The organism is Adhaeribacter pallidiroseus, assembly GCF_003340495.1.
GTDB lineage: Bacteria > Bacteroidota > Bacteroidia > Cytophagales > Hymenobacteraceae > Adhaeribacter > Adhaeribacter pallidiroseus.
In genome coordinates, this window is the sequence record NZ_QASA01000001.1 from 3,400,572 (window position 1) to 3,458,242 (window position 57,671).

Sequence of the window (57,671 nt, forward strand, 5' to 3'; positions counted from 1 at the left end):
GCCGACCGGTTACTCGCCAGCCAGATAGGTATTGCCTGCGTAGAAGGATTGCTCAACGGCAAAAAAGACGTGATGGCCGGTTTTGTAAACAACCGCTTAGTTTATACTCCTTTTAAAGACACGATTACCAAAAAGAAAATTATCAACCAACGCTTCGTGCGCATGGTTGAAATTTTGAGTGTTTAGTGAGTTAGAAAGTTGAAAGGTTGGAATGTTGAAAGATTGAAACTTTGGTAAATTTTTAAAATTTTGCTTTTAACCATCTTTACCAAGTACAAAAATGCTTTTTGTTTGGAAAAAGACAGACTACAACTTTTAAATAACAAACCTTTCAACTCATCCTTTGCTCGATGAATTGTAGCAAGGCTTCCCATTCCTGCGGGTGAAACCAGGTAAAATCGTTGTTTTTCGTAAACCAGGTGAGTTGGCGTTTGGCGTAGCGGCGGCTGTTGCGTTTTAATAAGCGCACGGCTTCTTCCCAATCGTATTTACCCTCCAGATAGGCAAACAGCTCCTGGTAGCCTACGGTTTGGAGTGCATTATGGGCTTTGTAAGGTTCCAGTTGTTTAACTTCCGGCAGTAAACCGGCTTCTAGCATGTGGTCTATCCGACGATCAATGCGGTGGTACAACTCTGAACGTTCGCGATTTAAACCAATTCTTAAAATCTGAAAAGGGCGCTCTATGGCCTGCTTCTTTCGGAAGGTTGAATAAGGCTGGTTAGTAGCTAAAGTCACTTCTAAAGCACGAATTACCCGCTGCGCATTTGCCCGATCTACCTGGTTATAATAAACCGGATCCAGTTGCTGCAGTTGCTGCAATAAAGCCTCTAAGCCTTGTTCCTGTTTTTGTAAATTTAATTTTTCCCGGATAGCGGCCGGTACTTCCGGCATTTCATCCATTCCTTCCAGCACCGCCCGCACGTACAGTCCGGAACCACCCGTTAGTATCACGCAAGTATGTTCTAGAAACAGCTGATTTAATAACCGCAGTACGTCTTGTTCGTAGGTGCCGGCGTTGTATTCTTGGGTAATAGTATGCGAATTAATAAAATAATGCGGCACTCCTTGCATTTCCGCGGGAGTAGGTTTAGCGGTACCAATGGTCATTTCGCGGTAAAACTGCCGGGAGTCGGCGGAAACAATTACGGTTTGGTAATGCTGCGCTAACCGGATGCTTAACTCGGTTTTACCTACAGCCGTGGGCCCCACCAGAACAATTAATGCATTTTTTTTAATTTTTTTTGTTTCGGATCCCATATTTTTCGGTAAAATGTCAGGAGTTTTGGCTCTTCTATTTGCCAATTCCATTTTTGGCGGGCAACCAAGCAATTTTGCACCAGTTTATCATAATAGGCCGCATCTCCTATTAAATGATTTATAGCACCCGCAATAGCCTCCGGGTTAAGCGGTACCACTTCGGCTACCTGGTACTCGGTGTTCAAACGTTGGTATTCCGGGAAATCTACTATTAACTGCGGAACAGCGGCATGCACGTAATCAAAAAACTTATTACCTAAGGAATAATAATAACTCAGTCCCCGGTTTTCGAGCAAATTTATACCTAAAAAAGCTTCTTGTGTAATTTTTTTAATTCTTCGGGTCGAACATAACCTGTAAAAATTACTTTATCGGTTAGGTGCAGCTCTTTCGTTTTTTGTTTTAATGCCGCATACACGTCGCCTTTTCCGCAGAGTATCAATTTCCGGTTCACAAAAACCATGGCCTGCAGCAAGGCTTCTAATCCGCGGCCTTCATTTATAGCTCCTTGATACAAAAGATACTCCCTGGAGGCTGGAGCCAGTATTTTTAAATCTGGATCTAAAACAGTAAAATTCTGAATTACCGCAAAAGGTACCTGGTATTTCGTGTAAAACAATTGCGCCAAAGCATGATTTACGGTGTAAGCAAAACGCGTACGCGCCAGTATAAACTGCTCGATGGTTAACCATATTTTTTTAATTTTAGGACGGTTTACCACTTCTACTACTTCCGGAAAATACTCATGTGCGTCGTAAACAAAAGGTTTTCGGCTTAGCTTGGCTTTAAAAAATACCGGCAAGGCGGTGTCCAGGTCTACGGCTACGTACGCATCAAAAGTTCGGAATAATAAATACCAGAAAATACGGATTGTATATTCCAGATAAAACAACTTACCTTTATTAAAAAAGCAGGATAGCCGGTGTTGCAGGTAGCTGCGCGGTAAAAGCGGCTGCGATTCGGGCCACGTGCGACCCACCAGTAAAACAGCATACCCGGCCTGCGCCAACGTGGTACAAATACGTTGCATGCGCTGGTCATAATTCAGGTCCGTAGTTACGGCAAAAAAAATATTTTTCATTCATCTTAACTAAGTGCAATTGATTTCTAAGATATATGCACGCATATCACTAATATTAATGCTACAGCTTAGAAAGTTAAATTAATTTTTATAAATTATTATTTATTTCGTAGCACCTTAGTAGCGCTAACTACGTTCCGAATAATTTACAGGCTTATTGTTTGTTGCACATGCCGACCAAAGAAAATCAAATTACCCAGTTAAACGATATTGTTGCCCTGGCCGAACAAGTTTTAACCATAGCGGCTGCGGTAACTGCCCCAAAATCGATTCTTTTCATTTGCCTTCCTAACGGAACCATTCTGGCGCAAAACGAGAATGCCAGCTTCCTATCAGCTCCGGATAAAAACTTCCGGGAGTCTACCAATGTTCTTAAACTTATTACGGATAGTACCCCTGCCTTAACGGATGTTTGGAATACCTTGCCTGCTTTTCTGCCAGTAAATGGCTTCTTACGGGTTAAAATAAACACGGCACCTGCCAGTAGCTATACTTACCAAGTTTCTTCGTTGTTTTTAGAGGGGCAAGAATTTAAAATCTTACGGTTAAATTTAGCCGCACCAAACTCAGAAAAGCAGACGTATCAACTTGATAAAAGCATTGCGGCGGCCCCTAGCCCCGAAAAAGCAGATAAAGAATTAAAAATTAGCGACGCGGAAGAAAAATATGTTGCTCTTTTTGAAAACATTCAGGATGCTGTTTTATTACTAAAAAACAAACTTATTGTAGCGTGTAACCAAGCAGCGGCGGCCTTGTTTAACAGTGCTAAAAAGGAATTGATTAATGCCCCGCTGTGGAAATTTTTACCTACGCAATATACCGGAGTTTTCTCAGGCGAGCATCAAACCCGCCAGACGAAAGCCTACGCCATTATAGAAAAAGAATTAGTACCCGGGCAAACCGAAAAAATCGATTGGAAAATACTGCAACCGGATGGTTCGGAAATGGACCTGGAGATTACAGTTCTGGTTACTTTTTTAAATAATCAATCGTACCGGCAGATTATTATTCGGAATGTAACCGCCACGAAGCAGGCTGTTGCTTCGCCCGACCGCGAAGTAATATGGCACGAATCGGTGAAGCACTTCCGCGATTTTCTGGGTAGAATAGAAATGGCCTATATCAGCTTAGATGTAGAAGGCACCATTACCTATGTAAACAATTATTTTTTAGAATACACCAATTATAACCGGGAAGAAGTTATCGGGCTCAACTTTTTTGACGCTTTTGTACCCGAACCGGAACGCGAAGAACGGCGGCAGAACTTCTTCGAAATGATTCGCTCCAAAATCATAACCAGCTACAACGAACGGGATATTGAAACTAAATCCGGGATGGTGAAAACCTTGCGTTGGCAGCGTATGTTTGATTTTGACCCCGACGGCCGCGTGATAGGCGTTACGCACCTGGGCCGCGATGTAACCGACAAGAAAATAGCCATGGAAGCGCTTAAAGACAATAAAAGCCGCTTACAGGATATTTTGATAATGCCCACGATTTAATTCAAAATATTTCGATTGATAACAAGTTTATATTTGTTAATAAAGCTTGGAAAGAGAAGTTAGGTTACGACGATTTTGACATTGAAAGACTAACCCTGAACGATATTGTACACCCTTATTACAAAGCCAAGCTTATTTACCAGCTCCGTAATTTGTATAAAGGTGAGCACGTAAATAAAATAGAAACCGTTTTTTTAACAAAAACAAATAAGCCCGTTCACTTAATCGGTAGTATTAGCTGTACCTGGCAAAACGGCAAACCGGTTTTATCCAGGGCCATTCTGCACGATATTACCGACCGGATTAAAGCCGAACGCTTACAAAAAGTATATTACAGCATTGCTAATCTGGCGATTAGCAGCAAAGATTTACAATCGCTTTATGGTGCCATTCACCGGGAACTGAGCAAAATAATCGAAACCAACAATATTTTTATTGCGCTTTGCGACGACGAAAGAACTAAGCTCCAGTTTGCGTATTACGTAGATCAGTACAAATCCGAGGACGAAAATGTAAGCGAACGGCCTTTCTCCAATGGCATGGCGGAGTACATTATTAAAACCGGTAAGCCGGCTTATCTGCTCCGCGAAGATATTATAGAACTGGAACAAAAAGGCTTACTGCAATTGGTTGGTAAAATGCCGGAAGTAATGCTGTGCTCTCCTTTATCGGTGGGCGACCGCATTATTGGCGTTATTGCCGTGCAGGATTATAAAAAACAAGATATTTACGTTAACTCGGATATCGAAATCCTGCACTTTATTTCGAATCAGGTAGCCTTAGCAATTGAAAGAAAACGCAACGAAGTACAGATTAACAACCAGAATGCCCGCTTAAAAGCTATTTTCGAAAGTGGGTCGCACCATATCTGGTCGATAGATAAAAATTCTTGCCTGACATCGTTTAATCAAAACTATGCTTCTGCCTTTCTGAAACAACACGGATTTATGCCGCAATTTGATCTTTGCTTGCGCGAAATTAAAAATCAAGGCTTAACCTCCGAAACAGTAAAAGAATGGAATGAATATTACGAAAATGCTTTACAAGGTTTCCCGCAACATTTTGAAATAGATTTAACCCAGTTAGATGGATCTACCATCTGGCGGGAAGTTTACTTAAACCCAATTTACTTGGAAGATGGCTCTTTTGAAGAAATATCCGGTATTGCGCTGGATATTACCGAGAAAAAGCTCTCGCAAATGGCGCTGGCTAAAGAAGAAGAAAAATTCCGGAGCATTTTCGAGTCTTTCCAGGATTTATACTACCGCACCGACGAAGAAAACAAAGTAGTACTAATGAGTCCGTCGGTAACAGAAATGCTGGGATACCAGGTACACGAGGTAATTGGCATACCGGCCACCAGTTTTTATGCTTACCCCGAAGAGTTAATGAATTTAGTGTACATTTTAAAGAAAGAAGGCACTATCCGCAACTTTGAAACTAACCTGGTAAGTAAATCCGGCACCATTATTCCATTTCTGTTAAATGCGCATATACTTATAGATAAGGAGGGTCATTATTTAGGTATAGAAGGAGTTGGCCGAGACATGACCGAATTGAAGCAAACCCAAACCGAATTAATCCGGGCAAAGGAAGTGGCCGAAGACTCTGCGTATGCCAAAACCTTGTTCCTGGCGAACATGAGCCATGAATTAAGAACACCGATGAACGGTATAATTGGTATGATTGATTTGCTGCACAGTACCGAAACTACCGAGGAGCAAACGGAATACATTGATACTCTCCGGAAATCATCGGATGCCTTACTGGCTATCTTAAATGACATTTTGGATTTATCGAAAATACAGGCTGGAAAATTATTACAGATTAATGAAATGGGCATTGATCTGCATTATGCTTTAGAGAAAATATATTCTTTGTTTGCTAATCGGGCCAACCTCAAGGATCTGGATTTTACTTATAATATAACCCCCCATACCCCGCGATTTATTGTTACGGATGAAACACGGTTGCTACAGATATTATCTAATTTAACTTCTAACGCTATCAAGTTTACCAATGCCGGTAAAGTAACCATTCAGGTAAACAGCATCTCCTCGGATGGGGAATTCTATACCATTATGTTCCGAATAAAAGATAGCGGTATAGGTATCACTAATGCCGACAAACAGCTACTCTTCACCAACTTTACGCAACTCGATAATACTTCTACCAAAACCTTTGGTGGTACTGGTCTAGGATTAGCTATTTCTAAACAACTAAGCGAATTATTAGGTGGTGATATTGGCGTGGAGTCGATTTATGGAGAAGGCAGCACTTTTTGGTTTACCATTCGTTGCCAAGAAGCGCTTAATCAGGAAGAAATTTTAAATAATCGAAATAAAGACAAAGGAAAACCTATCGAGAGCGAGGCTTTTACGGATGAGCCTTACATATTATTAGTGGATGATAACGGTATCAATCAAAAGGTAGCCCAAAAACTACTCGCCAAGTTAGGATGCCGCACCGAACTGGCGTCCAACGGTTTCGAAGCTATTTCTCAGGCTACCGCTAATCCGTATGAAGTTATTTTTATGGATATTCAAATGCCCGAGATGGACGGCATTGAAGCTACTAAACGCATTAAAGAACAATTAGGTGATAAATGCCCGCCTATTATTGCCATGACGGCTTATTCCATGAAAGATGACGCTGAGAAATTCATGTCGCAGGGAATGGATGACTATGTATCAAAGCCGATTAAATCTACGGATTTACAGAATATGATAAAAAAATGGCGGCCTTTTAAAACGCCAGCAGCTATTATAGAAGATGCAGAGGTAATAACGGATGAACTTGAAACAGAAGAGGTAGCATTTATCGATGATGAAGTAGTGCAGCAATTAATTGAGTTAGGCGGAAAAGATTTTGCTTTGCAACTCTTTGTAGATTTTGAAGATGAAGCCGGTCCTTTAATCGAGGAAGCCAAAAAAGAAGTTCAATCCCAACAATACGATAATATTTTAAGTACCTTGCACCAAATGAAAGGAACCGGATTTACGCTAGGCTTAAATCCGCTGGCCGAAGTTGTTAAAAAAATGGAACACGATATCAAGCAAAAAAATGTAAGTAACGTAGACCAGGATTTTGAATTATTAGAAGATCACTTTACTTATTACAAACAAATTTATCGAGAAAAATTTATCTAAACTCACATGGAAGACAACAAAACAATACTTATTGCGGAAGATAGTTCTGTAATTCTTAATCTGACTAAGAAAATTCTAGAGTTGCAGAATTATAAAATTTTAACCGCCAAAAATGGCAGCGAGGTTATCAACCAAGTACAAAATCAAAAAATTGATGCGATTCTCATGGACTTAAACATTCCTAAGAAAAACGGCATGGAATGTACCAAAGAAATCCGGAGCAGCGACAATAAAGACATTGCCAATATTCCGATTATTGCGGTTACCGGTAACGCTAATAATTATACCATGGAGCAATTTAAAGAAGCCGGCATCAATGCTTACTTGCCAAAACCGCTGGATTTTGACATGCTGGTGCAAACCGTAAAACAATACGTAGTATAACATTACCGAATGGAGCTAAAATATACCCGTCATTTTTTAAGCAAACTCGAAGAAATCTTTACGGAAGCCAATTACGTGTTGCGCTACGAAAAAGGAAACTTTAAATCGGGATTTTGCTTGATTAAAGATTCAAAAGTGGCTATTGTTAATAAATATTATCCGGTTGAAGGAAAAATCAACTGTTTGTACGATATTTTAAAAAACATAGCTTTGGATGAATCTTGTTTAAGTGAAAAAACGCGGCCATTATACCAAGAGATTTGTCGGAAAGAGCGCTCCCATTAATGTTAACTTTTTTAGGTACGGGCACCTCCCAAGGTGTGCCTGTTATTGGTTGTGATTGCGAAGTCTGCCAATCGGTAGATTACCGCGATAAACGTTTACGTACTTCGGCTCACCTGCAAATTGGGGGCAAAAGTATTATTATTGATTCAGGCCCGGATTTTAGGCAACAAGTGCTGCGGGAACGCATTAAAAAGCTGGATGCACTGATTTATACCCACGAGCATAAAGATCACACCTCTGGCCTCGACGATATCCGGGCCTATAACTTTCTGCAGCACCGGGATATGCCGCTATACGGCGAACCCCGGGTTTTAGCGCAAATTAAAAAAGAGTTTGCTTACATTTTTACAAATGCCACTTATCCCGGGGTGCCGCGTGTAGAACTTTACCCGATTTCAGAAGCTGGTTTTGTAGCAGAAGGAATTTCTTTTCAACCAATCCGGATTTACCATCATAAACTACCCATTCTGGGGTTCCGGGTAGGTAATTTGTCTTACATCACCGATGCTAACTTTATTTCGGAAGAATCCAAAAAAATAATTCAGGGCTCTGAAATTATTGTATTGAATGCGCTACGCCGCGAACCACACATTTCGCATTTTTCCTTAGAAGAGGCCATTGATTTATTAATGGAGTTTAAACCCAAAAAAGCTTATTTAACGCACATCAGCCACTTACTGGGTTTGCACCACGAAGTGGAAGCCGAATTACCCGACTTTATCCGGCTGGCGTACGATGGTTTAAAAGTAGGAATTAGCTAAAGGCAGGAATTACTGCTTATTTGTAAATTAGGAGAAGCCGGACCAAGAAACCAGGTGAATATTAGTAATAGAACGAAGGAGCGACTTATTTAAACAAAGTTTTAAGTGCTCCGGATTGCACCCGTTTTCAGTTTATTTACCATTTTTTAAATTTTTCTATTTCCGACCCAAAAAAAGCAACACGGAGCAATTAGCCATATTGTCTGGAAACGTTTGCGAAAACTATTTCGTAATTTGCACCGTGCATAACAACTATTACTTTCTGCGTCAGTTAACGGTAGCCTTACCAACAGAGCTGGTGGGCACTCGAATTAATGCGTGCTTCAGCCAGGAAAAAGATGAGTTAATCATTTCTTTCGGCCCCAACCATCTAGCAGATACTTTTACAATCAAAGCTATTCTTACAGCTAATTTTTCGTCGCTTTATTTTCCGAGTTATTTTACTCGCGCAAAAAATAATTCAATTAATTTATTTCCGGAAATTATTGAGGAAGAAGTACTGGAGATTGTGCAGCACCAAAATGAGCGAAGCTTTTACCTGGCTTTGAGTAACCACAAGGCGTTGCTTTTTAAACTATTCGGGAATCGGTCTAACATTATTTACTTCGAACAAGAACAAGCAAAAGCGTTATTTCACAAAAAATTTCCGAAGGATATCGAGTTACATCTTACCCACCTGCACCGGCAACTAATGCCGGACAAAGCCGATTTTTTAAAAAATCGGCCTGCCCCTGAGAAAGTTTATCCTACTTTCGGCGATTTACCCGGGTTATATCTAAAAAACAAGGGGTACGATGCGGCCACTTCCGAACAGAAATGGGAATTAATTCAGGAAGTAAAAATAAGCTTAGAGAATCCTTCGGCTTATTATCTTGTTAAACTAAATAATCAAACCCGTTTGTCGTTGTTGCCTTTGGGTGACATTAAAAACCAGTTTGATTCGCCTGTAATGGCGTTAAAAGAGTTTGTACCGGCATACTTAGCCGAGGCTGGCTTTGAGCGGAACTACAAGCAAGCTTCCCAAAATTTGCAGCGTCAGCAACAACATGCGGAACTAGTTATTCGCCAAATTCAAAAACGTTTAAAAGCTCTCCAAACCGAAGCCTCCTACGCCCAAACAGCCGACGTAATAATGGCCAACTTAACGAACATTCCCGAACGCGCCGAAGAAGTATTATTATATGACTTTTATCAGGACAAGGAGCGTTTATTTAAATTAAAAGCCACCGAAACACCGCAAAGATTTGCCGAGCGATTATATAAGAAAAGTAAAAACCAGCAAATTGAAGTTCATCAACTGCAAGAGCGCTTAAAACAAAAAGAAGAAGAATATCTAGAAGCTGAAATCTTGTTACAGGAATTATCCACTATTCAGGATAACAAAACCCTTAAAGTTTTTTAAAAAATCACGAAGAAGACCTAACAGTTAAGGAATCGCCAACGGAAAAGCCTTTTCGGGTGTTTAAAACCAGTGGTTTTCAAATATTAGTTGGCAAAAGTGCTAAAAACAACAATGTGCTTACCCAGCAATTTACCTTTAAAGAAGATTTGTGGTTACACGCCAAAGATGTGAGTGGCTCGCATGTGGTTATAAAGTACCAAGCCGGAAAAACTTTTCCGGAACCGGTCATTCAAAAAGCGGCACAATTAGCGGCTTATTATTCTAAGCGCAAAACCGATTCGCTCTGCCCGGTTTTATACACGCCTAAGAAATTTGTCCGTAAACGCAAAGGAGCCGCGCCCGGCGAAGTGGTAGTGGAACGGGAAAAGGTAATTTTAGTACAGCCTGGTAATCCTTTCGAGAAAATACCCGGTTTTTAAACAAAAAAGCCGCTGAAAATTTCAGCGGCTTTTTTGTTTGTGCGCGCGGGGAGATTCGAACTCCCACACCCGTAAGGCACCACCCCCTCAAGATGGCGTGTCTACCAGTTTCACCACGTGCGCAGGTTTATTTTATAGAGCGCAAATGTACGTATCTTTTATAACTCGCACAATACCGATCCTGTAAATTTAAACTACCAGAACGTTTAGAACTATTGCCTCATAAAAGATGGCTGAGCATATAATAAGCTCATAAAAAACCCGTATTGTTACCAAGCGGAAACAATACGGGTTAACTAAGTATAGTGTATTAGAAAATATTATTTTCCTGAATAATTCTATCTTTACAAGTAAAGATTACTGTGCAGCAGCAGAATCAGTAGTGGTAGTAGCTGCTGAATCAGTTGTCATGGCATCAGTGGCAGCGCTGTCAGTAGACATAGCATCTGTGCTTTCAGTGGTTTCGGTAGTAGTACCTTCACCTTCTGTTTTAGTTTCTGATTTACAAGAAGAGAATGATACGGCAAGAGCTGTTAAAGCTACGAAGGCGAATTTTGATAGGTTTTTCATTGTTGTTGTAATTTAAATGAGTTTCGGGTTAATTTCCTCTTCATACCGCCAAACAGAAAAGGTAACCCAATTAAAATAAATATTTTTTCTGGGTTACATTTGCAGCCCCAGAAGTATTAAACAAAGAATTTAATGCATAAAGCACTTTATTTTTCAGATGAAGCCATTATTCACGGGATAGTAAACGACGATGAGGAGGCACTCGCTTACTTATACAAAATTCATTTCCCCATGATTCTGAACTTTATCTTAACGAATAGCGGCACCGAAGACGAAGCAAAAGATATTTACCAGGAAAGCATTATTGTTTTCTACGAAAAGATTAAAGCCGGAAGTCTGGAATTAAACTGCCAAATTAAAACCTATATATACTCTGTTTGCAGGCGATTATGGCTTAAGAAGTTAACTGAAAAAAATAAATACACGAGTACCTCCGTTAACGATTCGGATGCTTTTTTAAATTTATTAAGCGATGCGACGGTAATAGATGAGAACGATCAGAAATTTTCGACCATGGCCCAAGCTTTAAACCAATTAGGAGAACCGTGCCGCACCTTACTGGAAGATTATTATTTTCAGGATTTATCGATGCAACTGATAACCGAAAAATTTGGTTACACGAATGCGGACAACACTAAAAATCAAAAGTATAAATGCTTAATGCGACTAAAAAAATTGTTTTTTAGTTTGTATAAAATGCAGGAATAAACAAAGACACACCCTTTAATAATTTTTAAAATATTGGCGGTGCCCTTTACCGGAACGCTGATTAGTACCATGACAGAAAGAGAAACTTTTGTTTTAATTGAACAGTATTTGGCCGGAGAACTTTCCCGATCAGAGCGAGATGCCTTTGACCTTTACCGGCAAAACGATCCTGTTTTTGCCGACCGCTTTCGCGATTACCAAGAATTGTTTGGGGCCATGCACGTGTACAAAAACCGGATGGCTTTAAAAGAAAAGCTGCAAACCATTCACACCACCGAAATAGAGTCTTTTTCAGAAAGCATTCAGGCACCAGAGCCGGTTCAACCATCTTGGCGAATTTTCTGGAATGAACATTTTGCTACCATGGCGGTAGCTGCCTCCGTAGCAGTTATTACGGTTTTTGGCAGTCTGCTTAGTATAGATGCTTGGCGCTCCGTTAAAAAACAACAAAATGCCCGTTATTCGGAATTGCGCCGCGAAGTAGATCAGATTAAACGCAGCCAACGAGCCCTGATCCAGGATATTTCGGGTAAACCAGCTGTTCGTAATCCGAAGGCTGCTTTGCGCCCGGCTTCTTTTATTGGAACTGGTTTTGTATTGAGTGCCGCCGGCTATTTTGTTACCAGCTACCACGTTATCAAAGATGCCGACTCGGTGTACATTGAAAACAACAAAGGTTTGCGCTACAAAGTAAAAGAAGTGTATAAAGATAAATTACATGACTTAGCTATTTTAAAAATAGCTGATTCTAACTTTACTTCTTTTGGTCATTTGCCCTATGCGTTTAAATCTAGTGCTGCTGATTTAGGCGAAAAAGTTTATACCTTAGGTTTTCCACGCGAAGATATGGTATACGGCGAAGGTTCTTTAAGTTCCCGCACCGGCTTTGAAGGAGACAGCACGGCTTACCAGATTTCTATCCCGGTTAACCCGGGAAACAGCGGCGGGCCGCTCATCGACAGTCAAGGAAATTTGATTGGTATTATCAGCGGAAAACAAATGGAGCAAGAAGGAACAGCTTTTGCCATTAAATCGGCTTACCTGAAATCATTGATTCAGGATATGGACCAAGACACTTTAGCCGCGCCTATTTATTTGTCGCGCCGCAATAGTTTAGCTGGTTTGGCCCGCACGCAGCAAATTAAAAAACTACAGGACTATGTGTTTATGGTTAAGATTTATAATTAATCTGACCTAAAAAATAAAAGCAAAAGGCTTCTCTACCGGAGAGAAGCCTTTTGCTTTTATTTGTACTATCATTTTTAAATTTTTCATTAACTCATAAGCCTGATTACCTTTAAAACAAGCTTAAAACGTAAAGTTTAGTAACTCCTCAATCTACTAAATCAACGACCTTACCCCAATAAAATGAGGCATCAGAAATATAAAAATTTAAAAAATCAAAAGATTCATTGGGCTACATGCTGGGTTAATTAGATTTTTGAATAATTAGATTAATCATTTCGGTTAGGTAGGTTCCGGTATAAGGGCCGAAAAAGTTCATATCGTGGGTTTCGTATTTTTTTAAATTATAATATTTTGCGGGCGTTACATATCCTATGTAGCTGCCGTTAAAACTAGTAACCACTATTTTACGCTTGCTATTCGGTACGGTAATTTCCGGCAGTAATTCTCCGGAAAAATCACAGGGTGTACCCATAAACTGCACCGGGCCTGCTTGCAACATAGATAATCCGGCGGGGTATTTACCAAACACAGCATAAAATAGCCAAGGCCGAAAACGGCGGTTTGTTTTTAAACGCCACTGTGGTTTACCGAAGCTGATGGGGAAGTAAGCACTTTGCAGACCTGTTTCGTAGGTAAGCGATACATCTTGTAACTCAGCCTCTATTTTATCAGCTAAGCCTATGGCCAAATTATTTACTTTGGTGTATTCCTCGCCGGGAGCTTGAGGGCCGTGGCTTCCTATTGCTCCGGCGCCAAATGCGGCCATACTTAGTTGTAACCGTTGCTCGAGTAATTGCACCAAGGCGCCGGGATATTCTGCCGTTAAACGCAGGTCGTTGGCTGCTACTGAAGTAGGGTGTGCCGAATAAGTACAAATAAGCGCCTTTTCCCCAGTTTTCTTACGAAATTGAATTACCCGGATAAAACTATCTATATAGCCTTTGCTGCCAACCAGCCGGTTGTACACCAAGGCCGGGGCGGCTATTTCCTGGTATCCCATTGCTGCAGGTACCGCCGATTGCTCCGCTTTTACAATAGCTTGCAAAATAGATTGTGCTATTTTATCTACTATTTTAGCACTGTATTTACCCGCCATTATTCTGCCCGCTGGTTTTTGGCCCCAGCCACCAATACTATAATGAGAATGCGTAGCCGTAAGAAATAAGTTTTTTAAATTATAACCTTTGTCAGCTAGTATTTCCTGTAAACGGGCCGTAACACTCATCGGCATAATCAACAAATCGGCGGTTACCCAGGCGGCTTTTTGACTGCCCGACCGAAACACGAAAGCCCGCACCCAAATAGAATCATGTACTTGTTCGTATTTTTTACCTTTTCGCTTCCCATAACCCGCCATTGGCTCCGGCTGAGCAGGAGTAATATTTACTTTCGCCCACCCTATCCGCAAAGTATCGGTGCGGGTGGCTGGCGCGGGCTCAAAAGCTGTAATGCTAGTTTTGGTTTGCTGGTAATACGCTGTTTGTTGGTAAGGAGTAGTATCCAGTTTCTGTATAAGGCAACTTTGGCAACCTAAAAGCAACCCGATTAAAATAAATTTAAAATTCTGCAAAATGTAACGGTAATAGGTTAAGTAGCACTGCTATATTTTGGTAAAAGATAAATCAAATTCTATTCAAAAGGTTTCCATTACAGGATTGGGTAGTAAGTAATAGACTAAAAATAGAACACCGAAGCTACATTTTTAATGTGCAATAATACAATTAATTACAAGGGCATTGGCCAAACACCTATTGGTAAGGTATGTCATGGATGCTCCATTAATTAAATAGTGAATAAGAAGAAAAGGCTATACCGCAGGTTTACTGGTAGATTTAAAAGTAAATTCTGTCTGCAAAAATTTAATTACGGAAGATTAGCTAAAAAAATATAAATTACATGTCGTTGAATGAAGATGTGTTAATGATACGACTCTGGTGTGCTTCATTTATCCCTGAACCATTAACCATTCTAGTACTAGCATTACTAGCAATGCGTTAACCTCTCCCAGAAATCACCCTGGAGTCAATAAAGGTATTTGTCATTAAATAAAATAATATATATAGATTATTTATATATAAAAATATTAATAATTAACAGTATAATATACTTAACTAGCAAGGTTTATGTATTAATAATTTAGAATTAAAGTTATAATATTTTCAATAAACAGATATAAACCATTTAATATAAATTAGCTGAACTTAGCCCTAATTTTAAATTTTTCCCATATTTTTATTAAAATTACATTCAGAAATTATCAATCTAAAATTGATTATTTCCAAGTTTCAATTCCGGACCTTTTATGAAAAAATCGCTACGCTCTCTACACTTATTGTTTGTTTTACTTTTAACTTTTACGCAACTATCTTTTGGTGAGGGCTCTAAACAACTTACTCCGGGCCAGTCCGGGAGTGTTTTAACAGATCCGACTAATGATAAAGCTGGTTACTTATCGCACGATGCTAATTTACCTGCTAATACCGGGGTAGCTCCTTCTTCACTGAGTTTTTTAAAACCATCCGGGTTTAGTCGGAATGGAGTTACTTACTCCAAGGATCATCGCCTTTATATCCGAGTAAAAGCGGGCGAAATTTTATACTATGGGGTTCACCGCACTACCCACGACCAAGGAACAGGCAATCAGGCTGCTTTAACTATTACCATGCACCGGACTACTACGGGCGGTATTGATGATGCTTCTTACAGTGTAGCCACCACTCTAACCAACAACACGGCTTCTACCCGGGGCATGCTCCTCAACACTCCCCAAAATGGCGTAATAGTAAACACGGCCCAAGCATTAGTTGGCCCTAACCGCGGAAGTATCACCACTGGCTATACTCCTTTATCTATTACTAATAACACTGCCACTGATTACGATTATTACGTGGAATTTACCCAGGTAGGAGAAGCCAATTTGTCGGATGAACAGCGTTTTTCGGTGTACGATTTATGGGATTTCACGGTAACGGATGCCAGTGGAGTGGAAAAACCCGGCCGGATGCGCAGTAAATTGTGGTCTTTCTCAGCAGGCGGCACTACCAACGTTTTTTCTAAAACTTTCAACATGTTTCCGCTTATTCCCAGCTTGGATGAGGCCGGTAAATATTTTGTAAAAAAAATTGAACTAGCCGGTATTGCTCCGCAAAATTACTTCCGGTTTGTAACCAATAGTACTGGTACTACTTTAGGTACCACCAACGAAGACAAACGAAAAAGCCAGACTTCACAATCCGACTTTCCGGAATTTTTTAGTTTTGTAAATAACCCAGACCCTGCTATCTGGCTCAGTGCCGCTACTCCTACTTTTAGTGTGGCTATTAACTCAACGTGTAATACAAGCAACGGAGCAGGTAAATCTACTTTCACCGTTAACTCCAGTCACCGAAGTACTTTTATCGCGCTTATTAACTTAAATGGCCAAGCGGGATATCAACCTGGTACCACCGACGTGTTAATTGAACAAACCGGGCTCAGCGGCAGCCGCACGGTAGAGTGGAACGGGCTGAATGGTTTAAACCAGCCGGTGGCCAACAATACAGCTATAACTTATACTTTCCGGAACGGGGCTGCACCTATTCATTTTCCGGTGTGGGATGCGGAAGTAAACAATGGTTTCCGGGTGGAAGACGTGCGGCCGGTAGCCAGTGCTACCGCTTACAACAGTTTATTATTCTGGGACGACAGCAATCTATCTACTACTTTTTTCCGGCTCCGCAGGCGCAATTATTTGGTATTGCACCGGCTTCAACGAATACGACGGGCGTGCATAACTGGGGCAGCACTACTACTACGGCCACTAACTATAACGCCGGCGATTTAAAAACGATTAATACCTGGACTTACGGCTATATAAATTCCCTGGATCAATCTGGTACGTTTACTTACGATTGCAGCGCGGATGTGGGAGTAACACAAACCGTTTCAACAGGTGCTTATACCATTGGCAAAGCTTTAACCTACACTGTTACTGTTACGAATAATGGTCCTTTACCAGCTACCAATGTTACCGTTACCGATAGACTAGATCCAGCAAAATTTGGAGAGATAACCTCTTCCGATGCTGCTTATACTAGTTCCACTGGCGTATGGGCCGTAGGTTCTTTAGCTGTAGGCGCTTCGCGTACCTTAAACATCACGGCTAAACCCCTAGCAACGGGGCCCGTTACCACTACTGCTACCCAAACCCACACCGAAGCAGATAATAATACAACTAATAATAGTGCTCCGGTTACCATTACGGTAGTGCCCTCGGCTGATATAGAAGTTAAAAATACGGTACCACAAACCGTTTACAATAACGGCGATTTATTTTCCTATACGGTAACCGCTAAAAACTTAGGTCCGAATGCAGCTACCGGAGTAGTTGTTACCGATAAACTACCTACCGGTATTACGCTAGTAACAACTCCTGCAGGCTATGATGCTACCTCCGGTAACTGGACAGTGGGCACTTTGGCGGTAGGTGAAACAAAAACCATTACGCTGCCGGTTAAAGCATCGTTGGCAGGATCTTACACCACTACTGCCACTTTGGGTAGTAGAACCGCCTATGAACTAGACGAAAACGCCAGTAACAACACCTCCTCCAATACGATAACCGTTAATTCCGCGGCCGACGTAGAAGTTACTAATGTGGTTTCAAATACTGTTACTAATCAGAACGGAACAATAACCTACACCATCAAAGCCACTAATAAAGGCCCCAATAGTGCGACTAATGCAGTAGTTACCGGGCCAATTCCAGCAGGAGTAAATTTTACCAATTACAGTACTACCATTGGTACTGCCTCTACGGTTAATTCTAACCTAGTATGGAATGTAGGTACTATTTTAACGAATGCTACGCAAACTTTAACGATAACTGCCACACCTACTGCAACGGGTACCTTTACCTTTACGGCTACTCAAAATCATAGTGAGGGTGATAGTGATAATACCAACAATAGTGCCTCGCAAACGATAACCGTAGCACCTACCGCTGATGTACAGGTTACAAACAGTATTCAATCCCCTAAGGCTACTTATGCCAATGGCGATGTAGTTACTTATTTGGTAACCGTTACCAACAATGGTCCCAGCACGGCCACAAACGTTCTCGTGGAAGATCAATTACCAGCGGCTTCTTTTGACAATATTACTTTTAATCCTGCAGCCGGAACAAGCTATAATGCAGCATCGGGCCAATGGACTGTAGGAACATTAGCGAATGGTGCATCGGCTACTCTTTCTTTAACAGGTACTATTAAGCAAAGCGCCGTTATTACTACTACGGCCACTCAAATCCACACGGAATACGATAATGTAAACGGTAATAATAAAGCTTCCAATAGTATTCAGGCTGGTACTGGAGTTATCACCGCGGATATTAACGTAAGTACTTCTTCCAACGCGACTACCTATTACACGGGCAACCCCGTAACTTATACAGTGCGCACGACCAACGAAGGGCCGGATGCGGCTACCAACGTAAAAATCTATGCGCCTATGCCAGCCGGTATGACCCTCGTTTCGGGATCTCCTAAAATAGGGTCTTACGATGTTAATACCAAAATATGGACAATACCTAGTTTGGCAAATGGAGCTTATACGGAATTAACTTTAATTGGCACTCCTAACCGGGATGATAACGTAAGCGGCGATAAAACCTACTCGTTTACAGCCGAAAGAACCGCCGCCACACCAGATCAATTTGATGGTGATGCCAGCGACAACGCCAGTACCACCCCGATTACCGTAAAAAAACGGGCAGATATTTCTACTAATATTACGGTGTCCGGAGCTAACCCGGACGGCAATTTTTATCGAGGCATAACCGAAGCATTTTTTGAATTTGTGGTTACGAACAATGGCCCGGATATAATAACTAACTTGGAAGGAAGCGATACCCGAACGGGTACCATCACATTCACGGCTCAACCGGTAGCCGAAGCCGGTACTTCTTACAATAACGCTACTGGTGTTTGGATTGTGGGTACTTTATTGCCCGGTGAATCGAAGAAATTAACGGTTAGAGGTATCCCCAATCGATCCGGCCGCTTGTTTTTAGGTGGCTCCATTACGGATAAATCTACTTACCCATATGATAATATTCCGGAAAATAATACGGCCCGGGCCTTTTTAAACGTGGTACCGGTGGTTGATTTAGCAGTTACGAATACCGTATCTACCCCTACTTTCCAAAACGGCGACAATGTTACTTTTACGGTTACGGTGCAAAACAAAGAAACCGAGGTGGCTACTAACGTAATTATCGAAGATATTCTACCGCAGGGACTCAATTTTGTGAGCGCTACCACTTCCGCGGGTACCTACGACCGCACAACCGGTACATGGACCTTGGGAACGGATTTATTACCAGGAATTGCTAATACCCAAACTTTGACCTTAACCGTTAAACCTCAGGCAGCGGCTACTTATTCTACTACGGCTAAGGCCACTGCGGCACAATACGATAAAAACAACATTAATAACAGCCAAACGGCACAAACCACTGGTAATGCCACTGCCGATGTAGCTTTGAGCAGCAGCATTGCTACCGGACCTTATTACATCGGCGGTCAATACCTGGTTACGATTACGGCCACTAACAACGGCCCGGATGCAGCTACTGGCGTTGTAATCGGCTCGGTGGTGTCTCCTGGCTTAAGGCTAGTAACCGGCAGCGGTGTACCCGCCCCGGGTACCACCATTGATCCCGCTACCGGCCGATGGTTAATTGGAAATTTGCCGGTTAATCAATCTAAAAATTTAACCCTCTTGGTAGAACCCACAGCGAGTGGCAGCCTAAACAATGTGGGATATAAATTAGCTGAAAATGAATTTGACCCGAATGGTGGCACTACCAGCAGCGGAAATAACAGTACCGTTATTGTACTAAATGTCTCCGACCGGCCAACTACTTACCAAGTGTTACTATCCGGTAGGCATTACTTTTACTTTACCACGGGCCAACACATTGCTGTAGCCAACGACCCGGATGGTTCTATTCAATCAGCTACTTTTGTGGGTGGAACCCGAAATAATGTTTCTACCTCCTTGCCTACCGGTATTCGTTTAGAGCCGAATGGTGAACTGGAAGTAACGAACCAATACGACCTGCAACCTGGTGTATACAAATTAATAATTGAAACGGTTGACGCTGGTGGTGGAATTTCCCTGAACGAAATCACCTACGTTATTTCCGACGACTGGGACAACGACGGGATTGCCGATGATGTAGACTTAGATGACAACAACGACGGCGTTATAACAGAACCCGGAGCCACGAATCCTACGGGCGATGCCGACAATGATGGTATTTATAATTACCTCGACCGCGACTTTAATCATCCGATTTATGGGGCATTCCGGGATCAGAATGGCGACGGAATTCATGATGGGTTTGATTTAGATTTAGACGGCCTAATCCGCGGCTTCGATGTGGATATTGATGGCGATGGCATTACCAATGTAATAGAAGCCTACGGCGGGGTGATACCCACGAATATTAATTACAACCCCCAAACCGGTACAATCGGAGGACCTGTCAATGAATTTGGAATTCCGCTGGCTATATTAAGATCCGGTACCAACAATCAATCTATCCTGCCGGCTTTAGATTCGGATAAAGATGGCCGTCGCGATTATGAAGACATAGATTCCGATAACGATGGCATTTTAGACGCCATTGAGGCACAAGCCACCAGTAATTTTATAAATAAATCTTTAACAGATGCCGATAGAGATGGTTTAGATGATCGTTACGATTTAACCTGTGGTTGCGGTTCCAACGGAGTTACCATTATCCCGATAAATACCGATAATCAGGATAAACCAGACTATCTGGACCTGGATAGTGATAATGATCTTTCTGCGGATTACATTGAGGCTTATGACGACAACCTGGACGGTACTGTTATTGATGATTTAAAACTACGAGCGCTTAATTTTGAAAGTAACAATAACAATATTGCCTACTACACTACCACCGACGACAACCGCAACAACATACCCAACTGGTTAGAATTAAATAACACGAGCCAGTATCCGCAATTTTTAACCTATGTAACACCTCCGGGTGCCACTTACTATTACGATAGAAACCAAGATGGTTTAGTAGATTTATTTGATCCTTCCGCAGGCGGCCGGCGAAGTTTCTTACAAACAAATAGTACTACCAATGAATATGTCTTCCGATCTGCGGGCAATGTGGTATTACTACCTGTTACCTTAGTTACTTTTGCCGCTACTGCGCAACCTAATGGAAACCAATTAAACTGGAGTACTGCCTCCGAGAAAAGCAATGCTTACTTTATAATAGAAAGAAGCCAGGATGGCAAAATTTTCGAAGCAATTGGGGAAGTAAAGGGCCACGGTAACAGTAACCAGCTAGTGCAATACACCTTCTTGGATAAACAAGCGCCGGGCAACGTAACTTATTACCGCTTAAAACAAGTAGATACCAATAGTAAATTTGCTTACAGCCATATTATTGCCGTGCAACGCGGTATCCGGAATTTAATTGTACCTACCGCTAAACTATATCCGAATCCGGCAACGGCAGTTACTAACCTGGATTTAGCCGAACTACCTGCACAGGAATTTACTGTTACCATCATAAACATAACTGGTAAAATAGTAAAACAAACTTCCGGAAAAGGCAGCAATCGGGTGCCATTAGACATTAGCCATTTGGCAACTGGTAAGTACATTATTCAAATCAAAGGCACTAATTACTTCCAAAATTTAAATTTTATTAAAAATTAGCGGAAGCTTGTTTTAAAACCAGATGCTTATTTATACTGCTCTGGTTTAATTCAGTGAATAGTTAACCCAATAAAATTGAAAACCTACCCGATTACTATTTTCTAGTACGTGGGGTAGGTTTTTCTTTTACCAAATAGTTGCTACTAGTTAACACAGCAGGCTACTCGTAACGGTTTTATAGTATTTATCAGCTTAACTTTATTTAGAATCTACTTATTCGTTTTTTTTATTGCTTAGCCAGGAGTTGGTGTAACTAAATTCTAATTTTACCATTTCTGAAGCCTCATTCTTAACAATTTAGTTCTTCGGACTGTATAAAGGAGGTGCCCTAGCGGGCTAATGACAAAATTTAAAAAATTCTAAAGGAATCTGGTATTTAAGAATGTTCCCTACAGCCGAGCCTATTTATGAAACAGATAATTGAAAAGCATCCGGTAGCAATCCGTTGGTTTCATTGGCTAAACTTTCCCCTTTTAGCTATTATGATTTGGAGTGGATTGTTGATTTACTGGGCCCATGATGTTTACCGGATAGGCTGGGCAGATCAAACGTTGCTCCATTTCTTTCCCGATTCTTTTTACAAAGCATTAAAAATTCCGTTCCGGTTAGCCGAAGGCATGTCGTTGCATTTTGTGGGTATGTGGCTTTTTCTGCTGAATGGCTTCTTGTACGTACTCTACACTATTTTTTCCGGGGAGTGGCGTTACTTACTACCAAACAAGCATTCTTTTCGCGAAGCCTGGCAAGTAACGTTATATGATCTGGGAATTTCAAAAATACATCCACCCAAGCGTAAATTTAACGGGGCGCAGCAAATTGCTTATACCGCAGTGATACTAATGGGCATAGGCTCGGTACTAACCGGCTGGGCAATTTATAAACCAATTCAGTTACGTTGGCTTTGTTCGCTATTGGGTGGGTATGCCTCTGCTCGTTGGCTGCACTTTGCTTTAACCATGGGCTATGTTTTGTTTTTTATCATTCATCTTATCCAGGTAATTCGGGCGGGTTGGAATAAATTTCAAGCCATGATAACCGGCTTCGAAATAAAACAGACTGCCAAATAAGATTAATAAACCCAACCGCAAATCCAATGGAAGATAAAGAACCGCTACCAACAGAAGAGGTAAGTGATCAAACAATAAGGCGGCGCACTTTTTTGGCATTTACAGTATTTACGCTGGCTGGCGTGGGGAGCGCTGGTCTGTGGCAGATTTTTAAAAATTTACCTAAAAACAAGAACCGGCTGTCTACCCCAATCCGAAAAGTGCTGGGGTTTAACGAGCAAGTAAACACTTTACTATTTAGCGAAAAGCATTTGGCGCCAACTTATCCGGTGGCTGCTGCCGGGCGTGCTCCCCGTGTAAACGGCAAGGTAGGTTTAGCGGCGCAAGATTTTGACCCAGAAACCTGGCAACTGCAGGTTAACACCCCGCATAAAGCTCTGACGAAATTTATTACGCTCAGCGCGATAAAACAACTACCTAAAACCGAACTAGTAGTTGATTTTAAGTGCATTGAAGGTTGGAATCAAATTGTGCATTATGGTGGCGTAACTTTCGCAGATTTTTTAAAATTTTATCAGTTAGGCACCTTATCGGGCAAGCTCCTGGCGCTCAACCAGCCCGCCGATTGGTATGCTTATGTGGGTCTGGAAACGCCGGATCGCCAGTACTACGTGGGTTTAGATATGCCCAGTGTGCTTCATCCGCAAACCTTACTTTGTTACGAAATAAACGGCGAGGCTTTGCCCTTAAAACACGGCGCCCCGCTTCGGCTCATTATTCCTACTAAATACGGAGTAAAAAGCTTAAAACGCATTGGCACTATTTTCTTTTCCGAAACGCCGCCCCGCGATTACTGGCACGAGCAAGGTTACGTTTACGATGCTGCTTTGTAGAATAAAGCAAGGTATAAATTTAAAAATTCTAAGTGGCGCCGGTGGTAACGTAAACCATGTTTATACAAGGTATCTCCAGAAGATATACTGCCCTTCTAAGTGCTGAGGTAACCCTTGCTTTATCTTTCACCCTTTACTGTATGCGAAATAGCTGCATTTACTTAACAAGCTTTTTTTAAGCGCTATTCTTTTCCGGGAGAGCATACTCGTCTGAGAAGTTCCAGGAACGCGTTCGGGCTACGGCTTTTACGACAACAAACCTGCTGCCTTCTTTCCTGGGTTTAATTGGTAATGCAAACAGCAAAATCGCTGGATTAATGCATTAATTCCAGAACAGGTACTGGTTTTTCAATTTCGAACTCCATGATCGGGTTTTTGGCACGCAACCAGGAAAAAAGTTCTTCGGCTTGGGCGAGCCGGGCTGGTGGGGGTAATGAAACGGTGTTGCCTTTAGTTACAAGGCTACATTTTAAAAATCGGGTGGCATTAAAGTACGTTAACTTCTCAAATGCGGCGTAGGGTATTTTTTTAGCTTTACTAAAATGGCTTTTCTTTAATAGATAAGTAAGAATCCTGGAAATCAGCTACGGTAGTAAAATACTTAATCGCTAATAATTCCAGAAAAATACCGGTTCCGGTGGCAAACAGCATTGCTAATCCGGTTCCAAAGTGGTCCTGCAACTCCCGAAATAAAAGCACCGGAAGAATTATAATGAAGTGCGACTTCCAATTAACTTGGGTAAATTTATACTGCGCCATAAACCCGTTATGTAAGCTACAATATACTAAAATGTTGGCGCCCTAATCAGAATTACTAGTAAATTTCAAAATCTGACACTCTAATTACTCATTTAAATACAAGAATGCCTTTTATTCAGCCTATAAACGGACTTTCGCGGGTATGCTTACTTAAAAAATTTAAAAAATACTTTTAAGCCATTACCGAAATCATCTCTAAGCTAACTTCGCCTAAGGCTTTGTTGCCAGCGATTGCTACCTGGTTCCTGATTTGTTCGGGACGGATGCTTTTGGAAAACAACTTCCAGGCAATAGCCGGAGAAATAATAACTTGGGTGTCCGGCTTATTGGTAACAGCTTTAAGCAGAGTCCATTGCGCGGCTTTTCGCACCAAAAACCAGTTGCCGCCGGCAGCGGTAGTTACCGAAATTTGAACAGTGGTTCCTTCTTCGGCGTTCACGTGCTGGTAAGTAGCCGCTAGCCCGTGCATAAAAGTGGAAATAAACGGATAGAAGAATTTTTTTGTTAAAATGCCAGGTTGGTTTACCGCCTCCCGGATCTGCTGGTGGTGCAGCCATTTCTCGGTATATTCCCGGGCCAGGTGCAATTCATTCAAACTTTCCTGTTCGCCGGCCCAAGCCACCGGGAATATAGCTTTTTCCTGTAAGTTAAGGCTTTGGTAATAGGCACTAACCAACGGGCCCGTAATTTCATGGAGTAAGATAAGAACGCCGGGGCTTATTCTTTTGCAGGCCTTTACCCAATCGGCATTTAATTGATTTAACCAGTTTACCAAATCCGGGTAAGCGGAAATGGCGGGAGGCTGCTCGCCAAAATAACGATCGCGCTGCATGGATAGCACCCGCAGATTACCATCCAGTAAATGCGCCACAACGTCTTTTACTTGCCAGCGTTTGGCCACCGTGGGTTTTTCCCAGTCTTCCGGCCTTAATGTTTTCAGGAGTTGAATTAGCTTTTGGTCTAATTCGGCAAATAAATGTTTTACTTCCGGCATGTTTGTTTCGGGTATTGCCAGGTAAATATAAGCCGTAAAACTCAGCTTAACATAGCCATCCGGCTTGCATCACAAACTACGAATAATGCACAAAAGCTTTACAAACTTTCCGGTCTTCGTTAAAAAATAAAATTTCAGCGGCTTTTTGGTTGGTGGCTTTATTTAAGTAATAAATTGTTAAAGCGTTAATACCGGTTAAAACATTCAAGATTTTAAATTCCAGATTCGGGATTTTTTTTAAACCCATTTCCCAATAAGCTTTAACCGCCTCTTTGCTGGCTAGCCGCCCGTTGCTTTCGTCTACCAGGAGCAACGCCAAGGGCGTTTCTATCACAAAATCGGCGGTATAATGCGCCAACACCGCATCTAAATTATGATTGTTCCAAGCATTTGCCCAATCGCGGGCAAACTTCTAGGCAAATTCTATCGTCAGCATTTTTAAATTTTTAAAGGGTTTACCGCATCATTTTTTTAAATTTCAACTGTTCTAAGACCTTGTGTTTCGGTAATTTGTTTAAAGCTGCAGCAAAGAGATAAGTGCTTTTTATTCATCAGCATTAAACTGCTTCTATTAATTAATTACTTGCCGGATAAAAATTCTGAGACCGATGCTGGGGGATGGTACTACTGCTGGCAAGAACGCCCTGGTAGAATACCTTTTGGCAGTATCCCGGCTGCCCTATTTGCGTACGTTAGTCCCGAAGCGTTAAGAATAAGTTTAGATTGTACTTTTTGGCGTACTTTTAAACCCATCCGTGGCACGCTTAATACAGCGGATAGATAAAACAAGGGCTTTTCGGGCCAGCGTAGCTACAGCTCTTATTTATTAGCGTTTAATTGTTTAAACAAAGCGTACAAATCTGGTTGCGGACGGGCTTCTACTACCCAGTTATCAATTACCTTTACAATAAATACTTCCTGAATATTTATTACATTTTGCGTAGCCGGTATTCCCCAGAACTCGCCTTGGTGGGTAGCGGTAACATTTACCAGTGCCACTACCGTATCATTTTCCGCGAGCATTTCCTGCACGGTCATGTGCAAGTCCGGGAAAGCCGTAAAGAAATAACCCAAGTAGTTCGACAGATTGGTGCGGCCGCTTCCTATAGCACCAGTAGGAGCTACGGAATAAAACTCTTCCGCAAAAATCTGGGAAATAACATCTAAGCGTTTTTGGTTAATTACCTCGTTAAAATGACGCAGCACCAGCTGTTTATTAGCTTCTAGATTCGGAGTAGAAATAGAAGCAAGTAAATTGGATTGATTAAGAGTTGCGTTCATGATTTTTACAGATTTTTTTAAATTTTTTGATTGCTAGGCAGCCCCATTTCGAAAGGATCTGCTATTATTTTTTTTCACGGTCTGGTCCGTAATCCTTGGCTGTTATCCCTACAAAGAGCGTAAAAAAGGCGAACACCTACAATCCCCGAATTTGGGGGGAATTGCCGGATTCCAAGTAGATCTGTAATGGTGATAAATCAAAAAATCCCCACATTCGGGGATTTTTTGATTTACGGAAAGTTATAAAAAGAACCTGTTTAAAGTTTTTGTTTGCTATAAGGTACATTTACCGGAATACAAGCTAGTAGCGCACCCGGTTACAACGGTACCGTAAACCTAGCCAGTTCCCGTAATTTTCCGGAATAAATGCCAGATGAAATACTCCATACAATAATAATTTTTTGCTTGGTGGCAGGAATCTCGTTCGGTACGACCAATTTTGTAAAAAAGAACTCCAAACTAATCCCCAATTGTGGGGATATTTTTAAATTTATAACTCCTTGAAATTCATAATTTTGTTACTTGCAGCATTTTTTTAGAAAAATAAAAAGCGGGTTACATGCGTACTTTTTTAAAATCCGGATTATGCTGGTGGTTATGCTGCAGCACGTACGCGCTATACGGTCAAAATCTCTTTTTCGATAAACTAACTACCCAAAATGGCCTTTCCAATAATAAGGTAAACTGCATTCTTCAGGACAAACGAGGGTTTATCTGGTTTGGCACCGAAGATGGCCTGAACCGCTACGATGGCAACACCATGGTTATTTTCCGGAGCCAACCCGGCAGCAGTTCCGGCCTGTCGGGCAATATTGTAACGGGGCTGCATCTAGACCAGCACCAGATCATGTGGATTACTACCGCCGATGGCGGCTTAACCCGCTACGATTACCGCTTGCCCTATGCCCAACAATTTAAAAAATACCGGCATTTACCCCACGATTCAACTTCTATTCCGGTAAACATTTTAAATGCTTTAGTAGAAGATAAGCGGGGCTATTTGTGGTTAGCCACTAGTGGCTATGGTATTTTGCGTTTTAATAAACAAACCGAACGGTTTGATCAGATTAAATACCAAGGCGTAAAAACTGCTCTAGCGCTTACCCTGCGGCGCGATACCGTATGGGCGGGCATGCAGGGCAGCGGCTTATTAAAAATAGATACCCGTACCTCCCACTCTATTTCCGACACCAGCTACAAAAGTGCTTATTTAAAATTACCGCACGTAACCGTAACTTCTTTGTACACCGACCCGGCCGAAAACGTGTGGTATGGCTCCTGGGACAATATCTTATACCGCTATAATGCTCAATTAAAAAAAGAAGAAAACTTCCCGGTAGCCGCTTCGCCGGTTACTGCCTTTACCGACGAAGCTTCTAGCTTTGCGGATGATCACCGGGGGCAGCTCTGGATTGGGGGACGTTACGAAGGGTTGCACCTGTTTGATCAGCAGAGAAAAACTTTCCAGCACATCGTGCCCAATCCGCAAAAAGCCGGCTCGCTGCTTTCCAATAAAATTAATTGTATTTACCGCGACCGCGATGGTAATATGTGGCTGGGCACCGATAAAGGAGTTAGTACCTATAACCTCTACCAACAGCAGTTTACGCCACAAGTGCTCCCTGTTAAAAGCACCACTACCCAACCCGGCCGCATTAATGATTTTTACCTGGATGCGCAGCAAACCTTGTGGATTGCTACTAGCGATGGATTATTTAAAAAATTTAAAATTTCCCCCGCTTTTACGCACATCTTATTAAATTATCAGGGTACAAACCTGGCGGTGGGTAAAATACACCAGAGTACCAACGGTACTTTTTATTTGGGCACCAACTATTCTTTATTCCAATTTAACCCCAGTACCCACGCCATAGCGCTATTATCCGACCAGGCGCAGGATTTGGTAATGAGTAAAATTATTGCTTCGCGCATTGTTTCTATCGTGGATTTTAAAATTAATAACCAGCCGGTTTTAATAACGGCCCCTTACGGGCACTTTTTAACTTATTACGATTTTGCCGCCCAAAAGTGGGTTTCCCGAGCCGATAGTGCCCGGCAGATAATTGCCCGTCTGGATTTAAAAGATAACCTGATTCGCAAGTTGTATAAAACTAGCCCGGGTGGCTTATGGATGGCCACGGCCAAAAGCGGCTTGGCAGAATGGAAAAACAGCCAGTCGCCGCATTTTATCTATTACCAACACGACCCTATCAATCCGCGCTCCCTCAGTAGCGATAATGTGTACGATATCGCCGAAGACCAGCACCATAATCTTTGGGTAAGCACCTACGGCGGTGGCCTCAATTATTTTAACACTAAAACCAAAACTTTCCGGCATTTCCCGGAATCGCCCAATTTAATACAGGGCATTACCGTAGATAAAAGCGGAAAAGTTTGGATGGTGAGTAACGGCAATTTACACAGCTACGACCCTGACCAAAATCAGTTTGCCTCTTACCATTTGTTAGATTACGAAAGCACCGGCGGCCTGAATGGTTCTATTTACCAGGACCCAGCCGGTACTATTTACCTGGGCGCTAGCAATTATTTTATAAAGTTTAAACCCTCCAGCATTCAAAGCCCCGCGCAGCCGGAAAAACCCGTTTTCACGGATTTTCGAATTTTTGATACCTACCGCAACGAGCTGTTGCAGCAAAAAGAAATAAAACTGGCTTATAACCAAAACTTTTTTTCTTTTACTTTTTCCTCGCCCAATTATGTAAACCCCGACAACATAACGTACAGCTACCGCCTAGAAGGCTTGGATAAAAGCTGGCGAAACGCGGGCCGGGTAAATAGCGCCGGTTACACTAACTTGCCGGCTGGCCGGTATATTTTTAAAGTAAGAGCCGTAAATGGAGCGCAGGTACCGGCTAATCAGGTTACTACCATGGCTATTACTATTGTACCGCCTTTTTGGGAACGGTGGTGGTTTTATGGGTTAGTAACAGCTGTGCTGGCCTCCCTAATTTATTTGATGTACCAGTATCGCATCGATCAGCTCCTAAAAAGACAGGCTATCCGGAACAAAATCGCCCAAGATTTACACGACTCAGTAGGTTCTACGCTCAGTAGCATTTCCGTATACAGCCAGGTAGCCCAAATTAAAAGTTCAGCTGTGGAATCAGCAGAAGTTAATCAGTTACTTACCAAAATCAGTACTATTTCCAACGAGATGATTTCGGAGATGAATGATATTGTATGGGCCATTAACCCCGTGAACGATAGCCTGGATAAAATCATTATCCGCATAGAATCTTTCGGAAGGCCTTTGCTCCGGGCCAACAACATTGTTTTTAAAATAAACCGCGATGCGTTACCCCCCGGAATAGATGTGGGTATGGAAAAAAGCAAGGATATTTATTTAATTCTGAAAGAAGCATTAACCAACTGTGCTAAACATGCCGGCGCCCAAAATGTAACGCTTCATTTAAAACTGCAACACAAACGCATTCTGATGCAGGTAATAGACGATGGCAAAGGGTTAACCGATGCCGATCAGCTTTCTCCTTCTTTATCGGGCAACGGATTGCGCAACATTAAAAACCGGGTAAAAAACTTAAACGGGCAACTCCATATCAGCTCGAATTCCAATGGCACAACGATCGCCATTAACTTTAAAATCACCTAATTTGGGGATTGCTTCCTACTTTTAATTAGGGCAGCTTTGTCGAACAAACTTTTACAAGCCTCCGATAAGTTTTTAATCAACTTAAGTGCTTTGCCGAAATTAATTTAGACTATCATTGGTGATATCGTACTGATCATCAAATGTATACAAACCGAACAACGAACAACTAATAACCAACAACTACTTATTATAAATAATTGATTATCATTTTTTTTAAACCAGTAACTTAAACTGGCTGATTACAAATGCTCGATTATGCCGCTAAGAATTATTATTTTCGACGATAATGTAAATATCCGCGAAAGCATTACGCTGTTATTAAGCACGGTGCCTCATTTTGAAGTGGTAGGTACCTTCAGTAACGTATTAAACTGCCTTACTAACATTAAAAAAACGCAACCCGATGTTATTTTGATGGATATTGCCATGCCCGAAATGACCGGAATTGAAGCGGTAAAACTAATTAAGCAAGAATTTCCGCATATTCAGGTGCTCATGCAAACGGTTTTTGAAGACGATGAACGGGTTTTTGATTCTATATGTAGCGGTGCTTCGGGGTATATTCTTAAAAGCTTTCTCAACACGAATTTAATTACTGCCATTCAGGAACTGCAATATGGCGGAGCGCCCATGTCGCCGACCATTGCCCGGAAAGTACTGAACAAATTAAAAAACGAAAACCCGGTACAAACCCCGGAGCAAACAGATTCTTACCATTTAACGATTCGCGAAAAAGAAATTCTAGCTTGCCTGGTAGATGGCCTGAGTTATAAAATGATTGCCGCCAAGTTGTTTATCAGCTACGAAACGGTACGTTCGCACGTGAAAAACATTTATGAAAAGCTGCACGTAGCCTCTTTAACCGAAGTAGTAGCTAAAGCCATTAAGCAGCGGATTGTGTGATGTTACATAGGTAAAAAAACAGTAAATGATTCTTGGTTTAAAAAAATTTACGATAGTTACCCAACCAACCGTTAGCTCTACTGTAAAAATGAAAGTAGTTATCCTGATATTTTTAACTTTAATTGCTTTTCTTTATTCTTTTAAGTTTGGTTATATCCTGACAGCGAATGGGCACGGAGGACAACTGGAAGGAGTACCCTTTGCAATACTAATAATGCTACTTACTATTATGTTTTTCTTTGCTAAAAAACAAACCCTCAAGCAAAAGCTCTTGTATACTACTCTTATTTTGTTCTTAGCGCTGGCTGGGTTTAGTATAACAGTAGAAGTAATCAGAAGAACTAAGGAGGACTTCTTTCAATATTTGTATCTTGAATCAGGTGGAATGGTGAACAAGCTATTGATGTTTTATTTAATACTTGGTGTAATTCTATTAGCTTGGAAGATTAAACAATTTAATAAGGAAAGCCTTAAGTATTGAGAACCATCCATATTAATTTTTTGAATTACTCTCTATAATCAAATTTCTTGTTCCTGCCTCTTTATATAGCGGAACAAAGCAACCATACTGCGGTACAAACTAACCTGGAACTTTGCCTAAACAAGTAACAAAGCTTGGTTAACACGGGTACAATCATTTCTTTACCGCTTAACTTATGAAATGGCCGACTGAAGTAACAAGTCTTTTAAAAATAAATTACCCGATTATTCAAGCGCCTATGCTGGGGGTAACGTCGCCCGAAATGGTGGCGGCGGTTTGCAATAACGGTGGCTTAGGATCTTTACCCGTAGGCGGTTTAGCGCCGGCGCAAACCAGCGCCCTTGTCCGGAGAACCAAATCCTTAACCGGTAAACCTTTTCGCCCATTCTATTCCGGTTATTAATCAGCTTGAAGTAGAGAATATGCACCGTTTTTTAGCGCAGCTTTGTCTACAAAATCACCTTACCGAAGAAAATCTTGCCCCTGCGCCCCTGCATTTTAATTCTTATCTAAATCAAATTCAGGTTTTACTGGACGAGAACATACCCGTTGTTAGTTTCACTTTTGACATTCTGGGAGATGATTGTATAAAAGCCTTTCGGGATAAAGGAGTAATATTGATTGGTACGGCTACCAGCCAAAAAGAAGCTGTTTTGCTCGCCGAAAAAGATATTGCTATTATTACGGCCCAAGGCATAGAGGCTGGCGGGCACCGCGGAACTTTCCTGGAAAACGAGCCACTGCCCCTTATCGGGTCATTTTCTTTGATTCCGCAAGTAGTTAGTAGTACCAATCGGCCTATATTGGCGGCTGGCGGCATACACAACGGTAAAACCATCCGGGCCGCATTTATGTTAGGTGCCCACGGCGTGCAGGTTGGTTCCGCTTTTATCGCTAGCCCGGAAAGCTTAGCCAGTGTCTCTTATAAAACCCGCATTCAGAATGCTGCCGAAACAGAGATAGTTCTAACTAAGTCTTTTTCCGGCCGTTGGGCCCGGGGAGTCCGGAATAAATTTATAGCGGAAGTAGAAAGATCCGGTTTGCCCATCCCGGCCTATCCTATCCAAACTAGCCTAACCGGCCCCATCCGAAGTATAGCCCAAAAGCAAGATAACTCGGATTTTATGGCCTTGTGGGCGGGACAATCTTCGGCAAAAGCCGAATTTAAATCTGCCGCCGACATACTAAAGCAACTTATTCAACAAACCGAAGCAATTAATTAGCTACCTTCCTAATAAAGCAAGCACTTATTCCGGTAAACCATTGTTGGTTAACATTGTAGCCGATTTAAAACTTTGCGCAAAGGCTTTAGGTAGCCTTCAAGAATTTGCCCGCACCTTCTTGTGGCCAGAGAACACAGCTCCAACACTCTTCGTCAAAGTAACTTCTGGAAATTTTTTGCGGCAAATACCGCGTTGCCATTGGCTAAAATTTAAAAAAATAACAATGGATGATGCCATAAACCTTCTAAAAAGTGTTTAATAGTCGTCCTTCTGCTAACGTATGTAGGTTATTCTTCTGCTCAACCATAACCACCCAATAGTATGAATAATAAGATCGTTGCGATGGGATTTGGCAACTTAAGTCATGATAGCGATCAAGATCATGCCGCAGCTTACCTCGATAATTTAGCTTCTGAAGAAATTAAATTCATAATTGCTTATTCTGCCGGTCCACTTGGCACCCCAACCCGTGCCGCCTTTATTACTGAATGCTATCCCACTCAGATTTTGGTTGGTTTAATATAACCCTTAACTGGTGCCAGTAGCGAAGCCATTTTTTAAAATTATAGTTTAAAGCTGCTTTCTGATAGCATTTAAATAACCGGACTTACATAAAGAATACCATTGGGTTAGCCCTCCGGAAGAATCTTCTGGCCACATGGGGGTAAGAGTACAAAATAAATTAAGTTTATTTTCTGTCTACCAAGTACATACTTCTAATTACATCAGCTGCTAAGTAGTTGGTCGTTATTAGTTGTTCGTTGTTTGATTGTTAGTATTTTAAAAATCAACTACTTAGTCGAACCTGTCTATCTATTTAATTTTGTCCAAGTACATAGTTCTTGCTACTCCCAAAATTCTTCCAGAATAATAAAAAAAGATTTAGGAACAGCAGCTACTTCGGGCCACTTCTTTAGAAACACATCGCTAAAACTTACCTCTTAAAACGTTTTAGAAAGCTGCCATAAAAATGTAAAAAATCTGGCGCAGGGCATTCTTCTACTGTTCGGAATTAATACAGAACTGTACGTAATCGTACACTAACCGGGGAACTAATCAGTAGCTAAAATTCTAATTTTCAATTAGTTAATAATTAAAAATAAGATTGGTATAATAGTAGAAGATGCCCGAATAAGAATTCCAGCCCTTATTCAAACAAACACACCATGAAGAAATTATACTGCTTATTTAATATTGCTTTCCTGCTTTGCCTGTCGGGGGTAACTTTTGCGCAAACCAGCGGCCAGCTTACCGGTCTGGTTAAAGACGGCAAAGGCGCACTAGTACCGTATGCCAGCGTAGCCGTTATCCAAACCAGTACCAAAGCGGTAGTGTCGGGAGTTACCACCACCGATCAAGGTACTTTTACCCTTAAAACTCCGGCCACGGGCACGTACTTGCTGCGCGTCACGGCCATTGGTTTTACTACTTTAGATACGGCTCCGTTTGAGGTAACTAATACCAACTTTTCGAAAGATTTTGGCACTATAACGGTGCAGGAAGATGCGAAACTATTAAAAGAAGTAACGGTACAATCCATGCGGCCCAAGGTGGTAGCCCACGCCGACAAAATGGTAGTGAGCGTAGATGGTACCGCTTTGGCCGCCAGCAGTACAGCCTACGAAGTATTAGCCAAATCGCCGGGGGTATTTATCGACCAGGACGGCAATATTCAGCTGAACGGCAAAGGCGGTATTCAAATCATGATTGATGGCAAGTTAACTTACTTATCCGGCAAAGAACTGCAAACCATGTTGCAGGGCATGTCGGCGGAAAACTTAAAAGACATTGAAATTATAACCAACCCCTCGGCGAAGTACGATGCCGAAGGCAACGCGGGCATTCTGAACATAAATTTAAAAAAGAACTCGCTTACCGGCGTGAATGGCAGCGTGTACGTGGGTAATTTCTACAACGGCATGTCGGGATACAGTACCGGGGGTACCTTAAATTATAAAAAAGGCAAATGGAGCACTTCGGCCAATTTCGACGCCGCCCGGCGGGTATTCTACCGCAATGCCGTTTTTAATCGCGAATTTAATACCGATAGCAGCAGCAGTAAGCAGTACTCCAACGGCCGGCAGGAAGATATCCGGCAAGTGCCTTCGCTGCGCTTAAGCACCGATTACGACATTAATGATAAGCACAGCGTGGGCGTAACCACTAATTTGTATTACCAGGATTTTAACAGCGAATTTGTAACCCGTACGTTTGCCTCCAACGGCAATCCCGCTACCGATTCGCTGATTACCGCCACCAACTTAATTAACGGCGAGTTTTCGAACTACACTTTTAACGGCCATTACCTGGGTAAACTCGATACGGCGGGCACCACGCTTTCTGCCAACGTAGATTACGTGATGATTAACAATAGCTCTAACTCGCGCTTTAATAATTTGTATCAGCAGCTCAGTAATGGCAATTCGCGGTTGGTTTTACCCGGCAGCGACAATCCTTCTAATTTTAAAATTTTCTCGGCCAAGACCGATTTTACCAAATCGTTTTCGAAGGATACCAAAATGGAACTGGGCGCCAAAGCCAGCCGGGTAGTTTCCGATAACGATTTGCGGTTCTTTTACAACATAGATAACCGCAACGTTCCGGATGTTTTAAAAAGCAACCATTTTATTTACAAAGAAAAAATATTTGCGGCCTACGTAAACTTTAACACCAAAATCAGTGAAAAATGGAGTTTGCAAAGCGGTTTACGCGCTGAACAAACCTTGGGCGAAGGCAATCTGCTGACCACCAACACCACCTTCGAACGCCGCTACCTCAATCTTTTTCCGAGTATTTTCCTGATGCATAACGTCAGCAAAGACTACCAGATTTCTTATAACTACAGCCGCCGCATTAACCGGCCCCGCTACGAAAGTTTAAATCCTTTTGTGTTCTACATCGACCCGTATACTTACGCCCAGGGTAACCCGAGTCTGCGCCCCGCTTATACCAATTCTTTTGAAGTGACGCAAACCATAAAATCAAAGTATATTTTTAAAATTGGTTACGCCATAACCACCGACTTTATTGCCGAAGTGCCGGAACAATTCCCCGAGTTAAACCGGACCGTATTTATGAATGCCAACGTAAAACGCTACGAAAACGCGAACAGTAATTTGGTATTACCGATTAAAGTTTCGAAAAACTGGGAGATGAACAACACCTTTAACGTGGCTTACCAGGACTATACCATTGAGCAAAAAGAACGGTCGTTGCGCAATAAGCAGTTAAGTTATTACGGCCAGTCTACCCAGAATATCCAGCTTCCGAAAAAAGTAAAACTAGAAGTAAACGCCTTCTACCAGGGGCCCGGTGCTTATGCCTTGTACCATATTTCGGCCTTGTGGGGCATTGATGTGGGTTTGAAACGGTCTTTCCTGAACGATAAATTAGAATTTTCGGTGAACGTAAACGATATTTTTAAAGGGCAGCAAATTATTGGCCGCGCGAACTACAACGGCAATATCAACGAGTTCGACCAGTATTTCGGCTCCCGCAACCTGCGATTGAATTTGCGCTACCGCTTTAACAAAGGCGCTAAATTTGAAGAAAAGAATCGCAATACCAACCTGGAAGAACTCAACCGCGCGGGTGGCGGCAACTAAAAAAGGCCTCATCGCAGGTTTGCTAAATAAAAAAATTTAAAAAAGCAGTTAGCAATCCTTCCAACACTAGAGAAAATCCGGTTAAAGACCGGATTTTTTATTACCCCTCCCCTCCGGGTACCTCCCCTAAAAACAGGGAAGGAGAGGCCACTGCTCCGGGTAAAGAGTTACGTTGTTTCTTCGGACATTAATACATTTTTAAAGTGAAAATCACCTCTACGAGCTTCGTATATCTTATGCCTGGTAACATAAGAACGTGCCACGGCACGTTCCACAGGAGAAATAAAGCAAAAGTAATAGCTGCATCTCCTCCCTTGTTTTTAGGGGAGGTGCCGTAGGCGGAGGAATTAACTTTAACCGCATGAACCCAGTATACCGGGGCTAAAAAGAGCATGGAAGAGGAGCGTAAAATCTGGATTGGCTGTTCGGGCTGGCATTACAAACACTGGAAGAATATTTATTACCCGGCCGGTACTGCTTCGCAGGATTATTTAAAATTTTACTTACAGGATTTTAGCACCGTCGAAATAAATAATTCGTTTTACCGCTTGCCCACTCCCGAAACTTTTGCGGCCTGGTACCAGGCGGTGCCTCCCGATTTTCTGTTTTCGGTAAAAGCCAGCCGGTTTATCACGCACCTGAAAAAGCTAAAGGACCCGCAGCAATCCATCGTTCGGTTTTTTGAAAATGTAGCTTTACTCCAGGAAAAACTAGGCCCCATTTTGTTTCAGTTACCCCCGCAGTGGCGTTGCGATGCATCTCGTTTTAAAGATTTTTTGCAAGCCTTGCCGCTTTATTACCGGTATACGTTCGAGTTCCGGGACCATTCCTGGTACAACGAGCCCATATATGATTTACTACAGGCGTATAACGCCGCCTTTTGCATGTACGATCTGGAAAATCACCTTTCGCCGCAGCAAGTTACCACCGATTTTGTGTACGTGCGCCTGCACGGCCCCGTTTATAAATACGACGGCAGTTACGCCGAAGAAGTTTTAACCGAATGGGCTCACCGCTGTAAAAGCTGGCGGCAGACCGGCAAAGAAGTATTTGTGTATTTTGATAACGACATGCACGGGTATGCCCCTTATAACGCCCGCCGCTTGCAGGAGTTAGTACTTCTTTGAATTAAAGAATTAGAAATTTAAAAAATTGCTGGTTTGTAATTTGTTTTGGTGGAGTTTGCCTAGCATTAACCTTTATATCAGGTAGATTGAACGTCTTCTGGCAGTAGAATAGGCAAGCTTTTAAACCGCAGTAAAAGTTGCGCCACCGTAATAACATCTTGCTCACAGTAGTGGCTAATTTTTTCTAAATTTTGTTCTTCGTAATATACCCGCGCCACCTCCGAGCCGTCCATCTCGCTTTTAGGGCTGGGAATCTTAAAAAGAGCCGCTAACAAATTTAACGATACATAACTGCGCGTATCGCCAAAGCGCCACAAATGCAAGGTATCCAGGTGCGGCACTTCCCAGGGCTTCATACCGGTGCAGTCCACTAACTGGGGCAGACAAATATCGTTTACCAGCATCCGGCGGCACAAATACGGAATATCAAATTCTTTAATGTTGTGGCCGCACAAACAATAGCTTTTCCCGGTAAACTTAGTGTTTAATAAATCGCACAAGTCCAGGAGGAGCTGTTTCTCGTTGGTGTTGGCAAACGATTTCAGGCGCATGGTGTAGCGGCCCGCGGGCGTTTCGCGCAAAATACCAATGGAGATGCACACAATCTGGCCAAACTCGGCGTATAAACCGGCGCGTTCGTAAATATCGGCGGGGTCAGGTTCTATTTTAGCCAGTTGCCGGGCTTTTAATGCCCAGAGTTCCTGAAATTTTTCGTCGAGGTCGGCAAAGTTGGCGCGGCCCGGCACTGTTTCAATGTCAATAAAAAGCAGGTCTTCTAGGTTCAGTTGTGCGAACATGTAATTTCCGGGAATGATAAAAGCAAACCGCTCAAGCTAAACACCAGCAATTGCCTTCTACTGCCCTAAATTGAAAAATACTTCTTTATTTAACTACCGGACGGCCCGTTAAATTTTCTAAAAGCTTTTACATCGTCTCTGATTCCTTGCGGATAAATACTTAGAATATATTTTAAATTTACCGCAAATTAATTTTAAAATTTAGTGGACCATTTATTCTTCGAAACGCTTGAGCCGTTATTTAATTCATAGCAGTTGTACTGGCTGATGGAAATAGTAAAATTTAAAAAATGGTCGTTGGTTTCTAGAGAAGCTAATACTACTAGCAGCAAAGAGGTAGTTAAAAGTAATTACCACCAGATAGAAAATCCAGTTTCTCTTATAAAAGCTGCTTCATCGTTAAGAACAGTCATTCATTAGAATTTTGATAGAACGAAGCAAATATTATTGTTAGAATATAAGCGAATATTATATAAAAAATCAAATTTAAAATATAACCACAGTACATAATTTAAAAAATTAATCAAATTTTATTTCTAAAAAACCTTTTGTTATTGTTTGATTATAATTTACTGTGCCTTATTTTTCTCAAAAAATAGAGATGATACTAAATCGATTGATAGTAATAAGCTAAGTTTCCTGCACATACATTAATACTCGTTTAATTACCCGTTTACGTTGTCTGATTCTGAGGGAAAATGCTCTTACGGATAAGGCCTGTCTTATTAATTAATTGATTATCTATTTACATTTAATCCTCTCCTTTTATTTCTCTCAATTTTAAATAATTAGTACTCCTGGGTATTGGTTATAAAACTTGCGCGAATATTTAACCGGCAGTAGGCAACGCTTAATCTATTATATACTATGGCAAAAATCTACTACTTTCATAAATCGATGCATGGGTATGGTCAGGCATTTTGGCGATGGCTACGCCAAGTCATAAGTAAACCTTCCCAAAAACCTTTCTGCTGCGGCCAAAAGCACTATCTCAATAAGTGGTTGGTACGACTCCGTACGGGTATACTTCCTGCTATTATCTGGCTTTTTTTTATGGTAGTATCCGGGCCAGTAACCCTTCGGGCGCAAACCCTACCCAGTGGGTTTTCTTCTTCGCCGGTATCTGCGCAGTGGGACCAAGCCGTGGGGCTTACCTTTAGCCAAGATGGCAGCCAAATGTTTGTCTGGGAAAAAGCCGGGAAAGTATGGGTGGTAAAAAATAATCAAAGAAAGCTGCTACTAGACATCAGCGAAGAAGTAGGCGATTGGCGGGACTTCGGATTACTTGGCTTTACCCTAGATCCGCAATTCTCCAGTAATGGCTACTTTTATTTGCTCTACACCGTGGACCGGCATTACTTGCTCCATTATGGCACCAGCAGCTACAGCAGTACCACCAACGATTACTATAAAGCTACCATTGGCCGAGTAACGCGCTACGCCGCCAGCCAAACCCCGGATGGCTACAGCGTAAGTGCAGCCAGCCGTAAAATTTTACTTGGTGCTACTCCGGCAACGGGCATTCCTTCCCTCCATCAAAGCCACGGCATTGGATCGTTGGTATTCGGCGCGGATGGCACTTTGCTGGTTTCAGCGGGCGATGGCGCCAGCTATGCCTCTACGGACGTGGGTAGTGCTACCGAAACCTATTATGCCCAAGCCTTAACCGATGGTATTATTACTAAAGAATTGAATGTGGGGGCATTTCGGTCGCAAATGCTGGAAAGTACCAACGGTAAAATTTTAAGAATTAATCCCGAAACTGGCAGCGGTATTCCCAGCAATCCTTTTTACGACCAAGCCAATCCCCATTCGGTTCATTCTAAAATTTGGGCCTTAGGTTTACGTAATCCCTTTCGGATGATTATAAAACCCGGTACCGGCAGTGTTAATGCCGCCGATGCTAATCCGGGAATACTGTACGTCGGGGATGTAGGAAACGGAAATTATGAAGAATTAAATATTGTTACCCGGCCCGGAATGAATTTTGGCTGGCCCTTATTTGAGGGATTAACCGCGCAATCCTCGTACCCTGGCAAGAAAGTTTTTCATAATTACGCCCCTAATCCTTTGTACGGGGTTAATGGCTGCACCCAACAATACTTTTATTTCCAGGACTTAATTAAACAGGAAACGATTAGTGGCACCGCTCTTTTTACTAATCCTTGTAATTCCGGCCAGCCTGTTCCGAGTTCTGTAAAAACGTTTGTACACAGTCGTCCGGCCATAGACTGGCGCCATACTAGTACTGGTCCATCCCGTACGGGCACTTTTAGCGGACAAACGGCTACTTTTGCCGATATTGGCGCAGCGGGGTCGCCGGTACCCGGACCGCAGTTTGGCGGCAATGCGGCTATAGCGGGTGTTTTTTACCCGCACTCCGATTTTCCCGCTATTTACCAGAACACCTGTTTTTTCGGTGATTATGTTGGTAAATGGATCCGAAGTATGGCGGTAGATGGCAGCAATAAACCCGTAGCGGTGAATAATTTTTTAGCAAGTGGCGCCGTGGTGGTCGCCATGGCCGTAAACCCTACCCAAACCGGTATCTACTACATTAATTATCCTTCCGAAATTAGAAAAATAAGCTACAATAGCGTGAATACCCCTCCAAACGCCGTGGCTTCGGCGGATAAACTTTTTGGCACCAGCCCGCTCACGGTGCAGTTTACCGGCAGCCAATCCTCGGATCCGGAGGGCCAATCTTTAACTTACGCCTGGAATTTTGGCGACGGCACCACTAGCAATCTGGCCAACCCTTCGCATACCTTTACTAATGAAAACGCGGTAAAATACACGGTAACCCTTACGGTAACCGACTCCAAAGGCAGTACCGATAACAGCATCCTCACTATTTCTTTAACCGCTAATACCCCGCCCCAGGTTACCATTACGAGCCCGGTGGCTAACACCCTGTACCCATTAACGCAGGAAACCACTTATAATTTACGGGCTACCGTTACCGACCAGGAACAGAGCAACGGCGAGTTAACCTATAAGTGGCAAACCATTTTGCACCACGATAATCATGAACATGCCGAACCTTTTGATACTGCTCCCGAAACCACCACTACCCTGGACCCGGTCGGGTGCGGCGGCGAAACGTATTATTACCGGATTATATTAACGGTTACCGATAGCGATGGCCTATCTGGCCAGGACGAAGTAAGACTGTACCCGGATTGCAACACAACCACCCAACGAACCACTAACTACATCCTGGTGAATGCGGATACCGAAGAAGATATTGAAACCTTACACGACGGAACCATCCTGGATCTAGCCGATTTGCCCACTACTAATTTAAATATCCGGGCCGAAACTTTCCCAGCCACCGTCGGCAGTCTGGTATTTCATTTAACGGGCAGTCAAACCCGTACCCACACCGAAAATACCGGGCCTTACGCTTTGTTCGGTAAAAATAACGCGGATTTTAATAGCTGGAATCCTGTAGCTGGTAACTATAACTTAACGGCTACGCCTTATTCCTCCGCCGATGGAGCCGGCACCGTGGGTACTCCTTTAAGCATTGATTTTACCGTAGTAACGCAAAGTAACGTGAATCACGCCCCAGTCGCCGATGCGGGTTCGGATATGCTAATCACCTCCTCCAGCACCTCCGTACAACTCAACGGCTCCGGCTCCGATACCGATGGCAGCATCGGCAATTTTAGCTGGAGCCAAATAAGCGGCCCGAATACCGCCATATTTACCAGTAAAACCATAGCAGCGCCAACCGTTAGCAATCTAAAAGCGGGTACCTATATCTTTAGCCTTATTGTAAAAGATGACCTCGGCCTAACCAGTAACCCAGACCAAGTGGAAGTAAAGGTAAATCAGGCTACAACCCAAGCACTGGTAGCGTATATTCTGGTTAACGCCGATACCGACCAGGACTTGCAACTCTTACCAAACGGCACTACTCTTAATCTGGCTACGCTGCCCACTAAAAATTTAAATATCCGGGCCACTACTAACCCGGCCGTTATTGGTAGTGTCATATTTAATGTAAGCGGACAGCTTATCCGGAAACAGACCGAAAGCACGGCGCCTTACGCAGTATTTAGTGAAAGCAACGGCAACTATGCGGCCTGGGTACCAACAGTAGGAACCTACACTGTAAAAGGAACGCCCTATATGGGTGCCGCCGGTAGCGGCACGGCCGGTATTCCGCTCACCATTACTTTTAACGTCATCAACCAACCGGCTACTTTGCAATACAGCCTCACGGTAAACACCACCGGCAGCGGATCCGTAACGAAAAACCCCGATCAAACTACCTACGCTTCGGGTACGGTTGTAAAGGTAACGGCTACTCCCCGGAACGGCTATGTATTTACTGGCTGGAGCGGCGCTGCTACCGGTACCACTAACCCCCTTCCTGTAACCATGACGAGCAACAAAACCCTTACGGCTAATTTCGTAGCGGCTACGGGCCAGCAGGTAGTTAGTTTTACCTTGATAAACGCCACCACGGACCAACCCATCCGGGATCTAATGCCGGATGACGTTCTTTCGATTTCTGCTGATCAATATTTTAATATTCGGGCGAATACCAATCCGGTAAAAGTAGGAAGCGTTAAATTTGCTTTAAGCGGGCCACAAACCAAAGCTACTACCGAAACCGGCGCCCCTTATGCTTTGTTCGGAGATGTAAGCGGCAACTACAATAACTGGTCTCCCGCGGTTGGTTCTTACACCTTAAAGGCCACTCCCTATTCGGCCTCCGGCGGCACAGGAGCGGTAGGCACCCCACTTACTATTACTTTTCAGGTAGTTCGCCAAGCGGGCATAATGGGTGCTCGCAGTAACAAGTCTACTATTGAAACGGGTCAAGCCCAAAGGCTGCCGGAAGAAGGTGGCGCGCTTTTAACTTATCCTACTCCCACTTTAGATGGTCATTTGAAAGTTGATTTAAGGCGACCAATAGAGGGTGAAGTTACTTTTACTTTAATGTCCGGACTGGGTGAAAAATTGATTACCGGATGGCTTCCTTTAGCCCAGCCTACTTCTGTTTTGCCTTTTGATTTTTCAAAAAGTATGTCCGTTACGGGAGTGTATTACTTACTCGTTGAAAATAAATCCTTGAAAGTAATAGTAAAGATCATGCGGCAATAAACTTTGGTTTACACGCTTCATGTGAAGCAAGCTAAATCCCTGGCAGATGCAAGTATTTGCCAGGGATTTACGAATTGTTCGGATTACCAATTTAAAAGTTAGGATAGGCGTATGAACTCCCAACCAATTTTCTTCCAGATCATTGATAACATACACGGCTTCTGCTGGCAATAAATTTAAAAAAACATCTCTTTAGTGGTAAGTAGTTGGTCGTTTTTAGTTGTTCGTTGTTAGATCGTTAATAAATTAATAATCAAATACTTAAACTCAGGTTTTTATCAACTTAATTTTGTCCTGTTACTTAAATAAATTAACTGCAGCATTAAATTCAAGATTTGGTGCAGGCATCTTTTGGCGGAATCCCGTTTAGACTAGCTTCTGCAATTGAATAGTTTTGCTGTGAATCATTTTTGGCAGGTAACAATTATCCGGTATTAGAATATATAATATAAGCGCCGTTTACCACAGCTTGGAATTCAGCTCAATTGAACCAAGAGTTGGGAGATCCACCAAGCTGGCGAATAAACCAATTACTAACTACCGGCAAATGCTTTAAAACTAATGGCTGAATGTAAGGCTGGTAAAAGAATTTGGTACATTCAGAAGAAATATTAAAAATAAAAAACTTTATTTCGTCTATTCCTTTATTTCTTCATGCCAATATTTATATTTAATATTGTTTTCGTTAAAATTACTTTTATCAAATATTAAATGTGTGTCAGTAAAATTAGTAACTATGGTTGCGTCTATATTCCTAAAATTTCATATAACACTCTTTCGTAAACCTGTCTGGTATTATCTTTTAAAATAAAATTTTCAAGTACTTACGCTTATTTATGTCTTCTTCCCACTGGCTAATTCTCCCGAAATATTTATTTGTTTCCGGATTAGTCTTGTTTTGTAGTAAAGTCCACACTCATTTAGTCCGGCACCAACCAGTAACTGAGATGTCGTTTTTTGCACCTAATCCTTCTTGCTTCTTTCATCTTTACCCAACCTATTATGTCTAACTTTTATTCTTTTTACCATTACTTTCAGAAACGGCTGAACCACTTTTCAGGGCTGCTGCGCCAAAGCTCACTCTGGCAGGGCAACAAGCCTTTAAATTTAAAAAAATACGGTTTTTATCGGCAGCTAAGCATAAAAGCAGCTATTGCGCTGCTGGTTCTGCCGTTACTTACTTTTTCTCCATCTATTTTTGCGCAAACGCTTCCGAGTGGTTTTTCGTCTACCCAGGTTTCGACGCAGTGGAACCAGGCCGTGGGGCTTACCTTTAATAAAGATGGCAGCTATATGTTTGTCTGGGAAAAAGGGGGCAAGGTATGGACCGTTAAAAATAATCAGCGAAAACTTATGCTCGATATCTCCGAAGAAGTGGGGGATTGGCGGGATTTCGGTTTATTAGGATTTACCCTGGATCCTAATTTCAGTACTAACGGTTATATTTATTTACTCTATACCGTAGACCGGCATTATTTGCTTTATTACGGTACCAGCACTTATAGCCCTACTGCTAACGATTATTTTAAGGCTACGATTGGTCGGGTTACCCGCTATACGGCTACCCTAAGCACTACGGGCTATGCGGTAAATAAAGCTACCCGCAGGGTGTTACTGGGCGTTACCAAGTCCAGTGGGATTCCTACTACGCACCAGAGCCATGGGGTTGGTTCGCTGGTTTTTGGCGCCGATGGCACCTTGCTGGTTTCGGCGGGCGATGGCGGCAGTTACATTGCCGATGACACGGGCAGTGCCCCCGAAACCTATTATAAACAAGCCTTGGCCGATAAAATTCTTACCATGAATCAAAACGTAGGAGCTTTTCGGGCGCAATTACTGGAAAGTTATAACGGCAAAATTTTGCGGATTAACCCGGCCACGGGAGCGGGTATTCCCAGTAATCCGTTTTATGATCCGGCCAAGCCTACCTCGGTGCGCTCCAAAGTTTGGGCTTTAGGTCTCCGGAATCCTTTTCGCATGACGCTTAAACCAGGAACCGGCAGCACCAACCCGGCGAACGCTAATCCCGGAATTTTATTCGTGGGCGATGTGGGCAACGGCCGATTTGAAGAAATAAATGCGGTAACCAAACCCGGGATGAACTTTGGCTGGCCTTTGTTTGAAGGTTTAACCGAACAAGCCACCTATCCCGCCAGAAAAGTTTTTAATAATTTTGCCCAAAATCCGCAATATGGGGTGAAGGGTTGCGCCCAACGTTACTTTTACTTTCAGGATTTAATTAAACAAGAAACCGCCAGTGGTACGGCCAGTTTTAAAAATCCCTGTTATCCGGCGCAAAATATTCCGAGCACTAGTAACACTTTTGAGCATAGCCGACCGATCATTGAATGGAAACACGGCGCGAAGGGCATGGCCAGAACCGGTATTTTTAATGGAGAAACCGCGGCTGTTATTAACATTGGCGCCGCTGGTTCGCCGGTTTCCGGACCGCAGTTCGGGGGTAATTCGGTTACCGTAGGAGTTTTTTACCCGCACAAAGATTTTCCGGCAGTTTACCAAAATAACTTATTTTTTGGCGATTACAATGCGCAATGGATTAAAAGCCTGGGAGTAGATGGGAAAGGTAAACCCGTGGCGGTAAATAATTTTCAATCGGGCGGTGCCGTGGTGGTAGCTATGGCCGTTAATCCTACCCAACCCGGAATTTATTACATAAATTATCCTTCCGAAATTAGAAAAATTGCTTATAACGCGGTTAATAGTCCGCCAACCGCGGTTGCTTCGGCCGATAAGGTATATGGTACCAGTCCACTCACCGTGCAGTTTACCGGTACCAAATCCACGGACCCGGAAGGACAAGCGCTGACCTATGCCTGGAATTTTGGAGACGGCACCACCAGTAATGCCGCTAACCCAAAGCATGTGTTTTCCAGCCCTACCGCTATTAAATACACGGTTACGCTTACCGTTAAAGATACTAAGGGCAGTACGGGTAAAACCACATTAGTTATTTCGGTAGGCAAAAATACGCCGCCGCAGGTTACCATTACCAGTCCGGCCGACAAGGCCCTTTACTCCATAAAGCAGCCCACCAGTTATAATTTAAGGGCTACGGTCATCGATAAAGAGCAAAGCAATGCGCAGCTTTCTTATCAATGGCAAACTATTTTGCACCACAACGAGCATTCGCACGCCGAGCCTTTTGATACGGCCCACGAAACCACCACCACCCTGGAACCAATTGGGTGCGACGGAGAAGCCTACTATTACCGCATTGTGCTTACCGTAACGGATAGCGATGGTTTATCGGGTCAAGATGAAGTGTTAGTATATCCAAACTGCAATGAAGCCACCAATTTAACTTTTAATCGTTCGGCTACTAATAAAACACAAGCCCAGCGCAGTAACATTGCGGTAGAATTAGCGCAGGAACATTCCCGGAATACAGCGGGATTAACGGTTTATCCGGCCCCCACCCCCGATGGCCGTTTAAATGTAAGCCTGACCAAAGCAATTGAGGGCAAAGTTACGTACACTTTAGTTTCTTTGATGGGCGAAAAACTGACCGGCGGCACCCTGAATTTAAAAAACCCAACTGCCACGTTGCCTTTTAATTTTTCCCACGAAATGCGATCGGCTGGCGTTTACTATTTGCTATTAGAAAACAAAGCGCTGCAAGCCAAACTAAAAGTAATGCGGCAGTAAGTATCTGTTTTTTTTAAAATTTTAATAAATATTACAAAAAGAAGTTGTCTGGCCCGCAGGACAACTTCTTTTATTTTGGACCCGCCTGTTCCTACTTTACGAGCTCTTTTAGCTTTTGTCCTGCTATTACTCCTGCTCCCCAGGCTCAACAGGAAAAATAAGAATTTTTAATTTTTGGTACCTGCTAGCTGCACATGAATGGCTACTTCCGGGTAAATATGCCGGTTTTCCAGGGCCGGATCGGCGGCGTAGTCCATGCCCCATTTAGTACGATCGAGTTTAAACGAGGCATCTACCAACAATGTATCTTCGTGTATATCAATTTTCGCCGGAAATGTAATAGCGTGCGTATTACCCAACAGCGTAAAATCGCCGGTTACCTGGGCGGTGGCTTCCAAGGCAGAACCTTCGGCCGTTGGAGATAAAGAAGTGATTTGTGTAATTTTAAAAATTGCCTCGGGGTAAAGCGCCAAATTTAAAAAATCTTTGCTTTTCAGGTGTTTGAGTAAAACTGGTTTTAGGGCTTTTGGTAAATCAAAATTCTTGATAGAGGCAATCGGAATAACAAAAGTACCGCCTTTTAACTGCCCATCCGTTACCTCCAGGCTAGTACAAGTAACGGCAAACGATCCTTGGTGCGACACTTTGGGGCTGGCGCCGGACCATTCCACCACCGATTTTTCGGGATCTAAAGAATAACTTAACGGGGGCGTATTCTCCAGGTATAATTTTCCGAATGAATACACCGCTACTAGCATTAAAAGCAAAAATTTCATGGATTATTTAAAGGTTGAGTAGGTTGGTAAAAGCCTATCCCGTAATCTCCTAAAGTTTTTAAGCTCTCAGAAACACACGGGATAGGCTAGTTTTGGATTGATTAACAGCTTGTTATTTTTATGTCCGGCAGATTAGAGAACGCAGGAAACCGCCGAATAAATTAAGTTTTTCATAGTTTTAAGTGCTGCCCTAATCAGCAACAACTATTCATATTATTAAAGCGTGTAAGGGAAATTACGCGATACTTTGCGCATCATGCGTTCCACTAAGTCGTCGGTAGAAGAGGTAAAATCATCGTCCATGGTTTTAAAGAAGCGCCACAGCAACTCCCCGTCCCGGCCGTTATGAATGGTCATGGTTAAAGAACCAGAACCGGTTTTGCCTGCGTAACCCCCAAATACCACGGCGGTAGCAAAAGCAGCTCCGTCGGAGCGGGTTTGCTCCATATCAAATTTACCACCAATTACGGCATCCACGCCTAAAGCCTGGGCAATTTCCTGGCGGGTAAATTCATCCAGCTTACCGTACATGCCGGCTTTTTTCAGCAAAATATTGGTTTTTTCTACATCCTGGAAAGTAACCGAGTAATTTTTGGCTTTCCGCAGTAAGTACGTGTACATGCTGCCTTGGATGTTTTTGGCCAGATTTTCTTCTTGTTCCTGGTGCGAATCCGCGCTGTAATTCTTCGGTTGTTTGCGGTACGTAATTTTAGCCGCAAAAGGCAGAATAGCCACGGTTTTGTGCTGGCTGATTTCGGTTTTTAATTGCGGGCTGGCAAAAATTTGTTTCGCGCCTTCGCCCATCATCACCTGCGCCGAGGCCAGGGTACTGGTTAAAATAAAAATTACAAGTAAAGTAAGGTTTTTCATGGTTTTGGATGGTTTATAAATGAGTGATAGATTAATAGATTTTTTAAATTTTAAAGCAACTAGCGCTCGCCAAAGAGCTAAATAACCAGTGGTGCATGGTTTCTTTTGGCTGCCAGCTTATGGACTGGCAGCCAAAAAATTTAATTAGCCGCGGTTTTCGACTGAGGTTTGTAAATAGCGCCGGTGGCGAAATCAACGGCTAAGCTGGGCCAGAATAATAGCACATCGGCCACTAAAGCCCCCACCCGGATCTGGCGCTGCGGCTGGCCAGCCGCCGGAGTGGTTTTCTGGTATTCGGTTACGCGGCCACCAAACAAAGTAGCACAGCTCGACATAGATAAAGTTAAAGCAAATAAAACAGAGGCTTTGGCAATTTTTTTCATGGTTTGATTAATGTTTGTGGGTTATAGATTAGTGTTTAAGTTTTTGATTTTCAGGAGAGTTTTACTGCTCTGCCTTAGAATATAACAAAGGTAATAGGCACCCCGGTCGAACGGAATAAGTACTAGTACTCAATTTTTATAGGTGGTACTGCTCATTTTCCATTACAGGCTGTAAATCAATGCTTTTGTAGCACATACGCATAAAAACAGTGGGTTTAACTTTTGTTTAAGCAATAGTCAAATACCACCTTTTCACCTGGAATATTCCGCTACTATTTTTATATGTTTCACAGGAGAACAAGCCTGATGCCAAGCGTACAAAACAGGCGCCGCCACGCTTTTCCGCTATATTTAATTTAAAATTGCGCGCAACAGTGTCCATTTTTAACAAAAAATGTATTATTCTGGAACAGTTTTAAACTAGTCGTTACTTTATTGCTGATGTGGTGTTTGTAAGGACTACTGGAATTACTGATCTGCGTTATCAGAAAAGGAAAAATTTAAAAATTTAGCCGCTCGTGGTTCTTCTGCAGGTGCAAAGTGTAAAAAAGAGAATGGGTGCAAAAGCATTGAGGTAGCTACTTTAGTTGTGGTTATAAGTTTTCATCGGCCGCTTGTTGCTAACAATACGGAACCAGGACCCGCTAACAGGCACGCGCCCAAAGTTCTGGTCTTGCTATTTTTTAATTTTTTTACTTTTCAGAACCTGTTTAAAGCAAACAAAGCGGCTTATAATTAGTTTAGCAAACGTACTACCTGGCTAAATAGGAGTGCTAAAACTTTATAGAACGGTTCTTAGAAAATAACTCCCGGGTAAGTTAACTTGCTACGGTAATTTGGCTTCTATTAGAATAGAAGCTTGTTAATGATGCACGAATGCTAAAAATATGGATGCTATCCTGAACCCATCGCAATTACTGCTGTTACAGCAAACCCCGGCACTAGTGCTAGTGGATGCCCGCTCCGGACCCGAAGCCAAAGAAAAATACCAGGCATTTCACTTGCAAGGAGCCCAGTTTGTGGATTTAGAGCAGCAGCTATCTCAAAAAAAAGCCGATGCCGCCGATGGGGGCCGGCATCCGTTACCCAACATCCGCCAGTTTGCCGCTGTTTTGGCCAACTTGGGCATTGTACCGGCCAGCAGAGTGGTGGTATACGACGATAAAAATGGCGCTAACGCGGCGGCTCGTTTCTGGTGGATGTTAAAAGCAATTGGTCACGAAAAAGTACAGGTGCTAAACGGGGGTTTGGCCGCCGCAGTGGCCGCGGGTTTTCCCACTTCTTCGCAAACAGAACCACCGGCTTTGGTGGCTCCCTACCCGGTTACTACCTGGCAACTGCCCACCGTTAATTTAGAGGAAGTGGAAAGCGCCAGTCCTGACTCCCAATATTTAATTATAGATGTACGCGAAGCAGAACGGTATCGCGGCGAGAAAGAACCGATTGATTTAGTTGCCGGCCATATTCCGGGGGCGGTGAATATTCCGTTTAGCACTAATTTAGATCCGGATGGATTTTTTCTGCCGGCCGAGGAGCTGAAAGTAAAATACTTGTCGGCTTTCGAGAACCGCGAACCAGCGCAGGTACTGGTGCATTGTGGTTCCGGCGTAACCGCTTGCCATACTTTATTAGCGGTGGCGCAGGCCGGGCTAGAAATACCGGCCCTGTACGTAGGTTCCTGGAGCGAGTGGTCGCGCAATAACAAAACCATTGCTACCGGTGCTTCCTGATACTGGCAAAACAATTGCCGCTCATTATTTACTTGCCAACCAATACTTTTGCGGTACAAAATAGCCTTGCTCCGGCCTTAAATTTTAAAAAAACCGGGGCAAACCGGCACAAGCAGGTGGCAACTAGCCAAAATTTTTAAATTATTTTATTTGATTTGCGCAAAAAGTAGTATTGGCCGTTACGCTAAGTAAGGTAATACGATTATTATAAAGTATCCGTATATTTAGCCATTAGCTTACTAATATCATCTGAATGTCTGATTCTCCTGCTACTCCTGCAGCTTATTCCAACTTAGAAGAAATTTCCCCACTCGAGGAACTGCTGCCTGCCTTATTGGATATATCGTTAACTGGGGTCATTTTCTTTAAACCCGTTTACCACGCAGATACCGGCGAAATTATTGACTTAGCCTATGTTAAGCTGAATGCGGCCGCCCAGCGCATGCTCCAGTTACCGGAACGGCCCGACAAAACATTTCTGCAGCTTTACCCGCACGCTCACCAAACCGGTATTTTTGCCTTTTACCGCGATACTTTTCTGACGGGTAAACCCGGCCGCTACGACCTTAATTATCAGTACGACCGCCTGAATAATTATTTTCAACTGGCGGCGCAACGCAGCGGGCAAGGCTTAATCGTTAGCTTCAACGATACCTCCGACCATGATCGGACCGCGGTGGAAAAAGCTTTGCGCGAAAGCCAGGAGCTCGAAAAAAAAGCCCGGGCCGAGGCCGAGTTGCAGCAGCAACGCTTGCACCAGATTTTCATGGAAGCTCCTGCCCTGATTTGCATTTTTGAAGGACCACAACATATTTTTAAATTAGTAAACCCTCCGTACCAGCGCTTAGTAGGTGATCGGCCATTGTTGGGTAAACCCATTGCCGAAGCCATGCCGGAACTTGCCGGGCAACCTATTTTTGGCTTACTCAATAAGGTATACCGCACGGGCGAGAGTTTCCATGCGCACGAAATGCTCGTCCAGCTGGACCATAATAATTCCGGTGGCGACCTGGGCCAGAATTATTATAATTTTATATACCAGGCTACCCGCAATTTATCCGGAGAAATAGATGGGATTTTAGTATTTGCCTACGAAGTAACCGCCCAAGTAAGGGCCCGCTGGCAGGTAGAGTATAATCGCCAACATGTGCAGGACTTGAACGAAGAAATGCAAGCCACCAACGAAGAGCTCCTCACCACCAATAACGATTTAGTAAACACGCAATTAGCCTTACAGCAGCTTAACGAAGAATTAGAAGCCCGCGTAGCCGAGCGCACCCGGGAGGTAAAAGATGCGCAGGTAGCCACCGAACGCCAACGAGAGCGCTTGGAACGGTTCTTTATGCAAGCTCCTGCGGCCATTTGCATTCTCGACGGCCCCAATTTAGTATATGAATTAGTAAACCCGAGTTACCAACAACTTTTTCCGGGTCGGCAACTGCTGGGTAAACCACTTTTAGAAGCTTTGCCGGAGCTGGCCGGGCATACCGTGTGGCGAACCCTGCAACAGGTTTACCAAACGGGCAAAACCCACACGGAATACGGCATTTTAATTCCGATAGCCCGTCACGAAAATGCCCCGTTAGAAGACATTTATTTTAACTACATCCAACAGGGCCGCTACGACGAATACGGCCGGGTAGATGGCGTATTGGTTTTTGCTTTCGAAGTAACGGAGCAGGTAAAGGCCCAACAGCGCGCAGATGCCCTACAAGCCGAAGTGCTGGCCGCCACGCAGTTCCAGGTGCAGGAACGGGAAGCATTTTACCAGGTATTTGAGCAAACCCCGGCCTGCATTGTATTACTACGCGGACCAGAACACCGGGTAGATTATTACAATTTGGCTTACCAGCAATTATTTCCGGGCCGGCAAATGAAAGGAAAAACTATCGCCGAAATTCAACCGGAAGCTTTGGAACAAGGCTTTGTGGCTTTGTTGGATAAAGTTTACCAAACCGGCGAGACCTTTTATGGCAACGAATTGCTCCTCACCATTGAACAAGTACCTGATGGTTCTACCAAAAACATATTTTTTAATTTTACTTACCAAGCCTACCGCGAGAATGACCAGATTGTGGGAATTTCGGTATTTGCTTTTGATGTAACCGGGCAAGTAATGGCCAGAAGGGAAGCAGAACAGCAACAGCAATTACTGCATACTTTATTTATGGAGGCTCCCGCTCCTATTCTTATTCTGGACGGACCTGAGTTAGTTTACCAACTGGTTAACCCGGCTTACCAACAAATATTTCCCGGCCGGGAATTGTTGGGGAAAAAGTTATTAGAGGCATTACCGGAACTTAAAGATTCTCCCTTGCCGGCCATTTTGGATAATGTTTATAAAACCGGTGAAACCTACGTAGCTCAGGAATTACCTTTAATGCTGGCCCGTTATGAAGGAGGCCCCCTGGAAGAAATTTACTGGACTTTTACCTACCAGGCCCGCTATAATGCGCAGGGCATAATAGATGGCGCTTTGGTTTTTGCCTATGAAGTTACGGACCAGGTAAAAGCCCGGAAAACCATTGAAGAAAATGCGCAGCAATTAAAATTGATTACCGATGCTTTGCCCGTGCTGATTAGTTACCTGGATAAAGAAGAAACGTATCGTTTTGTTAATAAGGCCTACGAAGCGTGGTTTAACCAGAAACCAGAAGACTTACTGGGTAAACCGGTGCGCCAGGTAGTAGGCGAAGCTGCTTACCAAGGAATACAGGATTACGTAAAACGGGCACTGGCCGGCGAGCGGCTCGACTTTGAAGTCCGCATGCCTTACCGGGAGAATTTTATTAAACATATTAGCACCAACTACGTGCCCGATATCCGGGAAGGGGAAGTTTTAGGGTTTTACGCCATGGTAAGTGATATTACGGAGCAGGTAGTAGCGCAGCAACGCGTAGCCCAAGCCGCCGCCGAGTTGCGCGTAGTAGCCGCCAACGCCCCCGTATTTATCTTTCGCACCGATGCCGCTGGCCAAATTAATTACGTAAACGAGACTTTATTTGAGTGGAGTGGCTTGGAGCCTAACACCTCGCAGTTAAATGCCGTTTGGGAGCTTATTCATCCGGAGGACCGGCCGCTGATACAAGAATCATTTGCTACCTCGATTGGCACCAACCAAGCTTGGGAAAGCCCCGCTTACCGTATCCGCCGCCGCGACGGAGAATACCGCTGGTCCATTACCCGTACGCAACCATATTTTAACGCCGATGGGCAATTAGTTGGTTTTACGGGCGTTAACGTAGACATTCACGAACAAATTGTATTGCAAAAGCAATTAACCCGCACCAACGTAGATCTGGATAACTTTATTTATACGGCTTCGCACGATTTAAAAGCGCCTATTTTAAACATTGAAGGCTTAATGGAAGCCTTGTTGGACCAAATGCCCCCGGATTTTTTAGAACAGGATACAGTTAAACAGACCACGGAATTAATATTAGAATCGGTGCAGCGCTTTAAACGCACCATTGATCATTTAACCGAAATTACCAAGCTGCAAAAAGAAAATACGCCGGAAGCAGAAGTGGTAAACCTCGCCTCGATTATTGCGGAAGTGCAGCTAGATTTGGCTCCTGTTATCCTAGCCGAGCAGGCCCAGATAACCGTAGATGTAACCTCCTGCCCTACTATTCGTTTTTCCGAAAAGAATCTGCGCAGCATTATTTATAATTTACTATCTAATGCCATCAAGTATCGGGCTGCTGAACGCACCCCGCAGGTGCGGGTACATTGTTTTGTAATTCCCGGATACGAGGTATTAGCCGTGCAGGACAATGGTTTAGGTATAAATTTAAACCAGGAGAGTAAGCTTTTTGCCATGTTCAAGCGGTTGCACAACCACGTAGAAGGCACCGGCATTGGTTTATACATGGTGAAAAAAATTATTGAAAATGCGGGAGGAAAAATTGAAGTTCAAAGTAAAGTGGGCGAAGGATCAACTTTCCAGATTTTTTTCCCGCGAAACACCTGATGGTTTTGCCTCCTTTATTTTACACTATTTACTTTTGCTACTTTACATATTATGAACAAAATTGCCTGCACCTTATTAGTAGACGACGACGATACCGCCAACTACTTAAACCAAATGCTCTTTAAAAGACTAGCAGTAACGGACAATCTGTTAGTAGCCCACAACGGCTTAGAAGCGCTATCGCTTATTCATAAAAACTGCCCGGGTAATTGTTGTCCTACTTTAATTCTCCTGGATATTAATATGCCGGTAATGGATGGATTCGAGTTTCTGGAAGCCTACGAACAACTTAGCTTTGAGCAGAAGCAATCCATTATTATTATTGTGCTCACTACTTCTTTAAACCCGCTGGATGTAGAAAAGGTACAGCAGGCCAATATTGCCGGATTAATTAACAAGCCACTTTCTAAAACTACCCTGGAAGCGATTGTGGCGCAACATTTTAATTAAAAGGTATACTTTGTTCAAGTTTTTTAAATTTTAAGTAAAAGGACCAATTGAAAGATACATTCCAATATTAAAAATACAAGGTTAATTCACTGATATTTAATTTATTATATTTTATTTTGTCTTGATACTTGTGTCTTACTACTTGTGTCCATTTACTTAGTATAAAACAAGAAAAGCCAAAGCACCCTAAGGGTTTCCGGTAAACGGGTTTTTTCCAGTATTGGAACATCAAGCTTTAAACTCTAAGCAAACCGCCATGGAAGTAGCTCTACCTCACTATTCCACGGTAACTATCGGTTAGCAGACCAACGTTCAGCCAGAAAAGATAATTAACCGGCGCTTAATAGAAACACGAGACTACAACAATGCAGCAAAAGCAAGGCTGTTTAAAGCGACTAAATTATTTTGTGAGCTTTCTCCTGCTTGTTCTAATTACTCCAAAAGAATCTAATCCGTAGGCAACCGATTAGATTCTTCCGGAATAACCCTACAAAGAGAGTGGCTCAATTTGTTCCTACCACCAATTCACGTAAAAAAAGCACCTTCTGATTAGTTTTTCCGGCAAATTCCGGCGAACAAAAAATATTTGTAAGTTTTTTAAAAAAATAAGGTGATATTCTACGCAAATCCGGATAAACCATAAAAAAGCGTATGCCAACTATACTTTCTCCCGTAATGGCGACCAATTGGCGCCTTGCTTTTAAGACAGACCGGGAAAAAACGCTCGCGCAAATATACGCCCGCGCGTACCCCATGGTACTGCACTACGTAAAACAGCACAACGGCCAACCCGAAGATGCGCAAGATTTATTGCAGGAAGCCATTATTGTATTCTACGAGAAAGTAATGCAAGAAGAGTTTCGGCTTACTGCCTCGGTTACTACTTACTTAATGGCCATTTGTAAAAACCACTGGCGCCAGGAACTCGAAAAACAACAACGCCGGAAAAAAATTACTTTAGAAGAAATAAACCCTCCCGACGAAGTAAATCCGGCCGAAACAAAAGCTGCTGGCACAGACCTGATCTATTTTGTAGAACAACTTGGTGATAAATGCCGGAATATTTTAATAAGCTTTTATTATTTCGGCCAATCTCTCACGGCCATTGCCGAAAAAAATCGGTACCGCAGTGTACGCAGCGCTACCGTACAAAAATTTAAGTGCTTAGAACGGCTTCGTAAATCCCTGTCCGGGCTCTCCGGTGATTATTTTCGATAGCTGAGCCCGGAAAAACCCGTAGAACTTTTTTTAGAGCCACTCAGAAAAGTAAAAATTTAAAAAACTACTTTAAACAAGAGTATAAGCGCTTAAGGCAAGCCGATTAACGCTTAAAAAATAAGCATCTGCTTAAATTTTATACAGTAATTAATAAAAAATATGCGGCCCGAGCTGGAAGATATTAAACAGTTGGAAGATTTGGTAAACGGCAGTTTACCGGAAGAGCAAGCCCAAGATTTGGAAATCCGGTTACTCTGGGACCAATCCTGGCAACTGGCTTTGCGCCAGCAACAAGTAGCTTATCAGGCCATCAGGGCGGCTGGCCGGCAGCAGCTCCGCGCCGAATTAAAAAGCATTCATGCCCGCCTGTTTTCTTAGATTCTATAAAGTAAAACGGACTACTACTTTCTTACTATTGTAATATTTCATTTTTTTAAATTTTCACTTTGCAGCTTGCCCTAATTAAAAGCAAATGATTTAACCAACAATTAATTTCCCCTATTATTCTTAACCAGAATAACTTTTAATGGAAAGCTTTTGACCTGCTAACAAAAGCCTTTTAAATTCCAGTTCTTGCCATAATTATATTTGAGTATCTGTAAACCGGTTTATCAATAACCTGTCCGGAACTTTCGTGTCCTTTTTTTAAAAATTTTAAATTTTAATCATATGTATTCTACCAATTATAATCAAAAAGAATTCCGGCGATTTGCCGTGCATGGGCAAAACGTAAACGGCCTGGCCCTGGACCAATACGTACACACCATCGAGAACATGACACGCTCTGTTATTGAGGAAAGACCCGTTAACTTTCGGGAAGTAGATGTTTTTTCGCGGTTAATGGCCGACCGCATTGTTTTTCTGGGCACTGCCGTGGACGACAACATTGCCAACATTATTGTGGCTCAAATGCTTTTTCTGGAGTCCGTGGACGCTAAAAAAGATATTTTGCTGTACATCAACAGTCCGGGTGGCTCGGTATACGCCGGTTTGGGCATTTACGATACCATGCAGTTTATTCAACCCGATGTGGCCACTATTTGCACCGGCTTAGCCGCTTCCATGGGTTCTGTTTTGTTGTGCGGCGGCGCTAAAAATAAACGCTCGGCATTACCGCATGCCCGCATCATGATGCACCAACCCAGCAGCGGTGCCCAGGGTCCTGCCTCCGACATCGAGATTTCGGCCCGTCAAATTTTAAAAATGCGCCAGGAACTATACGAAATTACAGCTTACCACACCGGTAGAACCTACCAGGAAATACACGAAGCCTCGGACCGCGATTACTGGTTAAAAGCCGCCGAAGCCAAAGATTACGGCCTTATTGATGA

Annotated in this window: 42 protein-coding genes, 1 tRNA gene and 1 pseudogene (2 of these 44 cut by a window edge); 30 read left to right on the top strand and 14 right to left on the bottom strand. The window is 42.8% G+C overall.

What is annotated here, in order from left to right; all coding sequences use genetic code 11:
* Positions 1 to 186, top strand: partial view of a 6-phosphofructokinase gene (gene pfkA / locus AHMF7616_RS13530; RefSeq protein ID WP_115373371.1) — the 3' portion only. The gene continues 786 nt to the left of window position 1, outside the view; only the last 186 of its 972 coding nucleotides appear in the window; its start codon lies beyond the left edge, outside the window; it ends in the stop codon at positions 184 to 186.
* 145 nt (positions 187 to 331) lie between these two features.
* On the opposite strand, the gene miaA is transcribed toward pfkA, so the two are convergent.
* Genes miaA through AHMF7616_RS13545 form a run of 3 tightly spaced genes read right to left on the bottom strand, consistent with a single transcriptional unit; the run spans position 332 to position 2,339 of the window.
* Positions 332 to 1,258, bottom strand: coding sequence for a tRNA (adenosine(37)-N6)-dimethylallyltransferase MiaA (gene miaA, locus AHMF7616_RS13535; RefSeq protein WP_115373372.1), 927 nt, complete (start codon positions 1,256 to 1,258; stop codon positions 332 to 334).
* A complete protein-coding gene (locus tag AHMF7616_RS13540) occupies positions 1,219 to 1,554 on the bottom strand; it encodes a glycosyltransferase family protein (protein WP_115373373.1) in 336 nt (111 codons plus the stop codon). The genes miaA and AHMF7616_RS13540 overlap by 40 nt, the downstream gene beginning before the upstream one ends.
* Positions 1,555 to 1,562: 8 nt before the next feature.
* Positions 1,563 to 2,339: a glycosyltransferase gene (locus tag AHMF7616_RS13545; RefSeq protein ID WP_115373374.1), complete on the bottom strand. Its 777-nt coding sequence runs from the start codon at positions 2,337 to 2,339 to the stop codon at positions 1,563 to 1,565.
* A gap of 170 nt (positions 2,340 to 2,509) precedes the next feature.
* On the opposite strand from AHMF7616_RS13545, the gene AHMF7616_RS13550 reads away from it, so the two are divergent.
* The 7 genes from AHMF7616_RS13550 (at position 2,510) to AHMF7616_RS27145 (ending at position 10,241) form a co-directional block, all read left to right on the top strand.
* Positions 2,510 to 3,841: a PAS domain-containing protein gene (locus AHMF7616_RS13550; RefSeq protein WP_115373375.1), complete on the top strand. Its 1,332-nt coding sequence runs from the start codon at positions 2,510 to 2,512 to the stop codon at positions 3,839 to 3,841.
* A 29-nt stretch (positions 3,842 to 3,870) separates the two neighbouring features.
* Positions 3,871 to 6,990, top strand: a complete 3,120-nt coding sequence (locus AHMF7616_RS13555; RefSeq protein ID WP_233507769.1) for a PAS domain S-box protein — start codon at positions 3,871 to 3,873, stop codon at positions 6,988 to 6,990.
* Positions 6,991 to 6,996: 6 nt separating this feature from the next.
* Entirely contained in the window at positions 6,997 to 7,374 is a 378-nt protein-coding gene (locus AHMF7616_RS13560; RefSeq protein WP_115373377.1) for a response regulator, read from the top strand.
* Positions 7,375 to 7,383: 9 nt separating this feature from the next.
* Complete coding sequence (locus AHMF7616_RS13565; RefSeq protein ID WP_115373378.1) at positions 7,384 to 7,659, top strand: hypothetical protein; 276 nt, start codon at positions 7,384 to 7,386, stop codon at positions 7,657 to 7,659.
* Positions 7,659 to 8,420, top strand: coding sequence for an MBL fold metallo-hydrolase (locus AHMF7616_RS13570; protein WP_115373379.1), 762 nt, complete (start codon positions 7,659 to 7,661; stop codon positions 8,418 to 8,420). The genes AHMF7616_RS13565 and AHMF7616_RS13570 overlap by 1 nt, the downstream gene beginning before the upstream one ends.
* A gap of 241 nt (positions 8,421 to 8,661) precedes the next feature.
* Positions 8,662 to 9,822: an NFACT family protein gene (locus AHMF7616_RS13575; RefSeq protein WP_233507538.1), complete on the top strand. Its 1,161-nt coding sequence runs from the start codon at positions 8,662 to 8,664 to the stop codon at positions 9,820 to 9,822.
* A gap of 56 nt (positions 9,823 to 9,878) precedes the next feature.
* Positions 9,879 to 10,241, top strand: coding sequence for an NFACT RNA binding domain-containing protein (locus AHMF7616_RS27145; RefSeq protein WP_233507540.1), 363 nt, complete (start codon positions 9,879 to 9,881; stop codon positions 10,239 to 10,241).
* 40 nt (positions 10,242 to 10,281) lie between these two features.
* On the opposite strand, the gene AHMF7616_RS13580 is transcribed toward AHMF7616_RS27145, so the two are convergent.
* Positions 10,282 to 10,364, bottom strand: a tRNA-Leu gene (locus AHMF7616_RS13580).
* 234 nt (positions 10,365 to 10,598) lie between these two features.
* Entirely contained in the window at positions 10,599 to 10,811 is a 213-nt protein-coding gene (locus tag AHMF7616_RS13585) for a hypothetical protein (RefSeq protein WP_115373380.1), read from the bottom strand.
* Positions 10,812 to 10,943: 132 nt separating this feature from the next.
* Between AHMF7616_RS13585 and AHMF7616_RS13590 the strand changes: the two genes are divergently transcribed.
* The gene (locus tag AHMF7616_RS13590; protein WP_115373381.1) at positions 10,944 to 11,519 is read left to right on the top strand and encodes an RNA polymerase sigma factor; all 576 of its coding nucleotides are present in this window, start codon (positions 10,944 to 10,946) and stop codon (positions 11,517 to 11,519) included.
* Between the two features lie 69 nt (positions 11,520 to 11,588).
* The gene (locus AHMF7616_RS13595; RefSeq protein ID WP_115375610.1) at positions 11,589 to 12,707 is read left to right on the top strand and encodes a S1C family serine protease; all 1,119 of its coding nucleotides are present in this window, start codon (positions 11,589 to 11,591) and stop codon (positions 12,705 to 12,707) included.
* Between the two features lie 241 nt (positions 12,708 to 12,948).
* Here AHMF7616_RS13595 and AHMF7616_RS13600 read toward each other — a convergent pair whose 3' ends face one another.
* Positions 12,949 to 14,277, bottom strand: a complete 1,329-nt coding sequence (locus tag AHMF7616_RS13600) for a neutral/alkaline non-lysosomal ceramidase N-terminal domain-containing protein (RefSeq protein ID WP_158546166.1) — start codon at positions 14,275 to 14,277, stop codon at positions 12,949 to 12,951.
* Between the two features lie 732 nt (positions 14,278 to 15,009).
* Between AHMF7616_RS13600 and AHMF7616_RS27150 the strand changes: the two genes are divergently transcribed.
* The 4 genes from AHMF7616_RS27150 to AHMF7616_RS13615 all read left to right on the top strand — a co-directional run bounded on the left by AHMF7616_RS27150 (position 15,010) and on the right by AHMF7616_RS13615 (position 23,355).
* Entirely contained in the window at positions 15,010 to 16,530 is a 1,521-nt protein-coding gene (locus AHMF7616_RS27150; protein ID WP_233507542.1) for a hypothetical protein, read from the top strand.
* 80 nt (positions 16,531 to 16,610) lie between these two features.
* Positions 16,611 to 21,455: a T9SS type A sorting domain-containing protein gene (locus AHMF7616_RS13605; RefSeq protein ID WP_233507770.1), complete on the top strand. Its 4,845-nt coding sequence runs from the start codon at positions 16,611 to 16,613 to the stop codon at positions 21,453 to 21,455.
* Positions 21,456 to 21,862: 407 nt separating this feature from the next.
* Positions 21,863 to 22,522 (top strand): cytochrome b/b6 domain-containing protein, encoded by a 660-nt coding sequence (locus AHMF7616_RS13610; RefSeq protein ID WP_115373384.1) that lies wholly within the window; start codon positions 21,863 to 21,865, stop codon positions 22,520 to 22,522.
* A 26-nt stretch (positions 22,523 to 22,548) separates the two neighbouring features.
* Entirely contained in the window at positions 22,549 to 23,355 is an 807-nt protein-coding gene (locus tag AHMF7616_RS13615) for a molybdopterin-dependent oxidoreductase (protein ID WP_115373385.1), read from the top strand.
* 537 nt (positions 23,356 to 23,892) lie between these two features.
* On the opposite strand, the gene AHMF7616_RS13620 is transcribed toward AHMF7616_RS13615, so the two are convergent.
* The 4 genes and pseudogenes from AHMF7616_RS13620 to AHMF7616_RS13635 all read right to left on the bottom strand — a co-directional run bounded on the left by AHMF7616_RS13620 (position 23,893) and on the right by AHMF7616_RS13635 (position 26,389).
* Positions 23,893 to 24,114 carry a hypothetical protein gene (locus tag AHMF7616_RS13620; RefSeq protein ID WP_115373386.1) on the bottom strand — a complete coding sequence of 74 codons (222 nt, stop codon included), beginning with the start codon at positions 24,112 to 24,114 and terminating at the stop codon, positions 23,893 to 23,895.
* 172 nt (positions 24,115 to 24,286) lie between these two features.
* A complete protein-coding gene (locus AHMF7616_RS13625) occupies positions 24,287 to 25,108 on the bottom strand; it encodes a maleylpyruvate isomerase N-terminal domain-containing protein (protein ID WP_115373387.1) in 822 nt (273 codons plus the stop codon).
* Between the two features lie 76 nt (positions 25,109 to 25,184).
* A pseudogene (locus AHMF7616_RS13630) lies at positions 25,185 to 25,499 on the bottom strand (nuclear transport factor 2 family protein); the annotation flags it as partial.
* 428 nt (positions 25,500 to 25,927) lie between these two features.
* Complete coding sequence (locus tag AHMF7616_RS13635) at positions 25,928 to 26,389, bottom strand: ester cyclase (RefSeq protein WP_115373389.1); 462 nt, start codon at positions 26,387 to 26,389, stop codon at positions 25,928 to 25,930.
* Between the two features lie 559 nt (positions 26,390 to 26,948).
* On the opposite strand from AHMF7616_RS13635, the gene AHMF7616_RS13640 reads away from it, so the two are divergent.
* The 8 genes from AHMF7616_RS13640 to AHMF7616_RS13680 all read left to right on the top strand — a co-directional run bounded on the left by AHMF7616_RS13640 (position 26,949) and on the right by AHMF7616_RS13680 (position 37,359).
* Positions 26,949 to 30,020: a ligand-binding sensor domain-containing protein gene (locus AHMF7616_RS13640; protein ID WP_115373390.1), complete on the top strand. Its 3,072-nt coding sequence runs from the start codon at positions 26,949 to 26,951 to the stop codon at positions 30,018 to 30,020.
* 255 nt (positions 30,021 to 30,275) lie between these two features.
* Complete coding sequence (locus AHMF7616_RS13645) at positions 30,276 to 30,923, top strand: response regulator transcription factor (protein WP_115373391.1); 648 nt, start codon at positions 30,276 to 30,278, stop codon at positions 30,921 to 30,923.
* Positions 30,924 to 30,948: 25 nt separating this feature from the next.
* Complete coding sequence (locus tag AHMF7616_RS13650; protein ID WP_115373392.1) at positions 30,949 to 31,404, top strand: hypothetical protein; 456 nt, start codon at positions 30,949 to 30,951, stop codon at positions 31,402 to 31,404.
* Positions 31,405 to 31,579: 175 nt separating this feature from the next.
* Complete coding sequence (locus AHMF7616_RS27515; RefSeq protein WP_115373393.1) at positions 31,580 to 31,807, top strand: nitronate monooxygenase; 228 nt, start codon at positions 31,580 to 31,582, stop codon at positions 31,805 to 31,807.
* Between the two features lie 19 nt (positions 31,808 to 31,826).
* A complete protein-coding gene (locus tag AHMF7616_RS13660) occupies positions 31,827 to 32,627 on the top strand; it encodes an NAD(P)H-dependent flavin oxidoreductase (RefSeq protein WP_115373394.1) in 801 nt (266 codons plus the stop codon).
* A 321-nt stretch (positions 32,628 to 32,948) separates the two neighbouring features.
* The gene (locus AHMF7616_RS13665; RefSeq protein WP_147275684.1) at positions 32,949 to 33,152 is read left to right on the top strand and encodes a hypothetical protein; all 204 of its coding nucleotides are present in this window, start codon (positions 32,949 to 32,951) and stop codon (positions 33,150 to 33,152) included.
* Positions 33,153 to 33,793: 641 nt separating this feature from the next.
* Entirely contained in the window at positions 33,794 to 36,232 is a 2,439-nt protein-coding gene (locus AHMF7616_RS13670) for a TonB-dependent receptor domain-containing protein (RefSeq protein ID WP_115373396.1), read from the top strand.
* Positions 36,233 to 36,624: 392 nt separating this feature from the next.
* Positions 36,625 to 37,359: a DUF72 domain-containing protein gene (locus tag AHMF7616_RS13680; RefSeq protein WP_115373398.1), complete on the top strand. Its 735-nt coding sequence runs from the start codon at positions 36,625 to 36,627 to the stop codon at positions 37,357 to 37,359.
* Between the two features lie 77 nt (positions 37,360 to 37,436).
* On the opposite strand, the gene AHMF7616_RS13685 is transcribed toward AHMF7616_RS13680, so the two are convergent.
* On the bottom strand, positions 37,437 to 38,156 hold the full coding sequence (locus AHMF7616_RS13685; RefSeq protein WP_115373399.1) for a ribonuclease H-like domain-containing protein: 720 nt from the start codon (positions 38,154 to 38,156) through the stop codon (positions 37,437 to 37,439).
* Positions 38,157 to 39,023: 867 nt separating this feature from the next.
* On the opposite strand from AHMF7616_RS13685, the gene AHMF7616_RS13690 reads away from it, so the two are divergent.
* The gene (locus AHMF7616_RS13690) at positions 39,024 to 43,274 is read left to right on the top strand and encodes a PKD domain-containing protein (protein ID WP_115373400.1); all 4,251 of its coding nucleotides are present in this window, start codon (positions 39,024 to 39,026) and stop codon (positions 43,272 to 43,274) included.
* Between the two features lie 1,002 nt (positions 43,275 to 44,276).
* Positions 44,277 to 46,940: a PQQ-dependent sugar dehydrogenase gene (locus tag AHMF7616_RS13695; RefSeq protein WP_115373401.1), complete on the top strand. Its 2,664-nt coding sequence runs from the start codon at positions 44,277 to 44,279 to the stop codon at positions 46,938 to 46,940.
* 167 nt (positions 46,941 to 47,107) lie between these two features.
* Here the strand turns inward: AHMF7616_RS13695 and AHMF7616_RS13700 are convergent, their stop codons facing one another.
* From AHMF7616_RS13700 to AHMF7616_RS13710, 3 genes are all read right to left on the bottom strand, one after another.
* On the bottom strand, positions 47,108 to 47,716 hold the full coding sequence (locus AHMF7616_RS13700; protein ID WP_115373402.1) for a YceI family protein: 609 nt from the start codon (positions 47,714 to 47,716) through the stop codon (positions 47,108 to 47,110).
* Positions 47,717 to 47,932: 216 nt separating this feature from the next.
* Positions 47,933 to 48,586 carry a hypothetical protein gene (locus AHMF7616_RS13705; RefSeq protein WP_115373403.1) on the bottom strand — a complete coding sequence of 218 codons (654 nt, stop codon included), beginning with the start codon at positions 48,584 to 48,586 and terminating at the stop codon, positions 47,933 to 47,935.
* A gap of 140 nt (positions 48,587 to 48,726) precedes the next feature.
* Positions 48,727 to 48,969: a hypothetical protein gene (locus AHMF7616_RS13710; protein WP_199474220.1), complete on the bottom strand. Its 243-nt coding sequence runs from the start codon at positions 48,967 to 48,969 to the stop codon at positions 48,727 to 48,729.
* 887 nt (positions 48,970 to 49,856) lie between these two features.
* Here AHMF7616_RS13710 and AHMF7616_RS13715 point away from each other — a divergent pair.
* The 6 genes from AHMF7616_RS13715 to AHMF7616_RS13745 form a co-directional block, all read left to right on the top strand.
* Positions 49,857 to 50,699, top strand: a complete 843-nt coding sequence (locus AHMF7616_RS13715) for a sulfurtransferase (protein ID WP_115373404.1) — start codon at positions 49,857 to 49,859, stop codon at positions 50,697 to 50,699.
* 253 nt (positions 50,700 to 50,952) lie between these two features.
* Complete coding sequence (locus AHMF7616_RS13720) at positions 50,953 to 54,672, top strand: PAS domain-containing protein (RefSeq protein WP_115373405.1); 3,720 nt, start codon at positions 50,953 to 50,955, stop codon at positions 54,670 to 54,672.
* Positions 54,673 to 54,723: 51 nt separating this feature from the next.
* Positions 54,724 to 55,122 (top strand): response regulator, encoded by a 399-nt coding sequence (locus AHMF7616_RS13725; RefSeq protein WP_115373406.1) that lies wholly within the window; start codon positions 54,724 to 54,726, stop codon positions 55,120 to 55,122.
* A 651-nt stretch (positions 55,123 to 55,773) separates the two neighbouring features.
* A complete protein-coding gene (locus AHMF7616_RS13735) occupies positions 55,774 to 56,340 on the top strand; it encodes an RNA polymerase sigma factor (protein WP_233507546.1) in 567 nt (188 codons plus the stop codon).
* A gap of 159 nt (positions 56,341 to 56,499) precedes the next feature.
* Complete coding sequence (locus AHMF7616_RS13740; protein ID WP_115373409.1) at positions 56,500 to 56,718, top strand: hypothetical protein; 219 nt, start codon at positions 56,500 to 56,502, stop codon at positions 56,716 to 56,718.
* Positions 56,719 to 57,009: 291 nt separating this feature from the next.
* Positions 57,010 to 57,671: the 5' portion of a ClpP family protease gene (locus AHMF7616_RS13745; protein ID WP_115373410.1), read on the top strand. The gene runs 28 nt beyond the window's last position; 662 of the gene's 690 nt are visible here — the first part of the coding sequence; its start codon is at positions 57,010 to 57,012; its stop codon lies off the right edge, out of view.

Coding starts and splice junctions, on each gene's coding strand:
- AHMF7616_RS13560 (WP_115373377.1), top strand. CDS start 6,997: ATGGAAGACAACAAAACAATACTTATTGCGGAAGATAGTTCTGTAATT.
- AHMF7616_RS13545 (WP_115373374.1), bottom strand. CDS start 2,339: ATGAAAAATATTTTTTTTGCCGTAACTACGGACCTGAATTATGACCAG.
- AHMF7616_RS27150 (WP_233507542.1), top strand. CDS start 15,010: ATGAAAAAATCGCTACGCTCTCTACACTTATTGTTTGTTTTACTTTTA.
- AHMF7616_RS13640 (WP_115373390.1), top strand. CDS start 26,949: ATGCGTACTTTTTTAAAATCCGGATTATGCTGGTGGTTATGCTGCAGC.
- AHMF7616_RS13720 (WP_115373405.1), top strand. CDS start 50,953: ATGTCTGATTCTCCTGCTACTCCTGCAGCTTATTCCAACTTAGAAGAA.
- AHMF7616_RS13635 (WP_115373389.1), bottom strand. CDS start 26,389: ATGAACGCAACTCTTAATCAATCCAATTTACTTGCTTCTATTTCTACT.
- AHMF7616_RS13685 (WP_115373399.1), bottom strand. CDS start 38,156: ATGTTCGCACAACTGAACCTAGAAGACCTGCTTTTTATTGACATTGAA.
- AHMF7616_RS13590 (WP_115373381.1), top strand. CDS start 10,944: ATGCATAAAGCACTTTATTTTTCAGATGAAGCCATTATTCACGGGATA.
- miaA (WP_115373372.1), bottom strand. CDS start 1,258: ATGGGATCCGAAACAAAAAAAATTAAAAAAAATGCATTAATTGTTCTG.
- AHMF7616_RS13710 (WP_199474220.1), bottom strand. CDS start 48,969: ATGAAAAAAATTGCCAAAGCCTCTGTTTTATTTGCTTTAACTTTATCT.
- AHMF7616_RS13705 (WP_115373403.1), bottom strand. CDS start 48,586: ATGAAAAACCTTACTTTACTTGTAATTTTTATTTTAACCAGTACCCTG.
- AHMF7616_RS13700 (WP_115373402.1), bottom strand. CDS start 47,716: ATGAAATTTTTGCTTTTAATGCTAGTAGCGGTGTATTCATTCGGAAAA.
- AHMF7616_RS13650 (WP_115373392.1), top strand. CDS start 30,949: ATGATTCTTGGTTTAAAAAAATTTACGATAGTTACCCAACCAACCGTT.
- AHMF7616_RS13680 (WP_115373398.1), top strand. CDS start 36,625: ATGGAAGAGGAGCGTAAAATCTGGATTGGCTGTTCGGGCTGGCATTAC.
- AHMF7616_RS13665 (WP_147275684.1), top strand. CDS start 32,949: ATGAATAATAAGATCGTTGCGATGGGATTTGGCAACTTAAGTCATGAT.
- AHMF7616_RS13595 (WP_115375610.1), top strand. CDS start 11,589: ATGACAGAAAGAGAAACTTTTGTTTTAATTGAACAGTATTTGGCCGGA.
- AHMF7616_RS13615 (WP_115373385.1), top strand. CDS start 22,549: ATGGAAGATAAAGAACCGCTACCAACAGAAGAGGTAAGTGATCAAACA.
- AHMF7616_RS13625 (WP_115373387.1), bottom strand. CDS start 25,108: ATGCCGGAAGTAAAACATTTATTTGCCGAATTAGACCAAAAGCTAATT.
- AHMF7616_RS13725 (WP_115373406.1), top strand. CDS start 54,724: ATGAACAAAATTGCCTGCACCTTATTAGTAGACGACGACGATACCGCC.
- AHMF7616_RS13550 (WP_115373375.1), top strand. CDS start 2,510: ATGCCGACCAAAGAAAATCAAATTACCCAGTTAAACGATATTGTTGCC.
- AHMF7616_RS13585 (WP_115373380.1), bottom strand. CDS start 10,811: ATGAAAAACCTATCAAAATTCGCCTTCGTAGCTTTAACAGCTCTTGCC.
- AHMF7616_RS27515 (WP_115373393.1), top strand. CDS start 31,580: ATGAAATGGCCGACTGAAGTAACAAGTCTTTTAAAAATAAATTACCCG.
- AHMF7616_RS13670 (WP_115373396.1), top strand. CDS start 33,794: ATGAAGAAATTATACTGCTTATTTAATATTGCTTTCCTGCTTTGCCTG.
- AHMF7616_RS13565 (WP_115373378.1), top strand. CDS start 7,384: ATGGAGCTAAAATATACCCGTCATTTTTTAAGCAAACTCGAAGAAATC.
- AHMF7616_RS13660 (WP_115373394.1), top strand. CDS start 31,827: ATGCACCGTTTTTTAGCGCAGCTTTGTCTACAAAATCACCTTACCGAA.
- AHMF7616_RS13740 (WP_115373409.1), top strand. CDS start 56,500: ATGCGGCCCGAGCTGGAAGATATTAAACAGTTGGAAGATTTGGTAAAC.
- AHMF7616_RS13570 (WP_115373379.1), top strand. CDS start 7,659: ATGTTAACTTTTTTAGGTACGGGCACCTCCCAAGGTGTGCCTGTTATT.
- AHMF7616_RS13735 (WP_233507546.1), top strand. CDS start 55,774: ATGCCAACTATACTTTCTCCCGTAATGGCGACCAATTGGCGCCTTGCT.
- AHMF7616_RS13645 (WP_115373391.1), top strand. CDS start 30,276: ATGCCGCTAAGAATTATTATTTTCGACGATAATGTAAATATCCGCGAA.
- AHMF7616_RS13695 (WP_115373401.1), top strand. CDS start 44,277: ATGTCTAACTTTTATTCTTTTTACCATTACTTTCAGAAACGGCTGAAC.
- AHMF7616_RS13715 (WP_115373404.1), top strand. CDS start 49,857: ATGGATGCTATCCTGAACCCATCGCAATTACTGCTGTTACAGCAAACC.
- AHMF7616_RS13610 (WP_115373384.1), top strand. CDS start 21,863: ATGAAACAGATAATTGAAAAGCATCCGGTAGCAATCCGTTGGTTTCAT.
- AHMF7616_RS13620 (WP_115373386.1), bottom strand. CDS start 24,114: ATGGCGCAGTATAAATTTACCCAAGTTAATTGGAAGTCGCACTTCATT.
- AHMF7616_RS13690 (WP_115373400.1), top strand. CDS start 39,024: ATGGCAAAAATCTACTACTTTCATAAATCGATGCATGGGTATGGTCAG.